Below are 57437 nucleotides of genomic sequence, written 5' to 3'. Positions count from 1 at the left end.
TGACGTTGTTCAGCAACTCCAGAAAAAAGAACGTGGCGAGCAATTAGATGATCGTACTATTTTCGAAGAGTTTGAAGAGCACCGCGAGCAAGGAAAGAAAAATAAAACATTTGCTTCTATTTTAGCGATGTTCCCCGGAGCAGGTCATATGTATTTAGGCTTACAACGCCGTGGTCTTCAGCTTATGGCAGCCTTTTTACTATCTATTTATTTACTCGACTTATTAAGACTTTCTGCGTTTTTATTTTTAGTGCCAATCATTTGGTTCTATAGCTTTTTTGATGCTTTACAGCAAACAGCAAAATACGGAAAAGAACGAGTACAAGACGAACCCATTATCGATTATTTTATAAATCATCAAAGATGGATTGGTATCGGATTAATTACACTCGGTGTTTATTATTTATTAGATCAAACAGTCCTTCCTATTTTGAATGATTATTTTGTAACTATATTTAATATTCATCTTAGTGAACTATATTATCGCTATTTCCAAACATCTATCGTTGCGCTCCTTTTAATTGGCGGCGGCTTTAAATTGTTACTTGGAAATAAAGAAAACAAAGGTGGGACAAGCGAATGAGGACTTGGCGTGTTGGAACATTCTCAATGGGGCTTTCTATTATATCGTTAGGATGCTTTTTACTATTTTCAGTCGTAAAAGGAATTCAAGTATTAGATACACTAACTGCATGGTGGCCAGTTTTACTTATCATACTTGGAGCTGAAGTTTTACTATACCTTGTATTTTCTAAGAAGGAACAATCATTTATTAAATATGATATTTTCAGCATTTTCTTTATCGGCGTTTTAGGAAGCGTCGGAATTGCTTTTTACTGTTTATTATCAACTGGATTACTAGAAGAATTTCGTCATTCTATTAACACAACGAGACAAACGAGTAATATTCCAGACGGACAATTTGATATACCTGAATCTATCAAAAAAATTGTAGTAGATGCAGGGCATCAGCCTCTAACGATAGAGGGAAATAATACAAATCAAATTCACCTTTTGGGAACTTATGAAATGACGACGAAAGCAAATGAAAAACTCAATTTAAAACAAGATGATTTCCTTTCAGTTCAAACGGCTGGAGAAACGATGTATATCAATTTAAAATCATTACCTGTTCAACATACGTTATTTAGTTCAGCACCACAAGTGAAACCAACGCTTGTTCTTCCACAAAATAAAAATGTGGAAATCCGTGCTTCAAATAACGAACTATCTCTTTATCCAGGTCAATTACAAAATAATTGGTTTGTACAAGAAAGCTCAAGAGTGTCTGCCCATCTTGCAAAAGAGAGTGATGTTTCTTTAACAGCAGTAACGAATCAAAAAGAAACACACGGAAGCACACCTTGGGAACAAGTAGAAGATTTAACAAAAAAAGAAAATACTTCTTCAGAAGAACATCCAGAATTAAACAACCAAGAACATTGGTATAAAAATTCAATTAAAACTGGAAATGGCACGCACAAGTTAAATATTGAGAAAACTTATAATTTAAATATGAGCGTTATTGAAAAATAAGAAAAACCTTCCGCAATTGCGGAAGGTTTTTCTTATATAATCGCTTTAATTCCTTCTAACACTAATCCAATCATAAATCCGCAAACCGCCCCGTTCACTCGGATCCACTGCAAATCTTTACCGACATTATTTTCAATCATTTCGATTAACGTTTTATCGTCTAACTTATCAAGGTTTTCTTGTACAAGCTTACCAATTTTCGAATGGTTCTTCTCAATAAGATTCACAACTTGTTTTTGTAACCAATCTTCTATTTTTTGAACTGTCTGTTCATCTTCTTTTATTTTATTCATTTGTTTTTGTAAAAATGGAATAACATATTGATTAGCAAATTCTTCATTATTTACAAAAGCAACTGCTCTTTGTTGTACTTGCTCTAGCATCTCTTTTATTTTATCAGTAGCATTCCAATTCGCAATCCACTTTTCTTTCCAATTTTCTAATTCCTGTAATAAAGCTTCATTTTCTTTTACATTGATAATCTCTTGACGAATCTTCGCTAATATAAGTTGTCTTGTGCTATTATCAGCCTCTTGTAAGCTGTTAATATTACTAATGATAAACTTCTGCAAAATACCGCCAATTTTATCTTCATCTACAATATTCATAAATGATTTCAAAGTAAACTGCAAGAATCCATCTACTTTTATATTTTCCATCGCCTTCATACCTAAGCTACCGAGCTGGTAACGAGCTTCATCTTGCGCTGTCCAATCTTTTACCTTCACTAATATGTAATCAAGTGTCTTTTCATCATATTCTTGCACAACTAATTGATCAACAAGCACTTGTAAAATATTACTTGTATTAATTGTATGTAAATATGTTTTTAATTCTTTTTCAATAATAACAGCTAACTTTTCTGTATCTATTGTTACAATTGCTTTCTCTGCAATCGTTACAATCCCCTTTTTCACAGCATCAGACTGCATTTCTCTCTCAGCAATTTGCAGTACCATTTGTGCTAACTGCATCTCTTTTACTTTATTCGTAATACTTTCTTTCGTTAGCCATTCATTTTCTAACGTATGAATGAGCCCTTTTGTTACCCGTTTACGGTTTTTAGGTAACAAAGCTGTATGCGGAATTGGTATTCCCATCGGATGACGGAATAAAGCAGTAACCGCAAACCAATCCGCAAGTCCCCCAACCAATCCAGCTTCAAATCCACCTTGTATAATCTCTCCAGCTACCGTTCCTTGAAAAGGGATAGAAGCCGCAAAGCCGACACCCATAACCCCAAGCGAAATACCCGCTATATATTTAGTCTGTAATGACATCGTATACACATCCTCTTATTATGTAAAATAAAGCTTTTTTGTTATATTTATTCAATATTAGTTATCCTTTATATATACTATAAAGAACTATTGTGAAAATAACAAAGATTTTTATGTACATGAAAAAATGAGGCTACAACTAGCCTCATTTTTCTTATATCGTTAATTCCAAACCTTTCCTATAATATTCATTCATTACATCTTTAGGAACCATGCTTCCACCCGTTCCCCACACAATATGAGTACCTTTTTTCACTTTCTCTGTTAACTGTTGCTTTTGTAAATACTCATCTTCTTTACACACTTTCACTGGCCCTATCATACCTGCTAGTGCAGAAGGCTCTAAATAAATATTCTCCGTATCAGCTAGTTCTTTTAACAATCTATATAACTCTTCATCGTTTACTGTATAATTTCCACTTAAAAATGGTTCCATCGTTTTCCCGACAAATCCAGACGGTCTTCCTACCGCAAGTCCATCCGCATCTGTTACATTATCAATTCCGATATCTTGAACGGCAATTTTGTCATGAAGGCCTGTCATTAAGCCGAGTAACATACATGGTGAGTGTGTTGGCTCTGCAAAGAAACAATGAACGTTGTCTTTATACAATAACTTTAAACCGAATGCTACTCCGCCAGGTCCTCCTCCTACTCCGCACGGAAGGTAAACAAATAAAGGGTGATCTTCATCTACTACAACCTCTAGCTCTTCTAATTGCTTTTGTAATCGTGATGCTGCTACTGAGTATCCTAAAAATAGATCATGTGAGTTTTCATCGTCTACAAAATAACAGCTAGGATCCGCATCTGCCTGTCGTCTTCCTTCTTCTACTGCTTTGCTATAATCATCTTCATATTCAATAACGTTTACACCTTTACTTCTTAATAAACTTTTCTTCCATTCTTTTGCGTCTGCTGACATATGAACAGTTACATTAAAACCTAGATTCGCACTCATAATTCCTATGCTAAGTCCTAAATTCCCTGTAGAACCTACCGCAATTGAATACTTCGAGAAAAACTCTCTACATGTATCACTATCTAAAATGGAATAATCATCTTCTTCTGTTAACATTCCGTGCTGCAATGCTAGTTGCTCAGCATGTTTCAACACTTCATAAATGCCACCTCTAGCTTTAATTGATCCTGATATCGGGAGATGACTATCACATTTTAATAATAATTCTCCTAAAATAGGTTGCTTGTAATTTGTCTCTAAAGCTTCTTTCATAGAAGGTATTTTTACTAAAGGTGATTCGATTATGCCGTTAGTCCCTTTCGTTTCAGGAAAAACTTTCGCAATATATGGCGCAAAACGCTTTAATCTCTCTTCCGCATCTTTTACATTCTCTTCATTAAGTGGTGAATCTTTTATTGCCCTTTCATACTTTTCTATGTGTGGGTTTATCCAAAATACTTCTTTTGTTGCAATAAGTTTATTCACTAATGGGTATTCTGCTTGTAATGCCCCTATTTCTTTCATTTTGTTTCCTCCTTATATCCTTGTAGCTCACCATATAATAAATTATAATTAAATTAATTTTAATATAGTTTAACACAAATCGTTCACTTTAGTTAATTTTAATTTAATTTATTTAAATATAATTTAATAACCCTTGAGGAGATTTTCATTATGGAAAATATAGATATTGGTAAAAAAATTGAAAAACAAAGAAAAGAAAAAGGTTTAACTAGTAAAGAACTAGCAAAGATGGCCGATATTACACCATCTATGTTAAGTCAAATTGAGCGTGGGTCGGCTAACCCTTCTATTCAAACATTAAAAGTGCTTGCTAAAGCTCTTGATGTGCCAACATTTAGCTTTTTACTTGAAGATACAAATACAGACGATTTAATTGTACGTTCCCATAAACGAAAGAAAATGATTATCGATAATTTATCATATGAAATGCTTTCACCTGATTTCACTGGAAATTTAGCAACAGCAATTATGACCGTCCCGCCTAATACAGCTTCATCAGAAAATGTGCTAGAACATAAAGGAGAAGAATTAGCATTTGTCTTAGATGGGAAAATCACATTATATTTAAACGAGGAAGAATACGTATTAGAAACTGGTGACAGTGTAAAGATACCTGCTTATTTAAAGCATAAATGGGTGAATCATTTTGAAAAAAACGCGATAGTTTTATTTTCTGTTACTCCGCCGATTTTTTAATGTATAAATAAAAACAGGATGGTTCTTATAAAATGCGGATTATCCTGTTTTTATTAAATAAGAAAGTGAAATTTTTGTTAAAAACTTAACAGTTGGACCCAATCCGAACAATCCTCCTAAAAACATATTTACAACTGAAACTATCCCTCCCATTGATGCTAACGTATCATGAGTCAGATTCATCCCACCACTACCAGAGGCACTTGTAATATTCACATAAAAATAAGAAATACGTAAAAATTAATTGATTTTTCAGAATTTTATTGAAAAATATGGTAAAATCACTCTTATACTTCTTCTATTTTGTTATTATAGAAATAATTAAATTAGGATACTTTTATCGGATGGGGGAATATATAATGAGTGTGTTATTAAAAGGGCATGAACAGATTGTCAACGAATTAAACATTTTATATCAAGTAATGGTAGCGGAGCAATTAATTGAAGCGAAACAATTAAAAGAAAAAATAGAGAAACAGATTAATAAAATTGAAGCTGATCAAAATCTATCGCTTTACTACTCCCTACTAAACTTTAAATATAAGGTCCTAACCGATTGGACAAACATTAAGTATGATACTTTTAGTCAAATTGTTCGTTTAGACAATCCAATAACTGAAGACTTTATTACTTATTATTATCACTTTTTTAAAGCTGAACATGCTACCATTATTGGAAATTATGATGAAGCAAAAAAAGAATACGAAAAAGCTGAATCCCTTTTAAAACATGTACCAGGCGAACTAGAAGAAGCTGAATATAAATATAAATTTGCTATATTTAATCACCATACAAACAAACCACTTACAGCAATCAATTATGCAAATCAAGCTAAAGAGATTTTCTCAAAATATCCACGTTATGAAATTAAAATAGCTCTATGCGAAAACATTTTAGGCTCATGTTCTGTTTATTTAAAACAATTCGAACAAGCCGAAGAGAACTATAATTCAGCAATCAATATTTTACAAAAGCTGAAAGACGATACACTAATCTTAAAAGTTCGAAATAACTTAGGTTGGCTCTACTCTTCTCAAAATCTATCAACCCTTGCTATTAGACATCTTACAATAGTTACAAACAAATTACCTAAACACCTAAAAGCCAATTTTCTACAAGCCAAAGAACATTTTATTTTAAATGAAAAAGAACTTGCAAACCATTGGGTTCAAAAAGGCTTAGAAATTTGTAATGAATTAAATAATCAAGAATATAAACACCATTTCACTATCTTAAAAACACAACACACTGGTATTCTAGACGACTTAGAAAACGCAATCATTGCAGGCACTACATATTTTAACAGTAAAGAATTATACGATTATGCACAAGAATATTACGAATTATTAGCAGTAGAATTTCATAAAGTGAATAAAATAGAGAAATCTCAAAAATATTTTTTCAAAACTTACGAAGCAAAACAAAAATTATTAACTAAGGAGGCACTAAGATAATGAAAAAGATTAGTTTAGCTATTTTAACCTTTACATGCATACTTGCTTTTGGATTTAATAATTTTACTGAAAGTCAACAAGCAAAACAACTTCCAAAATGGGATACAGATAAACAAGAAACACATGCAGACCTATAGAAACCTAAAAACCCCTAATAAAGGGGTTTTTAGATTTCTACAATATAATGATTTAGCATATGATGAAGAAATATGCTTATAAAAGATAGCCATACACAGATACTCTCTGTACATGGCTATTTTTTATTTTTTCGACACTAACAAAATCCCTAAACTAATAATACAAAAGCTCATTATTTGCTGTGCTGATAGACCAAACAGAACCGAATTTTGTTCACTAACAAGCGAAATAATGATTTGAGCAAACCCCTCAATAATTAGAAAAACACTTATATTCTTTCCATTTCCAAGCCTTTCATTTTTCATCCATAAAAAGCCCATTATACAAAGAGCAAGGATGATCTCATATACGAAAATAGGGTGATATAAAAGTTTAGATTCATATATTTTTATTCCCCATGGTAGTGTCGTTTGTGCGCCTACTTCATGATGTAATAGAAAATAAAAGATAATACTCACACACAGACTAAAAGGCAATACATCAAGTAAAATACGAAGCGAAAATTGCTCCTTTTTACTTTTCCAAACAATGTATACACTCGCAATTACGCATCCTACTACAATATGTTGCATACTCCCAACAGCTAATATTGCTTGCACTGGCGCCCCAAAAGCCCATACAGGATTTAAAATTAATGGCGCAAACTTCCATACAAATACGATGATAAGAAAAGCATTTGTTACGGCATCCATCATTTTTTCATATGATACATTTTGATGCCTCATCTTTCGTTTCATCAACATAAATCCAAATAGACTTCCAATTATAAGAGATATGGGTTGTAACCTCACGATCCACTCCATCGTCACGAAATCTCCTTTTAATTCTCAATCAATTTCTTAAATTTCTTTTCTAATTGATCTGGTGGTAATACACCTCGTACATGATCTACTATGATTCCATCTTTATTAACAAAAAATGTCGTCGGTAAAGAGAATACTTTATAATCTAGTCCAGCTACTCCGTCCATATCTAGTAGAACAGGAAACTCAAACCCATAGCGATTAGCAAATGCGCTTGCTTCTTGTACTGGGTCACTAACAGTTGCATTCACCGCAAAAATTTCAACATCCTTTTTATATTTATCATACATATGAACTAAGTCAGGTGCCTCCATTTCACACGGCCCACACCATGATGCCCAAAAATTAATAATATACGGTTTTCCCTTGGCATCATTTAACGACTGCAACTTTCCGTCTAATCCTTTTAATATGATGCCAGGTGCTTTAAAACCTACTTGTGGTAATACTTCTTTCTCTTGTAACTCTGCTTGCTTTGCTTTTCTTTCCTTTTCTTCTTTCTTTGAATTATAAAAGTTAACCCCCGCCCAAACGAGAGCACCTACTAGTATAATAGCAATTAGTTTCTTCACTTTTCTTCCTCCTCATTTTTAAAAGCCTGTAAATCCACCGAATAGACGAATAAAGAATGCTGTAATTTTCGTCATTTGATTTGTATACAATAAAATACCTGTTACAATCATCATTCCACCGCCAATTTTCATCATGACATTCGCATATGTAACAATCCATTTTACCTTCCCAATAAAGAATGCCATCACGAAAAATGGAACCGCAAACCCAAGAGTATACGCTGTAATATAAAGAAGTGCCCCTTCAGGATTCGTCGCGCCAAGCATGAGTACAGCTGAAAATATCGGTCCAACACATGGCGTCCAACCCGCTGCATATGTCATACCGACTAAAATCGAGCGAATATATCCAGTCGATTTACTTCTATACTGCACCTTTTTCTCTGCCATAAGCCACTTAGGCTGAAACAAGCCCGTCATAAATAGCCCCATTAAAACAATAAAAATCCCACCAATTTGTTGAATCAATTTTTGGTTAGATGAAAATGTTATTCCAATCCAGCTTACTGATAAACCTAACGCGTAAAATATAACCGAAAATCCGATCATAAAAAATATAGTATGTATAATCGCTGATTTTTGCATAATCCCACGATTTTCTTTTAAATCTTGGATAGACACACCTGTAATATAAGATAAATAAGATGGATATAACGGTAAAGAGCACGGTGATATAAATGACAATACTCCCGCCCCAGCCACAAGCCAAATTGTTAAATCTGCTGCATTCATTTTATTCCCCCTAAAACACTACAATAAGTAGTGTTTATTCTTAAAAAAAAGAGGCTATATGCACTCTCCGACAATAAGTACAACCGACATACAGAATAAACCTACTGTTACATATACCGAATTCGTATGTAACGGAATAGTAAGCTTAACAACCTTTTCATTTAACACTTGCTCGATTCGTAAATTTATTGCTGTTTTTGCAAATGAAGCGGTAACACATCGATTTTCCATTGTCTTTATTTTAATTAATTTTAATAACGCGCTACCTAAGTCAAATGAAGATTCCATTTTTTGCATCGCATATTTATCAGCAGCTAGCTCCTGATACGTATGATATCGCTGTAACAACCCTTTTAATATCGGGATGTACATCATTCCTTCTGCTAATAACGTAAAACAAAATAATTTTAGCGGATCCCAATTCTTTTGATGATATTCTTCATGGAAAATAATTGCATCAATTTCTTCATCTGAAAACGTCTGAAGCAAACCTTCCGACATGACAACTTTCGGACGGAATAATCCAATTGTAAATGCCGCAACTTCCGTAGTCGGCAATATATATATTTGTTTTCCTTTTCGGATGAAAGGGATAAGTACTTTTTGTAATTTTTTACTATAGAAAAATTGTCGCCAAATTCTTTTGCACACGATTAATATAGTAAGTAATAATAATCCAGCGATTATAATACGAATCAGCGATAATTCTTTCATATGTTTTTCTAACTGGAACAAGCAAAAATTTGAAAGAAAGAACATCTTATTTTGAAACAGAAATGGATATGTAACGTAATACACTAACATACTGAAAAAGAGGGTACTAACAATTACTGCTAACAATACGATTTTACGCATTTGCCATTTCATTTCATTAATCCTCTTTTTTTAACTGACTCAATTTGTCTTCTAACTTTTTTATTAAAGTCGGATCAGCCTGCTCTAACTCATCTAACATATGATTTACAACTAAATCTCCAAATTCCCCCATCAATTCCTGTGTCATTTTCTTCGTTTGCTTGGATAAGAATTCTTCTTTTGTTTGTACAGCACGATATATGCCACTTCTTTTTACAATCTGTTTTTCTAAGTGTAACTTCTCTACTAACCTGTTCATAACTGTCATAACAGTGTTAAAATTCACAGGCGATTCTTCACTTAATTTCTGCTGCACTTCTTTAATCGTAATACCTTTGTTAGACCAAACAATCTCCATAATTTTCGCTTCAAGCGGTCCAAAGAAATGATTTAACCCGTGCTCATTTAATTTATAGTTTTGAGTAAACATAGTATGACTCCTTTCACACTACGAATTGTAGTACAAATTAAATAAAAGGTCAAACACAAATGAGATACACTAAAATTCACTACTTATAAATACGTACGCCATTCCATTAATTATAAGCCTAACTTATCTCCAAATGTATCAAAAAGATACTGCTCTAATATTTGTACACTAAACTTCTCATTACGCCCAAGTGCAAATAATTCCCGATCTTTCGCTACGATAGTATCTAACGGAATAGCTACATTATCCACTATTTTTGTAATTTCAATTATATTACTTTTTACATTTACTTCTGTTTTAAATTCAACATTTTCTAACACTATATGTGAACGTCTTCCTGATGCAAAAAAAGTAAAATTAGGATTTTTAACAACGCCAATTTCAGTCTCTAACGCATATAAATAGTGAAAAATTACATCTCTGTGCCCATCTTTTATTATTTTTTCATCCTTCTCATCGTCTAAGTATTCTTTCAGCTTCGTTGTAAATTCAAATCGAAAATCCACTTTTTTCACGCTCCTTCTTTGTATTTCATATTAAATAAATATATTGAAATAATTTTACCATATTGTAATACAACTTCCTATTAAAAGTAAAAACTGTTTTGGAAAATCGCTATTATTTCCGATTTCCTTTTAAAATATAAATATAAATTCAATATGAATTAATACTTCATTATATCTATTTAAACATATTTTTTCCATTTTTTGAAACATTAGTATGAAATATTATATATCAATGAACGGTTTCTAATTCACTGATATATATAATCAGTGTTTTCTTTACTATTCCGATATACTTAAGCTACATTTTCTAATTATTGATTACATTACAGAAGGAATGTAACTCTCTTCTATCGAATTTTTATATAACAAAAATGATTAGGTGGTGCTTTACTATGAAATTAGCTGTCATTGGTGGCGGTGATTTACAAGATTCAAATCACTTGCCTATTAATGAACGCCTTATAGAATTAACAAATAAACAGTATCCAAAAGTATTGTTTATTCCAACGGCAAGTCATGATGATGAAAGCTATATAAAATTATTTTTAGACACGTTTGAAAAACAATTACATTGTGAAGTACAAATTTTACGTACTACAACAGATTCACCTTCTAAGTATGAAATAGACGAGATGATTCATTCAGCCGATTTAATTTATCTAGGTGGCGGGAATTATATTCACATGTTTACGCAATGGAAAGAACATAGACTCGATGAAAAATTATTATTGGCTCTGCAACAAGGAACACTTATTGCTGGTTATAGCGCTGGTGCTATGTGTTGGTTCACGTCTAGTATCCGATCAGATTATGAAGGTTCTGGTTATATAGAGAGTAACGGATGGGGGATTGTTAATAAAAGATTTTGTCCACATTATAATCAATTAAATAGAATGAACGCCTTCCATTCCTTTTTACAAAATCATCAAGGGAATATAGAAGGAATTGCACTGGAGGATAATTGCGCTTTATATATTACAGAGGAATCCTTTGAGATTATCGGTGAACCAGAAAAAGCGTGGGAGTTTTATATGAGTGATAAAACACTCATTAGACAACATTTTGATATAACTTTAAAAAGCTATTTGTAAACCTGCACCTACAAAAAAATGTCCCTAAGTCAAATAACTTAGAGACATTTTTTCTATTTAACTAACTAATCGTGTAATTCGTTTCTTTTGCCATGAAAGCTTATAATATGCATACTGTAGTATTAAGCTGACAATAAATGCTGCTGGATACCCGATCCAGATCCCTTCTATTCCAAGACTTGTATGGTAAGAAAGATAATATGCTACGGGTACTTCCACAAGCCAAATTGAAACAACTCCAATAACAGTTGGCCAAAGTACTGTACCACTCGCTCGCATTGTCGCACTAATAATTTGTGCATGACCGAAAATTAAATAACTCCATAACGTAATCATAACTAAGCTATGAGCAATTTCAATTGTAGTTTGACTCGTTAAAAATAGTGATAAAATGTCTCTTGAGAATAAGTAAATAAGAGCTATTAACACACCACCGATGACGTAGTTCATAATAATTCCGACCTTCACAACTTTCTGCAATCGATCAAATTGATTCGCCCCAATTGATTGTGCTGCAAAAATAGAAACTGTAATACCAAGGCTAACTGCTGGCATTTGTACATAACTTGCAACTTGATTCACAACTCCGTAAGCAGCTGTTGCATCCGAACCGTAACGATTTACAAACGCGATTACAGCAATTTCAGATAATGAAACTAATATCATATTAATACTCGCTGGAATACCGAGCCTTAGCAATAGCTTTAATAACTCCCCATCCATTCGAAGGTATTTTCTAACCGTGCTATCTAGTTGTAATGGGTGATTTTTCTTCTTTAAATACAAAAGCATGACAATAAACGTAATAACTGTAGATATAACAGAGGCATAGGCTGCTCCATACACATCTAATTTCGGAGCTCCTAACCATCCAAAAATAAGAATTGGTAATAAGATCATATTTAGCGCTGTACTTACAATTAAAAAGTAAAATGGCGTTTTAGAATCTCCTGTACCTCTCATAAATGTTGTGTATGCGAAATATAAAAATAATACTGGCATCGATATAAATAAAATTCGTGCATAATGTACACTTATTTCAATAATATTTTCTGGCGTTCCCATTAGACGCATAATATCCATCGCAAAAATACTGCCTATTATCGCCAACACAACTCCAATAATAAAGGTAAATGTCAGCGTCGTACCAACGATAGCTTTTAAACGATCTTCGTTTTTAGCACCAAACGCCTGACCAATTAAAATAGAGCTTCCTGAACCGATACCAATTACAAATGAAACGAGCAAGAAAAATAATGGGAAGAATGCTGATATAGCCGCTAAATCATTAACTCCAAGCCATCTTCCTACTACTACCATACCAAATAATTGTCCAACTGATTGTAGTACATTACTTAATAATAATGGTACTAAAAACATCGACATCGATTTCCAAATCGGTTTACTCTCACTTTCCAACTTATGTGACTCCGCACCTTCTTTATTGTTATCTGCAGGTGGTTTCAAATTTCATTTCTCCTTTTATTAAAAATCAATTTTCAATATCTATCTCTTTGTATAGTTGTTATAATACTGTGCTTCTATTCACTTTCTTTTCGTATGATTATAACTTCACCCAATATTGACTTCCATCGGCTGTTCGATCTAAAAATCCATACTCGATTAAATATCTTCTTAAAGTTACGAAATCAGGGTATACATTTTCTATCACTGTATTTACTTCTTTTTCAGTATACTTTTTATTACTATCAAACTTCTTTACTAAATGACGTAATATAATTAATTTACGCTTTTGTTTTTTCGGAAATTTAGAAAGAGGTCCATCTAATCCTTCTGTAAAATGAGCTTTTAATACTTCATCATTTTCTTCTTCCGTAATATTGTATCGATCATCCACCATCGTTGCTGTTCTATGAATTGGTACAAATTTCGTTTGTACTTTTGATTTTTCTTCTGATAATTCCATTAGAGCTAAAAATACTTTTGCTTGCTTCATTTTCTCTCGCAGTGTAAATCGATGATTACGAATTGTTGATGTACTTCCGCCATCCAACTCTTTTACAATTTCTTTATCATTCAGTCCCATATGGAAAAACTGAACCATTTTCTTTTGTAAATCCGTTAAACCAGTAAATTTCTTATCCATATTTAACAAATAATCAAACATAGACGTATGCTCATTTTGAATATGCAATCGGACGAACTTCTCTGCTTCATACAAAACTTGATTATCTTGATAAATAACACCTTTAATAAATGTTTCACCACAAGCTAAGCAAATGTACTCCTCTTTTTCTCCATCAAACACATACCCTTTCTTTAATTCCTCTATTGACGCATCCCAAAACTTCTCTGAAATACCACTCATACTAAACACTCCTTCAAAATGTTTATTCAAAAACCAAACAAATCACTATAACGTTTATTATCACTTCACCATCTTATCATAACACAAACAAACATTTCAACATTTCGTTTACCCATTTTATAAACTTTTATAAAAACATCTACCGAAAGGGTTTAATACAACGAAAAGCGAATGTGTTTATAGAAATTCATTTTATATGATGTGGATTAGAACATGGATATTCTTCAAGACTCTTGGTTTACCGTTAAGCAAATTGCACAGAATACATATGCGATTAGTGAATATGGAACCGGTATTCATCCATTACAAAACTTCAGTATTCAATTTCAACTACAAAAAAGATGTTTCCGTATAAGAAAACACCTTTTACTTTTTATCCCACATTTAAGGGCAGTAAGACTCCCACATCAAAATTCAGCGGAAGCAAAGAAGTTAAATGAGGGCGGGCTGCCCTTAAAAGCCCGATTGGTGAGGGCTAATAATCAGTTGATTAAAGTTTCAATTTATATATTCTATTTACAGTCTCTACTAAAACCTTACTTGCTTGTACAAATGTATGCTTTCGATTTCTATCTTCAACAAATTTATTAGCACAACTACTCATAATCATCATACAACTAATTATGACTAACACTATCTTTCTATTCTTGTAAGTCACTTCATGTCACTCCACTATTACAAAACTTCTTTTGAATTTATCCTATCAAGAAATTTTACATGAATAATAAAACGTGTGAATATGCAATTCTGCATATTCACACGTTTTATCACAATGTTATGATTTAATTTAGTTAAAGAACAAGTATACCGAGGTGACTAACTTGAAATTTAAAGCGAAAAAAATCCATTCCACGTCATTTTCATTACATTATTTCTAATTATTTTTTTCGTTTCGTTATTCTTCCAAAATGAAAATTCTATTTTTTTCACTCTCATGATGCTATTAAATATCGTGAATCTTTCTTCATTCTATTTCTCTCACTACAACGTAACGGAATCATCTCTTGTTGTAAAACACGGTTTCATACTTCGTACTGAAATCCCATTTAAAGACATTCGCCATATTAAGTACTCTGGCAAAAAACTTCGTTCAAAAAAATGGACTAGGCAACAATTAGAAATTAATTATAATTTATTTGACTCAGTGACCACTTTCGTACCACAAGAAGAAGAAAAATTCATTTCACTCTTAAAAGAGAACTGCCCACAGATGAAAGTAATGAATACGCCTGCTAACAAATAATATATTTTGAAGCTTGCAGTATTGCAAGTAGATGAAACATAAAAATGAACATCAAAAAAGCCAAGATTCTATACTAAGAACCTTGGCTTTTTCTATTACTCTTTTGGAGCAATCATTTTCTTTGGATCTACAATTTCATCAAATTGCCCTTCTGTTAGTAGCCCAGATTGCAATGCTGCTTCTTTTAAAGTTAATCCCTCTTTATGAGCATACTTCGCAATTTTCGCTGCATTTTCATATCCGATATGTGGGTTTAGCGCTGTTACAAGCATTAGTGAACGATTCACATTTTCATTAATTACTTCTTCATCTGCTTCAATACCAACTGCACAATTGTCATTAAACGAAACAATTGCATCCGCTAATAAGTGAGCTGATTGTAAGAAGTTATAAGCAATAACAGGTTTAAATACGTTTAACTCAAAGTTACCTTGGCTCGCAGCAAATCCGATTGTTGCATCATTCCCCATCACTTGCGCTACAACCATCGTTAATGCTTCACTTTGCGTTGGATTTACTTTACCTGGCATAATAGAGCTTCCTGGTTCATTGGCTGGAATAATAATTTCTCCAAGACCACTACGTGGACCACTTGCAAGCCAACGTACATCGTTAGCGATTTTCATTAGATCTGCAGCTAATGCTTTTAATGCACCGTGAGTATATACAACTTCATCATGGCTCGTTAATGCATGGAACTTATTTGGTGCAGAAACAAATTGTTTACCTGTAAATTGACTAATTTCCTCTGATACCATCTCACCAAATTTAGGATGAGCATTAATACCTGTTCCAACCGCAGTTCCACCAATTGCTAACTCTTTCATATATGTATTGCTCTCTGCAATCATACGCTCTGTTTTTTCAAGCATACGGTGCCATCCGCTAATTTCTTGCCCTAAAGTTAACGGTGTTGCATCTTGTAAATGTGTACGACCAATTTTTATAATATGTTCAAATGCAGTTACTTTTTCTGCTAAAGTTCCTTTTAATTTCCTGATTGCTGGTAATACGTGATTTTCTACTGCGATTACACAAGCTACATGGAGCGCCGTTGGAAATGTATCATTTGAACTTTGTGACATGTTCACATCATCATTTGGATGAATATGTACGTCAGATCCATTCTCTTTCAAAATTTGATTCCCACGATTTGCAATTACTTCATTCACATTCATGTTTGACTGTGTACCACTACCTGTTTGCCATACGACAAGCGGAAAATGTTCATTCCATTTCCCTGCAATCACTTCATCAGCAGCTTCTACAATTGCTTCTGCTTTTTCTTCTGATAACTTTCCTAATTTTTGATTGCTAAGCGCTGCACTCTTCTTTAAAATTGCAAATGCTTTTACAATTTCAAGCGGCATTTGCTCTGTTCCAATTGGAAAGTTTTCTTTACTACGTTGTGTTTGTGCTGCCCATAATTTATCAGCTGGAACTTTTATTTCTCCTAATGTATCTCTTTCAATTCTGTACTCCATGTTTTCATCCCCTTGAAAATATAATACCTACATCTCTTATAATAACAGACTTTTTCTTAAATGATAAGAATTCTCACTCTTATATATAGATATTTTATATTTATTTTAAAAAATTCCTCTTGACCTAAACTTAAGTTTAGGCTGTATCCTTTCCATTGTAACCTACTATAACACTACTGGAGGAATTCAATATGAAAAAATATGCTTTTATAACAGGTGCGAATAAAGGAATTGGATATGAACTTGTTCGTCAATTAGCAGAAAAAAATTATCACGTATTTTTAGGTGCTCGTAATGAACAACTTGGACAACAAGCCGTAGACTCTTTAAATGTTTCAAACGTTTCCTATATTCAAGTAGATATTTCAAATTCACAATCCATTCAAGAAGCAACAAAGAAAATTCACGAAACGACTGACCATTTACATTTATTAATTAATAACGCAGGCATTGCATTAGACTTCAATACGCTACCTAGTGAATTAAATATTGAAACTTTACGCCAAGGATTTGAAGTTAACTTTTTTGGAACTTTCCAAATGATACAAGCCTTTTTACCATTATTAAAGAATTCAAGCAACAGTAAAATACTAAATGTAACAACTGACATGGCCTCACTAACAATGTTTGCTAATGGTGAAACACATCCAATCAATACACTAGGATATAATTCTTCCAAAACTGCTATTAATGCTTTAACATTAGCTTTTAGTAAAGAATTTGCTACTAACGGTCCAGAAGTATTTGGGATAACTCCTGGTTTTACAACTACTGATCTTAATGGAAATTCCCCTGGTGGCCATACAACTATTGAAAGTGCTAAAATTATTATTAAATATGCATTAAGTGAAACAAACTATAATGGTAAAATACTAAATAAAAATGGCATTATACCTTGGTAACAAAAGGATGAATGATATGTATTATACAATTGGGCAAGTCGCCAAAATGCAACACTTAACTATTTCTCAAATACGTTATTATGATAAACAAGGACTGTTCCCTTTTCTGCAAAGAAATGAAAAAGGAGATCGAGCTTTTGATGAAGAAGCACTCAAATACTTAGAAATGATTTTGTGTTTAAAAAACACTGGTATGCCTATTCAAAAAATAAAACAATTTATCGACTGGTCTATGGAAGGAGAATCTACCATCTTTCAACGGTTGGAATTAATGAAACAACAAGAGACCAATGTCTTACAGCTCATCCAAGACACTGAAAAAAACTTAAAAAAGATACAACAAAAAATTGCTAAATATGAGAATGAAGTAACTTCAGCAGATGCTATTACAAAATAAAAAATCACCTTCTACATATTGTAGAAGGTGATTTTTATTTTATGATGCTTGCTTTCCTTTATCTGCATCATCTACATACCAGATGAATTTGCCTGTATATCCGTAAATAACTGCTAAAATTAACGATACGAAGCTTAACCACATAAACGGAACGTATGAGAACGTTGCTACACCTAAAATACCCGCCATAAAAATACCATTATCAGACCATGGAACCATACCTGAAGTTAACGTTCCACCTACTTCTGAGTTACGCGCTAATACACGACGGTCTATTTTTAATTTATCATAGCTATCTTCCATAATTTTTGGTGTTAAAATTAGTGATACATACATCGCACAACCAAATATATTAGCTAAGAATGCCACGATTAATGTAGACAATGTTACATTACCTGCAGAATTTAATTTCTTCTCAAATTTTGATACGATTACTTTTAAAACACCTAGTTTTTCAAGTAATCCACCAAATCCTAAACCGAAAATAATAACAGCTACTGAGCCAAGCATGCCGTTAATTCCACCACGGTTTAATAACTTGTCAACAAACTCAACACCAGATTGAATTGAGAATCCGTTATAAGCTGTTCCAATCGCCTCTCCAAAGTTCATCCCTTGGAAAAGAGTTGCCCAAATTGCACCAATTAAAGCTCCCATTGCAATTGTTGGCATAGACGGTTTCTTCATCGCTAATAGAACGATAACAATGACCGCTGGAATAAGCATCCATATTTTAATATCAAATTGCTTTAATAAAGCTTCTTTTAAAAATTCTACTCGATTCAAATCTACATTATCGCCGCCATACATCCAACCAGCTACAGTAAACATAATACTAGTAATAATATAAGCTGGAACATCTAATACGAGCATAGCTCGAACGTGAGCAATAACATCTACTTTCGCCATAGAAGCTGCAAGAACTGTGCTATCAGAAAGTGGTGATAATTTGTCGCCGAAATAAGCTCCTGAAAGAACTGCACCAGCAACAAGCGGAAGTGGTAAACCAAGTCCTTCACCAATCGCCATCATAGCAATACCTGCTGTTCCCACTGTTCCCCAAGACGTTCCTGTTGCGATAGAAGTTATAGAACAAATAATTAATGTTGCTAATAGGAATATGCTAGGGTGAATAAATTCTAATCCATAATAGATTAATGTTGGTACTACCCCACCAGCAATCCACGTTCCAATTAAAGCACCTACTGCAACTAAAATCAGTATTGCTTCTAATCCGTTAGAAATCCCTTTCGTAATTGCATCTTGCAATTCTTGATAACGAAATCCTAATCTTAATCCAAGCGCAATTACTAAAAACCATGAAATAAATAGCGCTAATTGAATTGGGAGATCAAAAATCGTTTGGAAGGAAAAGACAACAGCAAGAAATAGTAATAAAAGAACTATGATTTCTAGCATCGATGGTAATCTTACACTTTTCATTTTTTTCTCTCCTTACAAGTCGATAACATGACGTATGTCGTCTTACATGTATGTAATATACAATTAGCGAAGACAAAACAAAATTTTCATATTATTTCGATTTATTTTTCCAGTATAATATATTCACAACCCTTTCTATTGTAAAAGTAGATTACGTTTTTCGCAATGAAAAATATAAAAAATGTTGTATTTTTATTTATCCCGATATTTTCGGCCAATAAGACCTCCGCCTTAAAATTCAGTAAGTGCAAAGCACTTAGATAAGAAATTAACTACTGTAAAATTCCAAATTGATATGAACGTATTAAAGCTTCACTTTATTTACAAAGAACAATCCCATACTAACTTTTTTAATATTTGCTGCAACAAAACTTTTTACAACTATCTTCACTTTTTAATTAACACCATTATTTTCTACACAAAAAATAGGGCACACATCATTAAAATGATGCATGCCCTATCTTTATTTATACATATTTTGTATTCCTTCTTTATTTTTAAGTATTTCCTCAAACTTATCACTACAACCCTTCGGAAATAACACTCCCAGTCCATATGAATGTGCAAATTGAAAATGAGGGTACTTCGCTTTTACCTCATCCCAAAACTTATATACGCCGAAATCACCACTTCTAACTTCAATATCATGAAATAATACAATACCGTTTTTCGCGACTTTCGGTAGCCAAGTGTTATAATCGTGAGAAACAGCTTCATACGTATGATAGCCATCAATATGCAAAAGATTTATCGTTTCATCTTGAAACCGGTCTACAGCATCATCAAAAGTAGATCGAATTAAATTTCCTATATTAAGGTAGTTATCACTCACTACTTTTTCTACTATTTGAAAAACCCCTTCTCCATATGGACCTGTATGCCCATCTCCAGCCCAAGTATCTACTGCAAAGCATTTAGTCGATAACCCTCCATCTTTTACTCCCTGACAAAAACTGAAGAAAGAAGCACCTAGATGTGTACCTAACTCAACTAAAGTTTCTGGTTTTTCAAATCGTACTAAGTCATATGCAAAATCTAAATGTCCACTCCACGCAGATTGTGACCGAATAATAGGACTAAATGTTTCAAATTCAAATGATGGTTTATGAGTAACCCAGTTCATCGCATAACTCCTTCTGCACATATTTTTAACAAACCAAATTACTCTTATCTTTATTTTTTTATCGCCTTGATTATGATTCTATTTCATGAAAATATGAAGAATTTATTCTTTTCTATTGCGGTAAAGCATCATATACATATGGGTCAGTTGGCTTATTAATTTTCTCGATTTTGTTTACTTTTACAAGTGGAAAGACTGTTCCTTTATATGTCGTTTCATCTAATAATCCTGTTATTTTCACCCATGTTTCTTCTGATATTTTTTCAACATTTTTCCCGGTAACAATCATCCCCCAGACTGATGCATCCGCAATACAACAAGTTATGCCATATCGAGCCACTACTGCTTTATTACCCGTCACATCCTTATCATTATATATAAACCCTGAGAATATAATTTCTTTCCCTTTAAACCCTTTTACATCTTGACCAATTATACTCATTGTTTGAACATAATCCTTATCCTCTACTTGTAGTTTATGCTGTCCTAACATACTTTTTACTACTTGCTCTTCCGTTTCATAAGTCGTTGATAAATTTGATGTTTCATCTGGATCATCGAATACCTCTCGCCCATCAAAATCATCCTGTTTCCCCTCTTTTTCGTTCCCTTCCATACTTCTCGCCTGTACACTTTGATTCATACCCCTTTTTCCTGCTAAACTTCCATCAATTGTTACATTTCCAAATAGAAAAGCACTAATAATCGGAACAACAAATAAAACATATACAAAGAAACTTTTCATCCCTGATTTTAATGCTGTATGATGCTTACAACAATTACAATCATCCTCTTTTTCTCTCCCATCTCTCCAAACTTGTAAAGAACCAAGAAGTAAAATCACTACAAAAGCTATATACGTAAATTTAATCATTTTTGGAGCGATAAAATTATAAATATTCCCTGTTACAAGTAGTTTAAATAAGAGCATTGCTAAACCAATTAAAATAATACCACGAATATAGCGATGATATGCCTTCTGCTCCTCTTTCTCCATTCTTTCTCACCTCCTATAACATTATAATTTGCAGGATGGTATACACAGATACAATGACAATTCCCATTAAAAAGAATACAAATTTCTTTTGAAAATATGCAAATAGCATTAACGTATTTTTCATATCAAGCATCGGCCCAAACACAAGAAATGCGAGAAGTGCCTTTACTGAGAAAACATGTCCAAAAGATGCCGCTATAAAAGCATCGGCTGCAGAGCAAATTGATAAAACATAACCAAATCCCATCATAATAAAGGGGGCAATTACTTCGTTATGTGCTACTGCATCCAGTACATTCCGATCAAAAAACGTTTGAAATACACTTGCTAAAAAAGCACCAATCAATAAATACTTACCAGTATCAAAAAACTCATCTACAGTGTGATTCATAACATCTTTCCAACTCTTTTTTTTGCTTGTTTGAACTGAAACCTCTACGTCTTTTAAAACATTTCTTTCGCGATAGCAATAATACACAATTAGACCTATGAATAGAGCAACTAAAATTGTTATCCCAAAGCGTGCATATACAACATAATCATTTTTTTGAAACGCATATACAGTAGATAAAAAAACGACTGGATTCATAATGGGTGCACTCAGTAAAATAACAATGCCTACATGAAGTGGTAACCCCTTTTGAATGAGCCTTCTTACAATTGGTATAATGACACATTCACACATTGGAAAAAGAACTCCCACAAATACTGCTGGAATCATTGCAACAATCGGAGATTTCGGCATTACTTTTTGAATCATATCTTCCGTCACAAACACTTGAATAAATGAAGAAACAATTACCCCTAATAAAATAAAGGGTATTGCTTCAAAAATGATACTTAAAAATACTGTATTCACATTCAACCATTCCTGTGGTATATTTTTGTGCAAATTTGCTAGACTTGTAAAATCTACAAAAAATAATAAAAAGAGAAACATAGCGATAAGAGCTATGCCTACTAATTCTTTTGAAACTCTATTAAAGACCAAGCTTCTCGCCTCCATTTTATTTATATGTAAACATGTGCTTGTCCAAATGCTTCATACTACAGCACAAATTTTATAGTCTATTTCTATTCTCAAATCGTAATCATTATGATTTATTATTGATTTTTCTTTTTCCATCGTTTAATATAAAACGTAATCATTACGATTTAAGGAGAGATCATTTCATGAAAAAAGTACCTATCACTGTATTAAGTGGGTTTTTAGGATCTGGAAAAACTACCTTACTACATCACATTTTGACTAATAAGAACAACTTAAAAGTAGCTGTTATCGTTAATGATATGAGCGAAGTAAACATTGATGCATCTCTTATAAAAAAGGGTGGTTTTTCACGTACGGAAGAGAAATTAGTAGAAATTCAAAATGGTTGCATCTGCTGTACACTACGAGAAGATTTAATGATAGAAGTGGATCGTCTTGTTGAAAATGGTGATATTGACTATATTATTATTGAATCTTCTGGTATAAGTGAGCCTATTCCAGTTGCTCAAACGTTTACTTATACAGACGAAGTTCTTAACATTGATTTAACGAGAAATTGTCGCCTCGATACGATGGTTACAGTTGTAGATGCAAATAGGTTTTGGGATGATTTTGCAGATGGAGAAAGTTTATTAGACCGAAAACAAGCAATCGATGAGAATGATACCCGGGAAGTTATTGATTTATTAATAGATCAAATTGAGTTTGCAAACGTAATTATTCTTAATAAAATAGATTTGCTAGAAAAAGAAGATGTGATAGAGCTTCATCATTTACTAAAAAAATTAAATCCTAATGCAAAAGTTCTTAAATCTTCGTTTAGCAAAGTACCATTACAAGAAATTTTAAACACAAATCTATTTAATTATGAAGAAGCCAGTCAATCGGCCGGCTGGATACAAGAATTAAATAGTGAACATCATACACCGGAAACGGAAGAATACGGTATCAATTCCTTTGTTTACCGTCGCAAATATCCTTTCCATCCCGAGCGCCTTATGAATTGGCTAGAAAAATGGCCTTTAGATGTTGTAAGAGCGAAAGGATTCTTCTGGCTCGCATCTCGTAATAATATGATAGGGCTTCTATCTCAAGCAGGTTCCTCTATTACAATTCAAGGAGCCGGTGAATGGATAGCCGCATTACCTGAAACTGAAAGAAATCAAATGATTGCAGAAGAACCAGAAGTATTAAAAAACTGGGACGAGCGATATGGAGATCGAATAACTGAGCTCGTATTTATCGGTATTGATATGAATCGTTCTGTGATTGAACAATCATTAGATGATTGTCTATTAACAGAAAAGGAAATGGAACAAAAGTGGAATACATTTATTGATCCTATTCCGGCTTTTACTTATACTTCATAATAATTAATAAAAGGCTTCAGTAGAATGAAGCCTTTTTATTTTATAGCACTCTTATTTAATAGGTTTGCTTTAATTATAAATACAACTGTACCTAAAACAATTAATATAGTATATATGTTACCAACTACATCACCTATTTTTTCTAAGCCAAGCGGTAATATTATAGTAGCAACTCCGACTATATAAGAAAATGCTCCTGAAAGCTTCACTAATTTATTTTTATCTCCAACAAACGTTTCTTCTTGATATCCTGCTAACAAAAACAACCTCTAAAGAACAGCACCCTATTATTCAAGCGCTACAAAAACAAGATGAAAAACAAATGGAACAAATGATGTCTCAAAACTGGCTCCGTCCCATGAAAGAAATATAAAAAATGATTTCTATGAAATAATAAAGCTGGCTACACAAAAGTGTAACCAGCTCCTTATTTACTAATCTATGTGCTATGCCTGAATATTTGCGTAATCCTCAATATCTTCATACTCTTTTTCTAATTCCTCTAAAGACAGCTCGTATAATTGTCGGTCACGAATTTTAAACACACCTGCTCCAATTAACTCATCAATTAAATGCCTCTTACGATTTTCAACAGCAAAACGGAGTTGACTACTCATCTTTAAAAAAACTCCTTTCCACGATCATTGAAAATGATAATCTTTATCAATTACCACTTTTGATTATAAAAGATGACTCTTTATAAGTAAAGTAATTTCATGAAATATTTACCTGACAAAGTATTTGTGGCCACATTATATATATGTATGCCGTGCGAAAAATGTTATGACACATTTTCTTATCCTTTTTCTTTCATACTTTGCAGGTTGTCTCACTATGATTAAATTCACCATCTATTTCTACTTGAATGGTGACATGTTCTACATGAAACTTCTCCTTTAATACATCCGTAGCCTCTTTTAATACATTTTGCGTTTCATCACCTTTAATAATCAAATGGCAAGTTAATACTTGAAAATCAGATGTGACAGACCATATGTGCAAATCATGAACTTCTTTTACAACCGTAATATTTAATAATGTACTTTTTACCTCTTCAACATTTATGTGCTGGGGTGCACCTTCCATTAATATATGGACGGTATCACGTGTTACACGCCATCCACTAATAATGACTAAAATAGACACAAGAATACTAGCAATCGCATCAGCAACCGTCCATCCGAAAAATTTAATACATAGCGCTGCAATAATCGCTCCGACTGATCCTAATAGATCGCCTAATACGTGGAGGAAAGCACTTCTTAAATTCAAGTTCCCCTTCACATCTCCGCCTCTCATTAATATCCAAGCTGATAAAATATTAATAAGCAGACCAAGTACAGCAATAATGAGCATCCCATTACTAGCAATCTCAACTGGTTCTTTAAAACGGCGGATTGCTTCAATAAAAATGTATACCGAAATGACAATAAGAACGACACCGTTACATAATGCTGCTAACATTTCGACTCGCTTATATCCATATGTTTTCGCAGTTGTTGCTGTTTTTTCTCCGAGCTTAAACGCAAGTAAACTTAAGGCTAAAGATACCGCATCACTTAACATATGCCCCGCGTCAGATAATAGTGCTAAGCTATTTGTTACAAATCCACCAACAACTTCTGCAATCATAAAACTTGTTGTTAGTAGGAAGGCAATTAGTAACGCCTTTTTATTTTTTGAATGACCATGATCATGCGAATGTCCCATACGAATACTCCTTTAAGTACAATATCTGTATGTTAGTATGAAACAAACTCCCCATCTTTATCCCGAATTGACTGATTGTAAACGCCCGCTTCCTCTGTATACACACTTCGCTTCTTTTTAAACAATCCCTTTTTCTCAAATAAAACAAGACTACTTCTTTTTTATTTTCATATTGTTTACTAATGAAAGAATTTTTAAGGAGGTTACTAAAATGAAACGTTTATTTCTCTGTATGGAACGTGAACTTGTTGTAGTGAAAGAACAATATGATGACTATGAAACGACTTACCACTTACAAAATATGCAACCTACCTGTATCGCTGTTGATCCATTTCAAAAAAATCGTGTATATTGCGGAACATTTGGACGAGGTCTATGGTTAAGTGACGATAGCGGGGATTCATGGAGACCAATTGGAGATTCTTATCGTTACTTTGATTTTCCTAAAGAAGATGGTATTTTGCACTCCTCTATCACTTCCATAACAATAAGCTCAAATGAACAAGTTAACGGATATGGTGTCGTTTATGTTGGCACAGAACCGAGCGCTTTATTCCGCTCTGAAAATGGTGGTGAAACGTGGACTGAACTTAAAAATATGAAATCATTATTATCTTCTTATACGTGGGCATTTCCGCCTAGACCTTTTACCCATCACGTACGCTGGATTACAGTTGATCCAAACAACCCTAATACAATACACGTTTCAATCGAAGCTGGTGCTGTTATTCAAAGTAATGATAAAGGGCATACATGGATCGATAAAAAATTCGGTGCCCCTATCGATGCTCATCAATTACTTATGCACCCTGAAGCACCAAATCGCCTTTATGCATCATGTGGTGACGGATTTATGGGCGGACCTGATCGTGCATATCTTGAAAGTTATAACAATGGAAACAGCTGGATCTCATGCAGTGAAGGACTTGAACATCATTATTTATACAGCATGGCTATCGATCCCGCTGATTGCAATACGATTCTCGTTTCAGCTGCACCGAGTGCTGATCTCGCTCATCACCATATTCCTTATGAATCTTATATTTATCGAAAAACGAAAGATACTCCTTTCCAGCAAGTACAACAAGGACTACCATCCGCAATCGGTACAGTCATTTCGATGTTTGCGACAAACAAGGCAGAACCACATACGTTTTACACGTTAAATAACAACGGCGTGTTTCAATCCAATGATAGCGGCGAATCGTGGGAACAACTAAACATTCCGTGGAAAGATGAGTATAAAACGCAGCATCCACATGCGTTACTCGTAACTAGTTTTTAGCGAAAAGAGAGACTGCCTAATGTTTTTAGGCAGTCTCTCTTCTATTTCTTTAAATCAATTACGATATCATCTAGAACAATATCTTTACTCTTCGCTTCTTTTTTCGGCACTTCAATTTTCTTCTCTTTTCCATTCACATACTCCACTCCACCATGATTTTCAGGTGTATGCACTCGCAAATTCACATGAGGCGTAACGATAAGCTTTGTAGCATTTTTATTCAATTTTTGGAATGTAGTACTCCAACTACTTTTATGTGGTTCTGCTACTGTACCCGTTCCGCCATTTCCTTCACCAGCGTATTGATTTCCTAAATCATCTTTTATTTCTAGCTCAACATCTGCACTATCCCATATGCGCCTTAATGCCTTAGATTCTTCCTGATTATAAAAAACGATAAATGACATAGGTGTTACTTCCATTTTGTCTATATTTACTTTTATACCTTCTTTTTCGGAAATCCCATTAACTTTTATATCCTTACTATCCATCGCCTTTAAAGTAAGAGCAAAATTCCAATTCCCTTTTATTGATTTTTTTTCTTCGTACATATTAATTGATTCCATATTCCATCTAACATTTGCAACGTCCATTCTTTTACTACCAAGATCACTTGTTGTAGTCATACCTACATATTTTTTATCTCCTACTTTCGTAGTTTTAGAACTTCCAGCCGCACCATTAGACATGCTTACTTGCGGGGAACCAAATATGCTCGGATGCTCTCCTAAATCTTTTTCACTTTCGATAGAATACGTTATCGTTACAGTTCTCCCATCAAACACAGCATCATTAATTGTAACCTTAACCCCATTACTCTCTCTCGTCATATTCAATTCAGTCGAAAACTCTTTATAATTTTCATGTAGCCCTGTTCTACCATTATCTAAAAATCGGAATATATCTCCTACTATAGGAAGACCTCCAGCATAGGTTGGAAAACCAATACCAAGTGTTGCAACTGATAATCCTACTAAAATAGATGCAGCAGCGACACCTTTTTTCCAACTTTTCATCTTTTTCTTCGTACGTATCGATTGTTTTACATTACGCTTCACTTTTTCTTTTTCAATTTCAGAAGCCTCAATTTCCTCTAGTTCTTTTTCATCTATATCAATATCATTTAATAGTTCATAAATGTCTTTCATATTGCACTACCTCCAAAACTAATTTTCGTAGCATTTTGTTGTAGTTTCTTTTTCCCCCGGTACACTCGATTATCAATTGCTGCCCGAGTTAATCCTAACTTGTCACCTATTTCCTCTGTCTTCATACCAAGTAAATATTTCATAATGAATACCTTTTGATCTAACGGTTCTAATTGATTAATGAGCTTCAATAATTCTTCCCTATCTTCCATAACGATTAATTCGTCTTCTGCTGATTTTTCTGTACTGATATGAAACTCATCTGAAATAATTTCTACTTTTTTAGTCGCTTTTCGGTAATAATCAATTGCTTTAAACTTTGCAATCGCTGCAATCCACTTTTTAAAATCACTCGGCTCTCCATGGAATTTATTTGCGTTATTCCAAATGGAAAGAAATATATCATTTATACATTCCTCTATGAGTCCATCATTTTGAATTGGAAGTAGAACTTTATGCGTGATCCCCTTTATGAGTGGTAAGTATGTATCGACAACAAATTCTAACGCGTCTTCTTTTTGCCGCTGTAATCTTTTTATAAAATTTTTCTCATTTGATTTCATGTAGCGATTCCCCTTATTGTTTTGTAAAAGCTTTTACACCCTATATAACGTCTGAAGAAATTTTTTCTCTCATCTTTTTTATTTTTTGTATGTAATGGAATACTTCCCCTTAGCCATTGTCTCACATGACTATGCGTTCAAAGAAAATTTTCTCAAGTCTACAATTTAATTCATGTAGTACACTATTTATATAGTCATTCTTTAATTTGATGTACATTTTATTTCATTAATATATTTTTAAAATTAGGAGATGAGATGTGTATGTGTGGAATTACAGGTTGGGTAAATTGGAATAAGGATCTCTCCAATGAACATGTTATTTTAGAAAAGATGGCAAATAGTATCCAGCATCGTGGTCCTGATGCTGAAGGATTTTGGTTTTCACCTCGCGCGGCCTTTGCACACCGACGTTTAATTGTTATTGATCCAGAAGGCGGGACGCAGCCGAAGACATTTCGTGCTGGTGATTATACGTATGCTCTTACTTATAATGGAGAAATTTATAATTTCCGTGAACTGAGAGAGCAACTTCAAAAATGTGGTCATACATTTGAAACTCATTCAGATACAGAAGTATTACTACATGCTTATTTAGAATGGAAAGAAGACTGCGTACGACATTTAAACGGAATTTTCGCTTTTGCATTATGGGATGAACAGAAGCAACAATTGTTTTTAGTACGAGATCATTTAGGTGTAAAACCGCTCTTTTTTACAGAAAGAAATGGCAGTATTATTTTCGGCTCTGAAATTAAAGCATTATTAGCGCATCCATCTGTCCCTGCTGAAATTGATGCGGATGGAATAAATGAAATATTTGGATTAGGCTTATTTCGCACTCCAGGATGTGGTGTGTTTAAGCATATTCAAGAAGTACGTGCTGGACATTCTATAACATTTACACGTCATAAAAAAGTAGTTACGAAGTATTGGAATTTAGAAAGTAAGATCCATACAGACTCTATAGAAGATACATCTTCGCATATTTTATCTATTTTACAAGACACAGTAAAAAGACAATTAATTGCCGATGTTCCTCTCGTTTGTATGTTATCAGGCGGATTAGACTCTAGCGGTATTACTGCACTTGCAGGTAAAGAATTTGCAGAGGAGCATGAAACACTTCACACGTATTCAATCGACTTTTTAAATAGCGCCAAAGATTTCGAGCTGACATTTGCTCGCACTGGCTTAGACGCTCCTTGGGTAAAACGTGTTTCCGAACATGTAGGGACATCGCATCATGACATTATTGTGAATGCTGAAGAATTAGCAAATCACTTATTCGTTCCCCTCCATGCGAAAGATTTGCCAAGTGCAGGCGAAATGGAAACTTCACTATATTTACTATTTTGCGAAATGAAAAAAGATGCAACCGTAGCTTTATCTGGTGAATCGGCTGATGAAGTATTCGGGGGATATCCTTGGTTTCATCAAGAAGAACTACTGTATGTAGATAAGTTTCCATGGTTAACAAACTGGAAAAACACATCTTCTCTATTATTAAACGAAGTAACAAAGCAATGTAATCCTGAACACTATATCAATAAAAGATTCCATGAAGCTGTTCATGAAGTACCTACTCTTGAAGGGGAAAGTAAAAAATCCGCGAAACAACGCCAAATGTTTTATTTATTTTTAACGAGATTCCTTCCTTTCTTACTTGACCGTAAAGATCGTATGAGTATGGCTGTTGGTTTTGAAGTTCGTGTACCGTTTTGCGATTATAGATTAGTTGAATATTTATGGAATGTTCCTTTCAACATAAAAAGCATTGATAATATTGAAAAAGGCATTTTACGTAGAGCACTACAACCAGCTTTACCTGACGATGTACGCAATAGAAGAAAAAGCGCTTATCCAACTTCACAAGATCCACACTACTTACAAACAATCCGTAATTTAACACTTGATATGTGTAGCAATAAAAACAATCCTATTTTCTCACTTATTAACCATTCCATCTTACTTTCAATTGCTGATCAAAGTAATAAAGAGATTAACAATTTTGAGGCAAGAAGTGCCATGGAGTATATGCTACAAGTAAATGAATGGTTGAAAACATATCATATTCATATTGCTTAACAAAAAAGAGTTCAAGGATAAAAACCTTGAACTCCTTTTATATTAATTAGCACATTGTTTATTATCAGTATCAATAGACCATCCAATAATCGTGGCACAATCTCTACCTTTCCACTGCAATACATTTGTTAATACGGGCTCAATCTGCAAGCAACTTCCGTCGTGTAATATTTCTACTAAAGATTGATCATCATCAAACCTTCGTTTGTCACACTCTAAAATACCATCTGTTGCCATTACAATGTGATTCATTCCTTTTTCTAATCCTCTTACACCTGACGTAAAGCAAGGTGTATTTGCTGCAAAAATATTTTTCCTACCAATATATTCGTAATTTTTCCGTTTATTTAATCGTCCTTTTCCATTTTTCGTTTTCTCAGAATGGAATAAATACGCGAAACAATCACCAACTGATAACCAATATAAAAATTCGCCTTTTCGTAAACAAATTAAGCAAGCGAGTTCCTCATCATCTTGATCACATTTTTTAATAAATAACTCATCTGTAAATAACGCTAATAAGTACATATGTGTATGATGAAAAGCTAAATGTATTGGATATGAGAATAACTCTTTTAGTTTTTCTTTTCTTGCCGAAATCGCTTCTATTATATAATCTATATTTTTTGTTTTGTGATGTGTATCAAAAATCATAACAAATTCAAATTGTAATTCAGGATCCCACCAAGCAAGCACCGCATCTCCTCGTTCATATGCATCACTCTCTTGATTCCCCCCATATACGCCGACTGAAAGAGGACCACATTTTTCAACATGTATTTCATCTACATACATCTGTTCATGACTAATCCATTTGAATGTATTCACAGCTATCATCCTCTCTCTTGCTAAATGTATACCTTTACACATAGATTACCTTATATTTCAATAAAAATAAACTTTTTCAACATTTTTTATCCAAATAAAAGGATTTTATTTCTAAAATAACGAATATATCTTACTATACGATATAAAAAGGGGATTTATTATTATGAACAACATTAATCAACATTGGGAGAGCATTTATTATCACTTACGATACGAATACGAGGACAACCTTTCCCACCAAGCAATTCGTATTTTACAAATCGTTTCTCGTGAGAAAGATATAACAATTGGAAAAGTCGCTACTGAGCTTAGTCTTTCTCATAACACAGCGTCTGAACACATAAAGCGCCTTATTCAAAAGGGCTTCATCGTTAAAGAGAGAAATAAACAAGATGAAAGAGTGGTAAACCTTACATTAACAATTGAAGGGATTGAAGTATTAGAAAAACATACTTTACTGGATAAAGAAAAGATAAAAATATTAGAATCACAGTTATCAAAAGAAGAACAACAATTAATTGAAAAAGCATTTTCGTTATTAGCGAAGGAGGCAAAATATGCATTTCCTCGTTAAAGTAATCGTTTCGGCACTTATTATCGGCGTTATCACTGAAGTTGCTAAACATTTCAGTACGATAGGTGGCTTTATTGCTGCCCTTCCACTCGTTAGTTTACTTAGTCTATTTTGGATTTCATTCGAAGGCGGGAATAAACAAGAATTAAGTCAATTTGCTTTAGGGGTATTATATGGATTCCCCGCATCAGCACTACTATTATTTATCGTCTATATTGGTTTAAAAAATTCATTTACACTTAGTACATCTGTCCTACTCGGTATAGGTGTTTGGTGTATCGTTTTTGCTTGTCAAAAATTATTTCAAGCTTAGGAGGAATTAACATTCATAAATTTGTAGAAATAATGGGGCAAAATATAGAAGTACATATAAAAGGAAGTGGTAAACAAACTGTAGTCATTCAAACCGGAATGAGTTGCTCATTTTATGATTGGTTTCCTATTATAGAAAAGCTTTCAGAGTACTTTACAGTCGTTTCATACCATCGCCCAGGTTACGGAAAAAGTGATGTAGGCCATCAGCCGCGTACAATAAGGCAAGTTACAAAAGAGCTACATATGTTACTAAACAAACTAGCTATTCAAGAGCCATTTATTCTAATCGGTCATTCCTACGGAGGATTATGTGCACAACATTTTGCGATGTTACATGAAGATAAGCTGCAAGCACTTATTTTAGTTGATTCTACTTCGATGAACTTACACCGTTTAGATGAACTTCATTTACCAATTTCTGATCAAACTGATTCTGATGATGTTTGGTTTCAAAAATATAATATGTATTCCAAAATGGATGTAGACACACTTTATAATGAACTAAAATCTATGCTCGCCAATCAATCAAAACAGCAAATTGAATTCTCTACCTCCGCCTCATTATATAAAGCGACAGCTTCTGAACTATCTGAGTGGAAAAACTGTGCTCTCTCACTAAAAGAGCTATGTAAAACATTAGAAATACCATTAATCGTTATCGGTAGAGATCCTCAATATTCTATTACTCAATTGACTAATGGTGGCATGCCAAAAGAGGAAGCAACACAACTTGAAGCAATGTGGCAAGAACTAATTCATGAACAATTACACCTCTCAACTAACAGCCACTATATTCTTGCCCAACATGCTAGTCACGGTATAGAAAATGATCGACCAGATATTATTATTGAAGCAATTCATTTCTTACAAATCAAAAAAGGAAGCAACTAAAGCTGCTTCCTTACTTATCTTCTATTCATAATCTTCTTCATCATCGATTTCTTCGTAATATGAACTACCATTACTTACATATATAGGGCCATTCGCAACATCAATACGTAGTACCCACGCCCATGGCACAGCTAAACGTTTATGTATCGCTCGCCAAAAGCTCATTGATTTTCTTTCGTACTCCTGGAACTCCTGAAGTAACTCTTTGTAGGAGGAACCGTCTAACTGAATATTTGCTTCTAACAAACGAGAATGAGCATAGTACTGTAACTCTAGTTCAGCAGCAATTTCCATTTCTTCTTCCGTTGCCATACCAATAATTGTTCCATCTTCTGGTGCAATTTCATATACGTTTTGAACTTCAATAAGCCCTTCTTTCTCTTTCTCAAACATGTAAACAGCCTCCTTTAACATATATTTTTTATGTTACAAAGTCATACTTCTACAATAACTTCTCTGTTTCCTCTTTTTTTGATAAACTTTTACAAAATATTTAACCGATGACCTGTTTTCTCTATTCTTTCAGCAGAAATGAAGCGATTTTTATCAAAATTTAATTTATACACATCAGGCATATGAAGTGTTTTCCAAAACTCAAAATCATATTTCGAATTAAAATAATTCATTAGTAATACCATAATATTCCCATGCGTACCTATTACAATGTTCTTACCTTCATATTGTTTTAATATATTTTGCATACATATTACAGCGCGCCTTTGTGCGACATCACTCGATTCTCCGCCTTCGTATGCAAAACTCCAATCTTTCCACACATTCTGCATAGCAACATTAAAATCTGCTACTGGCTCTGTACTCAATAATCTTTCACGCAAATCTTCTTCTGTTTGTATTAATAATTTATATGTATTCGCAATTCCTTGTACAGTTTGGATCGCTCTTTTGTACGGACTAGAAATAACAACATCAATATGTTTATCTTTTAATAAATGCGTTACATTCTCTGCATCACAGTGCCCTTTTTCAGATAAAGGTCGTTCCCTTTCTTCTTTTGTATATGTAGAGTGGGCATGGCGAACGAAATAGATTGTCGTCATTTATCCATCTCCCTTTTCCGTTTTTATCCAAATTCAATACATTACCATCAAATCCCTTTACCTTTATTATAAGTACTGTCAAATTTAAATGTTGATTTTCATATTAATAAAAGGGAAACACCTCATATGGTATTTCCCTCAATTAAAATAGACTACATCCAATTAAATACTTTATCAATTTTATTTCTATCGTATTCTAATATCCAATCATTATATGTATTATAAATATCCCTAATTGTATCAGGAGAGATAGCTAATACATCACAACCTCTATCATCATAAACGTGAAATATAGTATTCTTGTTAACATTTATAAAATACACCCTATGAAAAATACTCGGTTTTATTCCCATATCTTGATTACAAATTGCTTTTAGCATAGGAATGTATGTAAAGTCAGAGATTTCACATTTCAAAGTATATCTATGTGTTTTATATGCTCCATCTTCATCTGGAAAAACATAAGGGATTGTATTTTTCTGTAACTTAAACAAATCGGACTTCTCTTTGACATACTTAGAAAAGATATTCAATTTCTGTTTGAAAGTTTCACCGTTTGCATGGTCATTTACATCCACTACAATATAAATATCATCTTTTGTTGAATGTAAAGACTGAAATAAAGTAATCGTCCTTTTATAAACGCCTTCTAAATATAGACAATTTTCATAAATGTTATTACAATCATAGTCCACACCTAATCTAAAACGAATACCAATATCCCAATTATAAAATAGAGGTGGTCTAAGTTCTAAATTCGGAAACGTTTCAAGCATATACTCATTCAACCTCATCTCAATACCTACCTTTAATAGCATGTTGTTTACATAATAAAATTATTTCATTATAATTTATTTCCAAACTCTTCATCTGTTATAGCATCTTGAATAAAATAATTTATATTATTTCTCAGCTTTTGATATACAACTTGATTTTCTATATCGTTAAACATAATGACAGCTTCTATCTTATTACCTTTCTTATCTGTACTATACAAACTTTTGGTCAATACGAATGCGGTAGATCCACCTTTTTGCCCCGCAAATTCTAACTTACTATTATCAACTGTGCCTTTGAAAATATTCTCGATTTCTTCTTGCATTAATTTAGGAAAATAATTTCTACTATTTATTTTTTCCATTATACTCATATAATCTTTAGCGTTTGCACTCACTAATCGATCTGACCAAATTCGCTGAAATTCCATATCTACCTTTAATGGAATTTCACGTTTTTTCCATTCTTCTTCATCTTTCATCCATTCATGAATTTGTAACACATGTTTATTATACTCATCTTTTGACATGTTACGTAACGTTTTTAATGACTGATTTTCTGGCACATGAAGTTCTTTTTCTACGTATCCTCTCATATATAGTGCAGCCGTATAAGAAGTGAACTTATCATGACTAGTAAGCTCTAACTCTTTTATACTTTCATTTACTCTTTCTATTCCAAGCTTATCTAACAAATATGTTGTATTTGCATTAGAACTATAATGAATCATTCCTTTAGCGACTTCTTCTAAAGCGATTTGTCTATTTTTCACTAATTCTCTCACTTTGGCATCTTCTAACCAGGTAGGATGCGCTCCACCATCAGTATTTTTAACGTAATATTTTTCTAGCTCCTGCAATGAAATTTGTTCATCTCGACTTATTTTTCCTTCTGACACTTGCTTAGCAAATTCAACTGCTATTACGATTTTTGCCGTACTCGCTAATGGCAATTTTTTATTTTCATTTATAGATGTTAATACCTCACCATTTTTTCTAATCAGTAATGAACATGTCTCATCGTCTTTATGTTCTTTTATATACGTTAATACGTAATCAGAATCTTTTTTTGACAAATAATACTTCATTATGACAAAGAAAACTATAACTGCTACTATAATCACTCCTGCAACAATTCCTATAATCTTTAATATGTTCACAATGTACCTCCTCTAACAAATTTCCTTCTATATCATAATTATACCGAACTAAATTACAAAATTATACAAAATAGAATAACTCTTCCTACACATAAAGAATTATTATTTTATTTCACACTGTATTGCACGAAAAAATCTCATGAATATGTCTAACATTCACATAACAAAAAAACATGCTTTCATGATGAGAGCATGTTTTGTGATATTATTCACATTGTTTCGTTAAAAAATTATCTTTTTATTTACCATGATGTAACATTAAATCACTAAGTTCTTCTTCAATGTGATTTAATTTCGCAACGCTTTCTTTCCATTTATGAATATAACGTGAAACCCCAACAAAAAACAAAACAATAATTGTGGAAAGAATAATACCATATACGATTGCTACAGTACTCATAGTTACACTTCCTTATAATTAGTAATGTGGTTATTAGTTATATTTTTATTATAAACCTTTTTCTTTTAAAATACTTCAATTTCAATTTTTTGTAACAAAATTGATTTTTCTAATATTTCATTCGTAAAAATGGCATATTTTTCACAAATTATACAAAACTTCACCATATGTACTATTACCATATGAGTTATATTATTAAATAGAATAAAGGGGATGATTACTATGACGACTTGGTTTATTGTAATGTTAGTTGTATTTGGGGCATTTAAAATTATCGTTTCTAGCCTTCCTAACACTGTTATTGAATCCATTATTAGCAAGTACGAAACACATCCAAAACTTGAAGAAGAGAATGTGACTATTACAATTCACGGAAATAACGTAGAAGGCGAACAGAAATCAAAAATTATTCATGATTTTAACGAAGGTTTATTTTTAGATCGCTATTATGCACCACCCCATAATGAAGGCACTCCTTTAATTATCAATGCAAAACGTGGTAAAAAAGATTTCACATTTTATATTTACAGTCATGAAGAGCATGTTGATGTTGTAAAACAATATAAAAAGAAGGTAGTTGCTTATAGTTTACGCTCTAAAAATCTTCAAAATAGTGATATGTTCGTGTCAGCTGATTTAGCTTAATACTCATATATAAAAAGGAATCCATGGCATATGGATTCCTTTTTACTATTTACTGAAAAATAAGCTCTGTCTTCAAACTATCTTTCGGTAACAACCAGCCTTTTTTCTCTAAACTCGCTATTAATAATTCCCTTTGTTTTGTCGCAATACTTTCTTCATTTGTTTTAAATGACACTTCTATTACGAAGTCATCTTCTAATTTTCCGGTATTACTTAATGGCCAAATTTCAATATTTGCTTTTATGTTTTCAAACTCTCCTGTATATCGCTTCATTAATACAGGACCGTAAATACGGGAATTCTTTAACATCTCTTCTCCCCAATTTGTATACAACCATTTGTTCATTTTCCCTGGTAATTTTTCTATTAACATGTTTTGAGCAGCTTGTTCATTTGGTAAATCAAGTATCCCATATCCTTTAGCACTGTAGCTTTTCTTATTTGAAATGCTTAATGTTTTCTTCTCAAATCCCCAATCTATTTCCGCCTCATAACTATCCGTATTACTATCGAATCCTTCTTTTTTAGCTACTTCTAGTGCATCTTGAATTACACCATTTTGAATAGGATATCTTTTTTTATATGTTAGTTCAAAATCTTTACTAAATTCTTTCTTTCGAATTCTAGCAAACCAACCTTCATCACTTAAACTTTTATTTGCAGTATCTAAAAATTGTACTTGTATTCTTTCATATTTTGTACCCGCCTGGAAATGTTCTAGCACCTCTTGCTTCATCTCTTTGTTATAACCTAATACTTGTTCTGGCTTCAATAATAACTTTACTTCAAAACTAGGTTTCATTGGACTAGCAGCAAACCCTTCCTTAACGTTATAAAGAAAACAACAAAAGAAAATACTTACGAATACAAATACTTTTTTCATATACCTATCCCCTTTACATTTTAAATGACTTCTATACGTTCCATTGCAAGTGAATATACATTTTCATATCCTGCTGTACTTAGCTTTTGTTGTAATCGATCCGTATCCTCTTTCAAAGCATGCACTAGCACCGTATGTTCTGGTAATAATGTATTTAACATCTCTTTAACTTCTTTTATACTTTGGTGAACTTTATACGGAACTCGCTTCACCCTACATGTACTCCTTACATGTTCTTTCATAACTCTTTCTGCAAAACTCCCTTTCGCAATATGCCCAGTAAAAATAACGGAATTACGTTTTTCATTCCGAAGCTGTTCATAGCATAACTGTGCTCGTTTCGTTTGCATATTCGCATCACTCATTACAACTATTCCATAACTATTTTGCATACTAATGTCATTATCCATAACGATTATGTTTCTTTTTAAACTCTCCATAATCCATTTAAGTTCTTCATTATTTTTTATCCAATCTTTATATATGAACATCTCTTCAAATCCAGCCAAAATTTCTTTATCTACTATAAGCGGAAATTCTTTATATCGTTCATATAAATACAATACTATATCTTGCGCCCTACCAAGTTGTGGCAGCGGTAGCAATGCTATTCCTTTATTCTGCATAACTCGCTCAATTTCTGCACATAGATCATCTAATCTTTCATTTTGCGAAACATCATCTGTGTGGTAAGCGGCATCTACAATTGCAACTTTTATATTGTGGCCCAATTTCTCAGGTAAATTAGCTCGTAGTATATTAGACTCTGCTGAATAATCGCCGGAATAGAACACGTATGTATTACACAAATCAACTAAAAACCAAACAGCTCCTAATACATGCCCACTATATCCCCACTGAAACCGCAATGTAGGAGTAATTTGTATCCATTCATTTGGATTACTAATCTCATCAATACATACATAATTTAAATCTTTTATGTGTTGGTCGCTATAAGGTAAATTCCACCCTTGCATCACATTATAGTTTCTCCATTTTTCATAATATAACGGCAGTTGCTCCTTCGTATAACGAGTCGTCCAAATTTTTTTCTTATATCCATACTTCGCTAATAAAGGTAAACCCATCGTATGATCTTCATGAATATGTGATAAAAATACCGCATCTAAAAATGGAACAGCTTCTCTCTCTATTTCTGGATAACTCTTCTCATATGATCGATTAATACCACAATCAAATAATATTTTCGTCTCTTTATTTTTTACAAAATAGCAGGAGCGACCGTATTCTCCTGCCCCACCCCATACTTCTATCCTCATCATGCTACCCCTTTTCGCTTTTGCTCCATATGTTGTAGCAGTAATAAGCACATTGTTGTAAGTCCAACAGAAACAACGGCCATCGCCATGCCTATAGATACTTCACCCTGTTCAAATTGAGCAAAAATAAACGTTGCTGACGTTTCTACTGATGGAGGTAATACGAGAAGCGATGCTACTAACTCTCTTATCGAAATTGTAAATGTCATCGCCCATCCAGCAAGAATGCCTGGGATAATAAGAGGCAATATTATTTTTCTAAAAATATAAATATAATTTCCCGAAAAAACACTTCCTGCCTGCATGAGAGAATCATCAATTTGTCCGAGTGATGATTTTACATATTGCACCGTGTAAGGTAAAAACAGCACAACATACGTTACGATAACCATGACTGGTGTATTGTAAATTGACAGGGCCATATATGGTGAATTCCAAAATAGAATAAGACCTACAACCATAACGATTCCTGGTACCATATTGGGTAACATACCGCACATATCGAGCCATTTTTCAGAGTTTTTTTTCCCCTTTCGAATCATAAGTGCCAAAAAGACTCCAATCATTACCGCAATAATCGCTGTTACGAGTGAAAAAAGAAAACTATTCCATAAAGCCTCTAATCCCGGAGATCCCATTGTAAACAATGCCTCATAATGGCTTGTTGTAAAGTTATTTACATGTAAACCGCCGCCTCTTAATTTTGACAAAGAAGCAATCAGTATAGAAAAGTATGGAATTCCAATTGATACGATTAATAAACCAATTACATACATCCATGCTACAACGCGCGTAAATATAGACAAAGTATATCTTTTAGATTTCACACCTTTTCCACTAACCATTGCATATGAATACTTTCGATTCAATACATTTTGCATATACCAAATGAGCATACAAGCACTAAGTAATAAAGAAGATAATGCTGTTGCACTACTAAAATCAATTGGCCAACTCGAAATAAATTTATGGATTTCTGATGTTAACACGTGGAATCCTATTCTACGTCCGAATGTAGCCGGTGTTCCAAATTCAGCAATCGTCTTTACGAAAATGAGTAAAGCACCCATTACATAACTTGATACTAATAACGGCAATATTATTTTTCTTAAACGATAGAGAAAACTTCCGCCATGAACTGCTGCAGCTTCTTCTTTACTACTCCCAATCTGAAGTAACGTGTTTTTCAGCATGAAATAAAGGAATGGGAATAAATGCAGACTCATAATTAAGACCATACCTCCTAAACTAAAAAACGATGATGAAACTGTCTTTAGCATCGGAAAAAATTGTTCAAAATAGCCGTTAGGTTGCATGAACAAAATCCAGCCCATTGATCCAATATACGGCGGTGTCATAAATGGAATCATAAAAACAATATCTAACTTACTATACTTTCCTACATCTGTTTTGCTCATAATAAACGCCAATGGAAATGCAAATATTGTAGCTCCTATTACAACGAGTACACCTAGAAGCATCGAGTTTAGAAAAATCCCAGCTAATCCACCACTCTGCATCACTTCAAAAGGCTTTAAAAAGTTCCAGCTGCTATTTTCATATATACTAGAAAATAAAATGAGAAAAAGCGGAATGACGATTAACATCGCCACAAGTAATAACGCTACCGTCATTCCAACTTGTCTTACTGATATGAATCGATTTACCATGGAATCACCATCTTATTGAAATACTTTCTTAAATTGTTTTCCTATTTCATCTTGCTCTTTCTCAACTGTTTTCCAATCAATATTTAATACTGGAATCTCTTCTACATTCGGTCTATTTTCAGCTTTTATATCTGTTCTACCTGGCAATAAATACGCTTTAGCAACTTGTTTTTGCACATCATCTGATAATAAATAATCAATAAACTCTTTTGCACCCTCTACATTTTTACTATCCTTCATAATCCCCGCTGCACGTGGGCTAATAACTGTTCCGCTTTTTGGATAAACAATATCAACCGGTTCACCCTTTACTTTTGCGCTGTACGTCATATAATCAACACCTGCAATTACCATATCTTTCGCACCTGTTACTACTGGATCTAAAGCTTCTTGATTTGCTCCTGCTACTGTAACTTCATTTTTCTTAAGCTGTTCAAATAAATTCCATCCATCTTTTCCATTCTTTTTCACATATCCTGTTACAAAGTCTAAAGCTGAACCTGAAAGTGCTGGATCTGGAAGATTCACTTTTCCTTTCCATTCCCCTTTCGTTATATCGCTCCAATCTTCAGGCGCTGTCTTCACATTTTTTGTATTGTACACAATCCCTAATGCTGAAGCACTATACCCGAAATAATGTCCTTTATCATCTGACCATTCAGAACGCAGCTTATCAGCTTGTTTCGCTTCTTTATAAGCTAACGTTTGACCCTCTTTCTTTAATCCTTCCATCGCTGGTAATGATGCAAGTACGACTACATCAACGACTGGATTTTTCTTTTCAGCTTCCATTCTCGCTAAAATCTTACCTGTTGTTCCTTGAAACATTTCTACTTTTATACCTGTTTTCTTTTCAAAGTCTTTTTGAATTTTTTCTGCTAACCCTTTTGGCCCTGCACTATATACAACAATTTTCTTTTCATTCGTATTTTTACTTTTTGCATCTGCATTGCCTGTCTTTGAACTACACCCTGTTACTACAGCCGAAAATAATAAAGTACATACAAATAAAGACTTAAGCGAACTGAATTTCTTCATACGATTCTCCCCCTATATGATGAATACATTTTTTTGGCACATATAACGATACTGGTTTACCGATGCTTAATTTACTATTGTGATAAGCTGTCCATATTCCGAGTGCCCCCATGTTTACTTTTATTTCATACCGTTCTCCTACATATGTAACGTGCTTAATTTCACCTGTATACATTTCGCACACTTCATTTTTCGTCCAGCTCACATGCTCTGGACGAACCATTTTTTTACCCTCTACAAGCCAATTCGCCTTACCAACAAATTTGGCAACAAATTCATGAGACGGTTTCACATAAATATCTTCCGGTGTTCCTTTTTGTAATACTTCTCCTTGTTTCATGACAATAATTTGGTCTGACATTGACATTGCTTCTGTTTGATCGTGAGTGACATACAGTGCAGTTAAACCAATGGAATGAACGATATCCATAAGCTCTATTCTCATTTCTTCTCGTAAAATTGCATCGAGTGCACTTAGCGGTTCATCAAATAAAATAAAATGAGGTTTTGTTACAATTGCTCTAGCGAATGCGACACGTTGTTGCTGTCCACCAGAAAGTTCGTGTGGATACCTTTTCTCCATACCTTGCAGGCGAACTCGCTTTATCGCATCTTCTACTTTTTCTCGTAAATGATTTGTTTGCTTTGTAGCCCTTAAACCAAATGCAACATTGTCAAAAACAGTCATGTGCGGCCATAAAGCAAAATCTTGAAATACCATACCGATATTCCGTTCATGAGGAGGTGTCTTTATCTTTTTTGCAGCAGAATACATGCACTGGTCTCCAAAATATATTTCTCCCTTATCCGGTTCTTCAAGCCCTGCTATCATTCTAAGTAAAGTCGTTTTCCCACACCCCGAAGGTCCTAAAAGTGTAGTGAATTCCCCTTGTTTCATTACAATCTGCAACGGCTTTAACGCCTGTGTTTTTCCAAATGTCTTTTCTAATCCACTAATTGTAATATCCATTGCTTCACCTCTCTCCCCTCATTCTTAACCTGCTTTCATTCTATATGGAAGATTTATACTGAATGTTAATGTACTGTAAAGATTAAATTAAAAAACTTCTAATAAACTATTTATTTCTATAGATTTTTTCTATAGTTAAAATAAAAAAGGCGGCAATTCATAATGAATCTCTTAAAATTAGAAATTGTAGTACTTATTAAGAAATACAAAAAGCTTACAATTGTTGCAGAAAAACTTGGCGTTAAACAACCAACTATTACATTTCATATAAAAAGCTTAGAAGAAGAACTCGGTGTGTCTTTATTCGAATTACGTTCTGGAAGGTATTTCTTAACAGAGGCTGGTGAGGCTTTGCACCATTATGCTTCTAAAATAGATGCACTTATGAAAGAAGCTAGACGTGTCACGCAAGAGTTTAAAGATTTTAATAAAGGTGCTATAACAATCGGCGCTAGTTATGTACCAACGACTTATCTTTTGCCAGAAGTCGTTCATGAATTTCAATGTGAATTTCCCAATATAAAAATAACGCTACTAGTTAAAACAGCCCCTGAAATTCGAATGATGCTACAAAATCACGAAATCGATCTTGGGATAATTTCCGCTGCTCCATTTGATGAACCACTTTTAAAACAAACGAATATAATACCTGATACACTTGTTCTTGCCTTTTCCAAAGAACATCATTTTTCAAAGAAAGAAAATGTATCGTTACAAAATATCGAAAAGGAACGCATACTATTGCATCGTAATCCATCTACAACGAGAGATTTACTTACAAAATGGATGTCAGTTCATAACATTACATTCCAATCAGAAATTGAATTAGACTCATTAGAAACGATGAAACAAATTTTAAAATATGGTAATGGAATTGCCTTTATTTCTAAACTTGCTATTGAGCAAGAAATACAACGAAATGAGCTATGCTATATACCAATCCCAGAATTTGAATTTCAACGTAATATTTATACGATTCATCATGAGGACAGATGGAATTCTAAAATCATTACTTTTTTACTACAGAGCATCCATTCATTTGCAACAAAAAATTAAAAGGCTGTCGTTATGCACGACAGCCTTTTACACTATAAATCTATTTATTTTTCTTTGCCTCAATTTTTGCTTGCGCCTCTTCAGCCTTATCTAATGCTTCTGATACTTTCTTCTCTTTTTCTTTCACTTCATCTATACTATCGACAGCTTTAATAATTTTATCGATTCCTTCTTCTTCTACCTTTCTACGCTTTGCTACTCTTTCATTCACTTTCTCTTCTACATCTTTTGCTTTTTGAAGCATATTCTCTGCATTTGATGTTACAGCTTTTTCAAGTGCATCATCTTTTTTCTTTTGTAACACTTCATTTGCAATGTCTTTCGCTTCTAAATACTTACCGTCTTTTAATGCTGTTGCCCCGTGATCCATTTTCTCAGCAACTTCTTTATATGATTTCGCTTCATTTCCTGATTTCTCTTTTTCTGCTTTTTCGAACCACATTGTTGCATCACTATACTTTTCATCTTTCAATGATTGCATACCTGTTTCAATATATGTGTCATAATTGCTACATCCAGCCATTACGATTAATAGAAAAAGCATAACAAAATTTAATTTTTTCATGCTGTTGTCTCCTTTTCTTTGCAAGCTCACTTTACTTTAACATACATGAAAAAGAGTTTCAAAAACTAAAATACTAATTCGGTCATTTTTATTTCGTTAAGTCAAATTTCCTTTTAGGCAGACACATCCACTTGCTTTTTCATTACATGCTTCTTTACTCCTACTAATACAACTAACAATAAGCCTCCGCCTAATGTCATCATAACAATGCTAGTTGGCAACATATCTAATAATAATCCATACACAATCATACCGAGTGGTGCGATTGCAGTAGAAATTGTTTCAAGTAAGCCGAAAACGCGTCCTAAATAATTGGGATTTGTCGTCTTTTGCAAATGTACTTGCATCGGAATATTTACAACCATCATTGATATACCAGTTAACATCATAAAAGCGATATAGTAAATAAAACTTGCTACTTTCGGAATGGTGACTACTAATGGAAACACTGTACATAAACTCAAGCTCGCAAATAAAAACAACCCAATATAAACAGAGCGAAACGGATTATTCACTTCTTTACGTACTGATAACGCAATTGCACCAATTAACATCCCAACTGCTAACATTCCCTCTACAACACCGAGTTGCTTCGAAGATAGATGCAAATTTTGAACAATAATATATGGAAGTGAAACGAAAAGTGCACTCGCAAAAAAGTTTACCCCTACTGCAATTTTCATTAAACCATATATTTCATGCTGTCTTTTTACATATGAAAACCCTTCTTTTATACTTGTCAAGAAATGCTCTTTACTTTCAGCCATGTCTTTTTTATATAAATCGAATACGATAAATAATTGTACAATTACCGCTAAAAAGAATGTAATGCTATTTAGCAGGAAAAACGATTTAATTGAAAAGAAACCAAATACAACTCCACCAATAATCGGTGCTAAAATATTTGATAAAGATGCTGCCGTCTGGTTCAAAGCACTCGCTTTTTGAATACGTCCCTCATCTACTAAACTTGGAATAGATGAAGTTAATGCAACAGAATAAAAACTCGCACAAATTGATAATAATGCTGCTGAAACATAAATAAACAGAAGTGATGGCCCAAAAGTAGTTGCAAGGATAAACATAATAAGCATTGTTAAACTACTTAACAAATCAGTACCGATGACAAGCCATTTTCGATTAACACGGTCAGCTACAGCACCAGCAATCGGTCCACAGATCAGCCTTGGAATCGATCCGCAAATAAGCGTAGTTGCAAACCCCATTCCTGAACCCGTTGTCTTTAATACGTATAATCCCATTGCAAACGTATAAATACCCGCTCCTAACAAGGACGTCATTTTTCCAATCATCATTAAAATAATATTTCTCGTTGCAATCTTCATTTTCCAATCATTTTGACCTATATTTATATCCCCCATTATGACACTCTCCCCTTAAAAGTTAAATTGTGTTAAACTTATTATATAATCAACTTTCCAATTTTTACAATAAAAAGTTTAATTGTATTTAACTTTTAAATTATAAAGGAGCATATAATGGCTACTCTCGGTGCAAAAATTAAAACGTTACGAAAAGAAAAAAAGCTTACTCAAACTGATTTAGCAGGTTCAGAGCTGACAAAAAGTATGCTAAGCCAAATTGAAAACGGAAAAGCTACACCTTCCATGAAAACATTACAATATATTGCTGAAAAACTTGGATGCGAAACGAGTTTTTTACTAGAAGATGATGATGTGGAAAAGATAGAACTCATTCAACAAATGGAACAACTAATAAAAGCAAATAAGTACGATGAAGTATATGAGATCTTACTACCTATCGTTCAAAAAGAGCTACCTCCTACTTTGAATACCGCTCGTTTATATAAACAATTTGTAACAGCTGCGGCTAAAATGAAAGATTACAATATTGAACATTACGTGGAAAAGGCTACTTCTATTTTTGAAAAATATACGTTATACCGGGAAAGTACGGAAACAAAATTAAAATTATCCTTTACGATATTCACACGTAAAAAGTATGCTGAATGTTTACAACTCATTGCTAGCATCCGAAATGACTATGAAGAGAAACATTTAGAAATGGATCTCATTATACATATCGAGTTATATTTATATGAGGCGATTATTTTTCTTGCATATGGTAATTACGAACAATGTGAAAGTGTCATTTTAGATGCGCTTGCATTTTCAAAAAAACATCAAGTGTATTATAAAACAGATGAATTTTACCGTATTTTATCTTACCAAAAAGTCCTAACGGCTGATAAAGAACAATATTTACATTACATAAAAAAATCAGAGCAATTTGCCATTTTTACAGAAGATACTTTATCTGCAGCGGTTATTAATCTTTTAAAAGCTTACTACTACAACACAATTACTCATGAATATACTATTGCATTAGAACATGTAGAACAATTTCGAGAACAACTAAAAGATGAGCGAATTTTTCAAGATGATGGATCGTATTATCTTGAAAAAGGAAAAGCTTTGTATGGTTTAAAACAATACGAAGAAGCTTTAAAAACATTACAACGTGCTATCATACCAGATTATATAAACCATCCACTTGATCACGCACGGCTTACAACAGCTGGGGCATATCGTGCTCTTTGTTATGTCAAACTTAATGATAAAAAAAGAGCTCTTGAAGAAGTAACAGAAGCATATGAAATCGTACAGTCCTATCCTGATTCCATCTTCACTTCATTTATTAAAGAAACATTACAAATAATACAAAAACTTTAAGAATGTCTCAAAATGGTATATTATTCCTCTTTTTTAGCAAAGATAATAATGATGGGAGGAATATAAATGAATATACAACGTGCAATAGAGCTTTCTGTGTCAGCGGAACAAGCCAATGTCAGTTTTCAAGGCATGCCTGTTATGATTCAACACGTCGATGAAAGCAATGAAACCGCCCGCATATATGAAGTAAAAAACCCAGGACGCGAATTAACTGTTCCAGTTAATAGCTTAGAGGAAATATAAGAAATGCCACTTCTCTTTTGAAGTGGCATTTTTCTTATGAATGAAAAATACAACTATTATTTCTTCTAATTTTTTAAGCTTATAATAAGAAAATGTAAATTTTATACTCTAACCCTATATTTTGTGATATTTTATACTCTGGAAATAATTAAATCTTTATAGATGAATAATATATTTTTTCTATTTCCCACTCTATACATAAAGGAGGAATTGTATGAGCCTCTCTATATACGAAGGTTTAGGTATTATTTTTTTCGTAATCATTATTACTTACGCCCTTGCACACAAATATTTATGGTCAAAAAAATTACTTATTATTCTATTTCTCATTTGTAATGCTATTTATCTTATTTGGCGAACTTTTTATTCGTTACCAACTATTAATCTCATAAGTATTATCGCTGGTATTATATTGTTAATTACAGAATGGGCTGGTTACTTACAATCTATCGTTTTTAGCATTGTTTCATGGAAACCATATAAACGGAAAGAAGTACCATTATCCACTTTTGAAAAACTACCTACTGTCGACATATTTATTGCCACTTACAATGAACCGATCGATTTGTTAAAACGTACTGTAGCTGGTTGTACGTTGATTACTTATCCGAAAGAGTTACTAAACATTTATATTTGTGACGACGGGCGCCGTGAAAGTGTAAAGCAACTTGCGGCAGATTTTTCTGTTCATCACATAACTCGCACCGAAAACAAGCATGCAAAAGCTGGAAATATAAATCATGCGATGCTTCATTCAAAAGGTGATATTATCGTAACAATGGATGCCGATATGATACCACGAGCTAACTTTTTAGAGCGAACGATTGGATATTTTTCTAAAAATAATGTTGTATTCGTTCAAGCACCACAAGTTTTTTATAATGCTGATCCTTTCCAATATAATTTGTTTTTTGAAGATAACATCGCCAATGAACAAGATTTCTTTATGCGCCAGTTAGAAGAAGGGAAAGATCGCTTTAATGCTACGATGTATGTTGGTAGTAACGCCCTATTTCGCCGCACCGCGCTTGAAGAAATTGGAGGATTTGCGACTGGAGTTATTACTGAAGATATGGCAACTGGTATGCTACTACAAGCTAACAAATGGGAGACTATATTTGTCAATGAAACACTAGCTGTTGGATTATCCCCAGAAACATTTAGTGATTTATTAAAACAACGGGACCGCTGGTGTAGAGGGAACATTCAAGTCGTAAAAAAATGGAATCCTTTCACTATAAAAGGATTATCTTTTATGCAGCGTCTTTTATATGCAGATGGAATTCATTATTGGTTTTTCGGTGTTTATAAAATGATATTTTTATTAGCACCGCTATTATTTTTAGTATTTGATATTTATAGTTTAGAAATTAATTTCATGCACTTATTTATGTTCTGGGCACCTGCCTTTTTAACATCACAGCTTATTTTCAAAGCTGTTTCTAATAAAAAACGAACAACTACGTGGAGTCATGTGTACGAAGTTGCTATGGCTCCTTATATGGGATTTGCTATTTTATCAGAAATTTTCTTACGTAAAAAGTTTCAATTTCATGTGACAAGAAAGGGAGTTCAAAATAATACAAGGCATTTTTTATGGATTGCAAGCATCCCTCATCTCATATTACTCATTTTAACAATTATTGCACTTATTCGAGCAACACTTATGCTCTTATACCCTGAGCAATATTATATTGAAAGAGAGAGCTTATATATTAACATTTTCTGGTTACTATACAACGGGATAGCTATTGTCACTTCACTATTTGTAGCATTTGAAAGACCGCGTTTTCGAAATTCAGAACGTTTCGTAGTAAATTTACCAGGTACTTTATATGCCGAAGATATGATCATTTCTTGCAATATCCTTGATATTAGTGAAACGGGGGCACGTTTTGAATTAGATTCCTCCATTCCATTTGAAACTTTATCAAGTCTATCTTCCTATATGCTATCTTTTGGCGAGGTAGAAAAGATTTATAGTACAAAAAAATGGATTCGGAGACAAGAAAGTTCTGTACAAGTTGGTGTATCATTTGATGATGTATCCCATGAGCAATATTGTAAACTCATTCTTCATCTATTTAGTAAACCGGTTAATGACCGGGTGGAAAAGGTGTACGATAAAGCATTTCTTACACTAGCAATTGCATCTTTCATAAAAAACACAAAAAAAGCACCAAGACAATTTCGCAGGCAACATATACGTGAGCAACTGATGTCTCCTGGAACATTGCATATGAATGGGATGCCGATTGAAGCGACCATTATCGACTATAGTACAGGTGGGTGCCAAGTACAAACGAACATCCCTCTTGTGATTGACCAAATTATACAAGTAACAATGGAAGAACGTAATATTCAAAAGAAAAATGCACAAGTGTGTTGGATTCAAAAAAAGGGTCGTAAAATATATGCTGGATTAAAATTCACAGCGTAAAAAAGAAAAGAAGCGTCGTGCTTCTTTTCTTTTTTACATGCTAAAATACTTATTAAAGGGGGGAATGTATATGAAAAATACTTCACAAAAAATGAGTCATTATTATGCCGTGATATTCACTTCTAATTTATCAAATGATACAACAGACTATAATACCGTTGCCGAAACAATGGAGGAACTTGCAAAGCAACAACCTGGATTTTTAGGTGTAGAAAGTGCACGAGGTAATTCTGGACTCGGAATAACAATTTCTTATTGGGAATCACTTGATGCAATTGAAAATTGGAAGAAGAACGCCTTACATAAAGAAGCGAAAAAAAGAGGTCGTGAGCAATGGTATGAAAACTTCCATCTGCGTATTTGCCTTGTTGAGAAAGAATTTAAGTTTCAAAGAGGCACAATATAACTATGAAGGAAAAATTAGCTCTCGTTATTGTTCATGAAATATATGGTGTGAACGACCATATGCATCACGTTACCGAGCAATTTACTTCATCTCATATTGACGTATTCTGTCCTAATCTTCTGCACTTACAACACGCATTTCATTATCGTGATGAAGAAAAAGCATATGAACATTTTGTAAATCATATTGGATTTAATGATGGAAAAGACCAAATTGAAGCATTCATCAATACCCTTTCAAGCAATTATACACATATTGGACTTATCGGCTTTAGTGTTGGAGCTACCATCTCATGGCTATGTAGTAACAATCCGAAAATAGATTTTATCATCGGATGTTACGGTTCTCGTATACGCGACTATGTTCACATAAAGCCTACATGCGCTACACTACTTATATTTCCTGAAAAAGAAGCTAGTTTTTCAGTATCCTCTTTAATTCAAACATTGCAGCAACAAAAAAATCCTTTACTAGAAATACAACAACTACACGGTGAACATGGATTTCTAAATCCGTACACTGAAAAATATAACGGGCACTCTACAAAACAAGCATACAATGTAATAGATTCATTTCTTGTAAAGTGAAACTTTATTAGTTCTTTATTTGGGTTATTGTTGTTAGTTATTTCGGGGATGTAATAGAAGAAGGAAGAAAAGCCAACATTCAACTTTTCTTCCTTCTATCTTTACCTTTAGCTTTCACTGTCACTGATTCACAAGGTGTATAATATATTTGAGGTGTCGCCTTATCAACAAACATCATAAACGTAATAAAGCCGATAATAAAGAAAATAAACAACGTTAACAAAATTGCTCCTATCGTTAAAAGTATCATAACACCACCCCTATATTTTTCATGTTATTACACCTTTCGCTATTATATGAGCGTAATCCTTTTTAGAAAAAGAAACGTAACAAAATAATCACAACCACTCCCGTTAATACTGTACCTAATAAACTACGAGTATATATCGCTACAAGAAATGTGGGAATTGCTGCGATAAGGTAATCCCACTGCATCGTCTCATGCATAAATAAAACTTGTGCTAAAAGCGCTGCTAATATCGCAATTGGTATGTAATTTAACCATTTTAAACCCCAGTCAGGAATTTGTAGTTTGCTAAATACGAGTAGAGGTAAAATACGTGGCACGAGTGTAACAGCTCCTGCTGCTAGTAAAAGTAATAATACATCTAATCTCATTTCCATTTTTCAATCACCACTCCAATCGTCGCAGCTAGTAATGTTGCGATAATAACCGCTATACTATCTGGCATAAATAGGTGTGAAACGTATGCGATGATAATCGCTACAATTGCAACACTTAAATGAATTGCTAGTTTTGGTTTACTACTTATGAGCTGAAGAACAAATAATCCAATAAACATCGCTGGTAATGCATAATCCATCCCGTATGTATGTGGATCTGGTATCCACTCACCAAACAGTCCACCAATAATAGTAGCAAGAATCCAATTTAAATACGCTGTTACGTTAAGCCCGATCATCCATCTTTCACCTAAATATCCTTTTTGCGCCGCGTGTTGCACTGCAACGCCGAAAGTTTCATCTGTAATTTGCGAACCGATGATTAAGTTTTTAAATAGAGGAATTTTCGTAAAGTACGGCGCGAGTGCAGCACTCATAAGAAGGTGGCGCAAGTTAACAAAAAATACAGTAAAAATAATTGCGGAAGCAGGAGCACCGGCTGCATACATACCAGCTAATATAAATTGGGCAGAACCTGCATAAATTAAAGTGGACATAAATGCAATTTCAATGATAGAAAAACCTGCTGTTTTTGCAATTACACCAGCTGCTATACCGATGCTCAAGTAACCAAATACAGTTGGTAAACAATCTTTTACTCCTTGCTGAAATGTATCATCGCTCTGCAAAGCTACATGTGCCTGAGCTTTACTCATCTCTATCATCCTCCATTCCTTCTAAAGTTCGTTTTCCTGTTACGACATGAACTAAATCTATATTTTCACGCCATAACGTATCTAACTTATCAGCTCCAAATTCCTTCGTGATTTCTTCAACCATAATATCGTGCCGCACATACTCTGTAGCAACGAGAACTAGCGCTGGGTCATACGTTGTAACGGCCCATGAAGTGCTATCATTTGAGAAGTTCGCAATTAATACTTCCTCTCCATCACGCGCAATAACAGTTAAATGACCACCCATTCTCTTTTCAACAACGTGAGGCGTCATATAATTATGGTGAAACGTCGCTCCTATTTTTGTTTCTGGAGCTCCAAATAAGATTGAAAATATATGTACGCCTTCCTCTTCCTTTTGATAAACGTATGGCTCAATTTCATGCACTTGATCTTCCCATACAGAAATCCATAATTCTTCCTTTGCCCTATTAATTATATTGCATATTTCTTTTAAAACACGATCATTTGAGCGAATATGCGAAATTACATCTATTTGTCGCTCTTGTTCTAAACAATTTAATTTCTCATCTAAAAATTCAAAGGACTTTTCAAAGTCTTTTCGCATTCGATTCATTAATTCGGTAGCTGGTACTGGTACATATTTAACTGGTTCAGAAGGTACAATATGCACTGCTCCTTTATCCATTAACTTACCGAGTACCTCGTAAATCATAGAACGAGGTACTCCTGTTTGTTTACTCACTTCATAGCCAGTTACTGGGGAATGTTTTAACAATCCAATATACGCTTTACATTCATATTGGGAAAATCCTAACTTTTGTAATTCCTTTATAATTTCATCCATCGGTAACCCCTCACAATCTAAATCGCTCTTACTTCAAAACGGCGATTTTGCTTCCCTTTACTTTTTACTTTATCAATAACAAGTGTTCCTATTTCACTCGTATTTTTCACATGTGTGCCTCCACAAGCTTGTTCGTCTAAGTTTTCAATTGTAACAATGCGGATTTCTTGGATAGTAGTTGGCAGGAGATTGATTGCTGTTTTAATCATTCCTACAGCATTTTCTGCTTCTTCGCGGCTCATATAACGAGTGGAAATTTCTTTATTTTGCTTAATAAGTTTATTCACTTCCTCAACAATTTCTTCTACTTCCACGCTCGATAACTCTTGTAACTCATTAAAATCGATACGTGCTTTATCAGGATAAATTTGATTTCCGGTGCATAGAGCTCCATACTTTTCATAAACTACAGCTCCGATAAGATGCAGTAAAGAGTGATGACGCATTAAATTATGACGTCTTTCCCAATTAATCTCTAATTTAACTGGACCTAATTTTACTTGAGCTTCATCTTTTATATAGTGAACTATTTCTCCCTGCTCCTTCTTTACTTTTTCAACTTCAAATACAGACCCATCTTGTACAATGACACCCGTATCACATTCCTGTCCTCCACCAGTTGGATAAAAAACTGTTTCTTTTACAAATACTTTATTCCCTTCCACTCTTATCACTTCTGTCTCGCAACTCGTTTTGTATGCATCTTCTAAATATAATGCCGTTTTCATACTCTCACCTCTTTAGTAGTTATAGTTATACCTACTAATATAAAAAATAATATTCATACAGTCAACTTATATTTCAGAATTTTTAATTTTAAATAAAAAAAGCCTTTTATAATAAGGCTTTTTTCTACATGCTATTATTTATTTTAACTGTAAAGTATTTAACATGTTTCCCGCCAAATGCTCCCGTAAAGTAGAACCTGTATACTCTTCTCTAAATACTCCCGCCTTCACAAATAAAGGAATGACTTCACTAAAGAATAGATTTAGTGACTTGGGAGGTCCTCCTGGAATAGCAATAAATCCATCTAACGCTCCGGCCTCAAACCTATCCATAATTTGCTTCGCAACGTCTTTTGGTGTACCAACCGCAACCCAATGAGCCGATCCAACAACTTCTGGTCGCTCTAGTATTTGTTCAACTGTTGGTTCATTTTTAATAATGAAATGCCGTAATAATTCTGCATGTGTTTTACTACGTACAGTTTGATCCCGACTTGGCAGCATCTCTTCGGTAATTTTACTTTCTAGCGGAATCCCTCTCGCATCTAATCCGAGAACCATTTCAAGTAACGCATATCTCTTCTCTTTTGTGAGATGTTGATGAGCTTGTCTATGCATTTCTAGCGCCTCTTCATATGTATCACCTATAAAGAAATATAATCCAGGTAATACGCGTATAGCATCTTGCTTCCGGCCATGCTGTTCTGCTCTTCTTCTTAAATCTTGACGAAGTTCAATACCTGACTCTACATCTGGCGTTGCAGCAAAAATTGCATCTGCAACAGAAGCAGCAAAATTCCGACCAGACTCTGAAGCACCGGCTTGAAATAATGGCATTTCTCCTGATATATGCTGTGGGATATTCAGCGGACCTTTTACCTCAAAATATTCACCACTATGTTCAATTGGCTTGGCCATCTCTCTAATAACTTCAGTGTTATCTATTTTCAACACTTCATAAGGATGACTCCTCCAAAGTTTTCTTACTAACTCTGTACATTCTGCTGCTTTCGCATATCTCTCCTCAGATGATGGCATCCCTTCCTCACCAAAGTTTTCAGCACCGTCAATTGATGTAACAATATTCCACCCTACTCGGCCGTTACTAATCCAGTGTAACGATTGTAATTGCCTTGCTAATATATATGGTGGATAAAATGAAGTTGAAGCGGTTGTAACGACTCCAATTTTTTCAGTTGCGTACGCAATAGCAGTAAACAATAATGTTGGGTCTAAAATTACATTCCCTTTATTTCTAGCAATTAAATCTGGGTGGGCCACTAAATAATCGGCTTTAAAAACAAAATCTAACTTAGCCTTTTCTGCCTGTAGTGCCAACTCTACTTGCTCATCAATTCCGGAATTAAACTCATTCTCTTGTTCTTTCTTTCTAGAAATTAAACATAATCCAATGCAAAGTTGATTCTTTTTAGACATCTTCACACCATCCCCTTATTTTTAATTCACTTAGTTAAACAAATGTTGCTGTCATTATGAAATTCTATTCTTATGAAAATAGATAAAATGATATTGATAATCATTATCATTTTATGATGTAACTGTAATAAAAGCAATAACAAAAAAGACTCCCACTTTTGGAAGTCTTTTATCTCAATATTTCATTCGCTTCTTTTTCATAAATTTTATCAAATGACGTCATAACACGCTGTGATGCTTGAATCATTTTTTGATCCGTCATAAGATCTGCCATCTCTTTCGTCATATCAACATTTGAATTTTCTAGCATATGATTTTTTACTATTCCTGTTCCGTTCGGTAAATTAGCAATGTTTCCTTCTGCTAGTGTAAAGCTTTTGTTCTCACGTTGCACGAGACGAGCATTCGTTTCGGCATCTACTGTTTTTGTTTGTAAACGAGCAATATTATTTTGTGTTACTTCATCATATAATGTACCGTCTGCTTGTACAGCAACCTTTGCTCCTTCTGGAATACGAATACGCTCATTATTCTCTCCCATTACGAAAGCACCTGAAGATGTTTGTAAATAACGATCACTATTTAATGTGAAACTACCATCTCTCGTTAAAAACGTTTCATCATTTTTAGAAGTAACGAAAAATGATGTTGTGCCGGCCGCGCCGTCATCTAAAAAGAAATCTGTAGCGCTATTTGTCATTTGTATATTTCCTTGTACTAAATTCACATGTGTTGCAGCTGGTACTACAGCGTAATCGACCGAACCGATATTTGTTACCGCCCCATCTCCTCGGCGATATGTGTCTTGTACATCAAATACTTTAGACGTCATATTTTCTGCTTTAAATCCTGTCGTTTGAGCATTTGCAACGTTATTCGAATGAACATTAATACGCTGCATGTAATTCATCATACCCATAGAACCTATATAAAGACCGTTCATATTCGTTTGAATAAGGCAAGCGCCTTATTCTTCACCTCTTTTCTACGATGTTTGTAACATTTGTTTCGCTAAATGTTCAGCTGTAGCGATATGTATATTTTTCCTTATGTCTTGGCCATCTGTCATTAATACAATAGGAGCTGATGATACTGCTGGAATTTTCAACAATTCGCCACTACTTGCTGTTTCATCAAATTTTGTAAACACAATACCATCTATATGAATATCTTTAAAGTTTGTAATGATTTCAATCATATCTTTACTTTTCATCGAAGCTGATAACGTTAAACAAATATAATCTGGTTCTACTTGTCCCATCGTTTCAATCATTTCTTCCACTGTTTCTGACGTACGATAATTTTTTCCGGCTGTATCAATTAAAATATAATCGACGCGTGCTTCTTCTTTAAAATACGTAAGCGCTCTTGTCATTGCAGCTTCATCACGCACAGCAATTACTTCCGATCCAATTGTCTTTACGTTATCTTGCAATTGCTGCACTGTCCCTATGCGAGAATGATCTGTCGTTATAAAACCAACTGTTTTGTTCTTACCGTGAAATTGCCATGCCATTTTGGCGAGTGTCGTCGTTTTACCAACGCCAGTTGGACCGATTAATGCGATTGTTTGTACTTCTTTTTCAAAGACGTTTTCCGTATTAAAATGAGATTTCATATCTTCCAATATGTACCTGATAACTTCTTCTTCTGTAATCATCGTTGCATTTTCAAACTTTATTTTTAACTTTTCAGCATATGCATAAATGAAATATTGTTCTACATCGTTTTGTTCTAGCATCCGAATTACTTTTTGAATAATAAACGGTACAGATTCTTGATTTTCTTTCTTTGGAGCTACTTCTTCTTTCTTTACCTGAACGACTTGTTTCACAACTTTTTTCTTTTTCGTTACTTCCGCTTCTTTCGTCGGTTTCACAACGACAATTCCTTTTTCGAACAGCTTTAATAGTTTCTCTTTTTTTCTTGCCCATTCTTCACTATTTCCTGTT

The 57437-nt window shown here is 33.6% G+C and carries 65 protein-coding genes and 2 pseudogenes (2 of these 67 cut by a window edge); 24 read left to right on the top strand and 43 right to left on the bottom strand.

The features are described from left to right. Together NZ044_RS08950 and exsE are read left to right on the top strand one after the other, a co-directional pair. Positions 1–583 carry the 3' portion of a hypothetical protein gene (locus NZ044_RS08950; protein ID WP_001039098.1) on the top strand. It extends 488 nt beyond the left edge of the window, so the window shows 583 of its 1071 coding nt (coding positions 489–1071); its start codon lies beyond the left edge, outside the window; its stop codon occupies positions 581–583. Further along, a complete protein-coding gene (exsE, locus tag NZ044_RS08945; RefSeq protein WP_098506769.1) occupies positions 580–1536 on the top strand; it encodes an exosporium protein ExsE in 957 nt (318 codons plus the stop codon). The genes NZ044_RS08950 and exsE overlap by 4 nt, the downstream gene beginning before the upstream one ends. A gap of 32 nt (positions 1537–1568) precedes the next feature. On the opposite strand, the gene NZ044_RS08940 is transcribed toward exsE, so the two are convergent. Beyond that, positions 1569–2816: a DUF445 domain-containing protein gene (locus tag NZ044_RS08940; protein ID WP_000058309.1), complete on the bottom strand. Its 1248-nt coding sequence runs from the start codon at positions 2814–2816 to the stop codon at positions 1569–1571. A 154-nt stretch (positions 2817–2970) separates the two neighbouring features. Further along, entirely contained in the window at positions 2971–4302 is a 1332-nt protein-coding gene (locus NZ044_RS08935) for a D-serine ammonia-lyase (RefSeq protein WP_000658546.1), read from the bottom strand. Positions 4303–4452: 150 nt separating this feature from the next. Between NZ044_RS08935 and NZ044_RS08930 the strand changes: the two genes are divergently transcribed. Further along, positions 4453–4998 (top strand): helix-turn-helix domain-containing protein, encoded by a 546-nt coding sequence (locus NZ044_RS08930; protein WP_000427637.1) that lies wholly within the window; start codon positions 4453–4455, stop codon positions 4996–4998. Between the two features lie 39 nt (positions 4999–5037). Here NZ044_RS08930 and NZ044_RS08925 read toward each other — a convergent pair whose 3' ends face one another. Continuing rightward, positions 5038–5214: a hypothetical protein gene (locus NZ044_RS08925; protein WP_003309331.1), complete on the bottom strand. Its 177-nt coding sequence runs from the start codon at positions 5212–5214 to the stop codon at positions 5038–5040. A gap of 143 nt (positions 5215–5357) precedes the next feature. On the opposite strand from NZ044_RS08925, the gene NZ044_RS08920 reads away from it, so the two are divergent. After that, on the top strand, positions 5358–6452 hold the full coding sequence (locus tag NZ044_RS08920; RefSeq protein WP_000114844.1) for a response regulator aspartate phosphatase: 1095 nt from the start codon (positions 5358–5360) through the stop codon (positions 6450–6452). Continuing rightward, complete coding sequence (locus NZ044_RS08915) at positions 6452–6589, top strand: hypothetical protein (RefSeq protein WP_000724012.1); 138 nt, start codon at positions 6452–6454, stop codon at positions 6587–6589. The genes NZ044_RS08920 and NZ044_RS08915 overlap by 1 nt, the downstream gene beginning before the upstream one ends. A 123-nt stretch (positions 6590–6712) precedes the next feature. Here NZ044_RS08915 and NZ044_RS08910 read toward each other — a convergent pair whose 3' ends face one another. The 6 genes from NZ044_RS08910 to NZ044_RS08885 form a co-directional block, all read right to left on the bottom strand. Then, the gene (locus NZ044_RS08910) at positions 6713–7393 is read right to left on the bottom strand and encodes a prolipoprotein diacylglyceryl transferase family protein (protein WP_086389909.1); all 681 of its coding nucleotides are present in this window, start codon (positions 7391–7393) and stop codon (positions 6713–6715) included. Between the two features lie 17 nt (positions 7394–7410). Next, positions 7411–7965, bottom strand: coding sequence for a TlpA family protein disulfide reductase (locus NZ044_RS08905; RefSeq protein ID WP_086402953.1), 555 nt, complete (start codon positions 7963–7965; stop codon positions 7411–7413). A gap of 18 nt (positions 7966–7983) precedes the next feature. Further along, the gene (ccdA, locus tag NZ044_RS08900; RefSeq protein ID WP_000990435.1) at positions 7984–8697 is read right to left on the bottom strand and encodes a cytochrome c-type biogenesis protein CcdA; all 714 of its coding nucleotides are present in this window, start codon (positions 8695–8697) and stop codon (positions 7984–7986) included. 54 nt (positions 8698–8751) lie between these two features. Then, a complete protein-coding gene (locus NZ044_RS08895) occupies positions 8752–9564 on the bottom strand; it encodes a M56 family metallopeptidase (RefSeq protein ID WP_340949678.1) in 813 nt (270 codons plus the stop codon). Between the two features lie 4 nt (positions 9565–9568). After that, a complete protein-coding gene (locus NZ044_RS08890; RefSeq protein WP_000495050.1) occupies positions 9569–9982 on the bottom strand; it encodes a BlaI/MecI/CopY family transcriptional regulator in 414 nt (137 codons plus the stop codon). A gap of 110 nt (positions 9983–10092) precedes the next feature. Further along, complete coding sequence (locus NZ044_RS08885) at positions 10093–10488, bottom strand: DUF3942 family protein (protein WP_000347524.1); 396 nt, start codon at positions 10486–10488, stop codon at positions 10093–10095. Between the two features lie 392 nt (positions 10489–10880). Between NZ044_RS08885 and NZ044_RS08880 the strand changes: the two genes are divergently transcribed. Continuing rightward, positions 10881–11579, top strand: coding sequence for a peptidase E (locus NZ044_RS08880; RefSeq protein WP_000762125.1), 699 nt, complete (start codon positions 10881–10883; stop codon positions 11577–11579). A gap of 57 nt (positions 11580–11636) precedes the next feature. On the opposite strand, the gene NZ044_RS08875 is transcribed toward NZ044_RS08880, so the two are convergent. Both NZ044_RS08875 and NZ044_RS08870 read right to left on the bottom strand, forming a co-directional pair. Further along, positions 11637–13046, bottom strand: coding sequence for an MATE family efflux transporter (locus NZ044_RS08875; protein ID WP_000804121.1), 1410 nt, complete (start codon positions 13044–13046; stop codon positions 11637–11639). 97 nt (positions 13047–13143) lie between these two features. Then, positions 13144–13908 carry a DUF2087 domain-containing protein gene (locus tag NZ044_RS08870; RefSeq protein ID WP_000014491.1) on the bottom strand — a complete coding sequence of 255 codons (765 nt, stop codon included), beginning with the start codon at positions 13906–13908 and terminating at the stop codon, positions 13144–13146. A gap of 213 nt (positions 13909–14121) precedes the next feature. On the opposite strand from NZ044_RS08870, the gene NZ044_RS08865 reads away from it, so the two are divergent. Together NZ044_RS08865 and NZ044_RS08860 are read left to right on the top strand one after the other, a co-directional pair. Beyond that, positions 14122–14499: a hypothetical protein gene (locus tag NZ044_RS08865; protein ID WP_002162860.1), complete on the top strand. Its 378-nt coding sequence runs from the start codon at positions 14122–14124 to the stop codon at positions 14497–14499. A 230-nt stretch (positions 14500–14729) separates the two neighbouring features. After that, positions 14730–15151 (top strand): annotated as a pseudogene (locus NZ044_RS08860) (PH domain-containing protein). A gap of 95 nt (positions 15152–15246) precedes the next feature. Here the strand turns inward: NZ044_RS08860 and fumC are convergent. Continuing rightward, the gene (gene fumC / locus NZ044_RS08855; RefSeq protein WP_000456612.1) at positions 15247–16635 is read right to left on the bottom strand and encodes a class II fumarate hydratase; all 1389 of its coding nucleotides are present in this window, start codon (positions 16633–16635) and stop codon (positions 15247–15249) included. Between the two features lie 191 nt (positions 16636–16826). Between fumC and NZ044_RS08850 the strand changes: the two genes are divergently transcribed. Both NZ044_RS08850 and NZ044_RS08845 read left to right on the top strand, forming a co-directional pair. Beyond that, the gene (locus tag NZ044_RS08850; protein ID WP_000759560.1) at positions 16827–17537 is read left to right on the top strand and encodes an SDR family NAD(P)-dependent oxidoreductase; all 711 of its coding nucleotides are present in this window, start codon (positions 16827–16829) and stop codon (positions 17535–17537) included. A 16-nt stretch (positions 17538–17553) separates the two neighbouring features. Next, positions 17554–17934, top strand: a complete 381-nt coding sequence (locus NZ044_RS08845) for a MerR family transcriptional regulator (RefSeq protein WP_000291857.1) — start codon at positions 17554–17556, stop codon at positions 17932–17934. Positions 17935–17973: 39 nt separating this feature from the next. On the opposite strand, the gene nhaC is transcribed toward NZ044_RS08845, so the two are convergent. From nhaC to NZ044_RS08825, 4 genes are all read right to left on the bottom strand, one after another. Further along, on the bottom strand, positions 17974–19377 hold the full coding sequence (nhaC, locus tag NZ044_RS08840; protein WP_000843986.1) for a Na+/H+ antiporter NhaC: 1404 nt from the start codon (positions 19375–19377) through the stop codon (positions 17974–17976). Between the two features lie 463 nt (positions 19378–19840). Further along, positions 19841–20500, bottom strand: a complete 660-nt coding sequence (locus NZ044_RS08835; protein ID WP_001104671.1) for a class I SAM-dependent methyltransferase — start codon at positions 20498–20500, stop codon at positions 19841–19843. Positions 20501–20612: 112 nt separating this feature from the next. Continuing rightward, on the bottom strand, positions 20613–21497 hold the full coding sequence (locus NZ044_RS08830) for a TIGR03943 family putative permease subunit (RefSeq protein ID WP_000409944.1): 885 nt from the start codon (positions 21495–21497) through the stop codon (positions 20613–20615). A 13-nt stretch (positions 21498–21510) separates the two neighbouring features. Then, positions 21511–22503: a permease gene (locus tag NZ044_RS08825; RefSeq protein WP_003309320.1), complete on the bottom strand. Its 993-nt coding sequence runs from the start codon at positions 22501–22503 to the stop codon at positions 21511–21513. 167 nt (positions 22504–22670) lie between these two features. Between NZ044_RS08825 and NZ044_RS08820 the strand changes: the two genes are divergently transcribed. Further along, positions 22671–23858, top strand: a complete 1188-nt coding sequence (locus NZ044_RS08820; RefSeq protein WP_000757662.1) for a GTP-binding protein — start codon at positions 22671–22673, stop codon at positions 23856–23858. Positions 23859–23893: 35 nt separating this feature from the next. On the opposite strand, the gene NZ044_RS08815 is transcribed toward NZ044_RS08820, so the two are convergent. Continuing rightward, on the bottom strand, positions 23894–24124 hold the full coding sequence (locus NZ044_RS08815) for a hypothetical protein (RefSeq protein ID WP_102981840.1): 231 nt from the start codon (positions 24122–24124) through the stop codon (positions 23894–23896). Positions 24125–24132: 8 nt separating this feature from the next. On the opposite strand from NZ044_RS08815, the pseudogene NZ044_RS08810 reads away from it, so the two are divergent. Then, positions 24133–24231 (top strand): annotated as a pseudogene (locus NZ044_RS08810) (GntR family transcriptional regulator); the annotation flags it as partial. A gap of 73 nt (positions 24232–24304) precedes the next feature. Here NZ044_RS08810 and fbpA read toward each other — a convergent pair. Together fbpA and NZ044_RS08800 are read right to left on the bottom strand one after the other, a co-directional pair. After that, entirely contained in the window at positions 24305–24475 is a 171-nt protein-coding gene (gene fbpA, locus NZ044_RS08805) for a Fur-regulated basic protein FbpA (RefSeq protein WP_000098300.1), read from the bottom strand. 193 nt (positions 24476–24668) lie between these two features. Next, positions 24669–25568: a cation diffusion facilitator family transporter gene (locus tag NZ044_RS08800; RefSeq protein ID WP_000510030.1), complete on the bottom strand. Its 900-nt coding sequence runs from the start codon at positions 25566–25568 to the stop codon at positions 24669–24671. Between the two features lie 211 nt (positions 25569–25779). Here NZ044_RS08800 and NZ044_RS08795 point away from each other — a divergent pair, with 211 nt between their 5' ends. Beyond that, positions 25780–26853, top strand: a complete 1074-nt coding sequence (locus NZ044_RS08795; RefSeq protein ID WP_000825316.1) for a WD40/YVTN/BNR-like repeat-containing protein — start codon at positions 25780–25782, stop codon at positions 26851–26853. A 41-nt stretch (positions 26854–26894) separates the two neighbouring features. Here the strand turns inward: NZ044_RS08795 and NZ044_RS08790 are convergent, their stop codons facing one another. Then, positions 26895–28001: a DUF4179 domain-containing protein gene (locus NZ044_RS08790; RefSeq protein WP_000653118.1), complete on the bottom strand. Its 1107-nt coding sequence runs from the start codon at positions 27999–28001 to the stop codon at positions 26895–26897. Next, on the bottom strand, positions 27998–28564 hold the full coding sequence (locus NZ044_RS08785; RefSeq protein ID WP_098506771.1) for a sigma-70 family RNA polymerase sigma factor: 567 nt from the start codon (positions 28562–28564) through the stop codon (positions 27998–28000). The genes NZ044_RS08790 and NZ044_RS08785 overlap by 4 nt, the downstream gene beginning before the upstream one ends. Positions 28565–28825: 261 nt before the next feature. Between NZ044_RS08785 and asnB the strand changes: the two genes are divergently transcribed. Next, positions 28826–30649 (top strand): asparagine synthase (glutamine-hydrolyzing), encoded by a 1824-nt coding sequence (gene asnB, locus NZ044_RS08780; protein ID WP_086397298.1) that lies wholly within the window; start codon positions 28826–28828, stop codon positions 30647–30649. Positions 30650–30691: 42 nt separating this feature from the next. Here asnB and NZ044_RS08775 read toward each other — a convergent pair whose 3' ends face one another. After that, positions 30692–31519: a protein phosphatase 2C domain-containing protein gene (locus NZ044_RS08775; protein WP_002083203.1), complete on the bottom strand. Its 828-nt coding sequence runs from the start codon at positions 31517–31519 to the stop codon at positions 30692–30694. 121 nt (positions 31520–31640) lie between these two features. Between NZ044_RS08775 and NZ044_RS08770 the strand changes: the two genes are divergently transcribed. From NZ044_RS08770 to NZ044_RS08760, 3 genes are read left to right on the top strand one after another with little or no spacing between them, the layout of a single operon-like run. Beyond that, on the top strand, positions 31641–32051 hold the full coding sequence (locus NZ044_RS08770; RefSeq protein ID WP_001059787.1) for a MarR family winged helix-turn-helix transcriptional regulator: 411 nt from the start codon (positions 31641–31643) through the stop codon (positions 32049–32051). Next, positions 32035–32364 carry a DUF3147 family protein gene (locus tag NZ044_RS08765; protein ID WP_000545623.1) on the top strand — a complete coding sequence of 110 codons (330 nt, stop codon included), beginning with the start codon at positions 32035–32037 and terminating at the stop codon, positions 32362–32364. Before NZ044_RS08770 ends, NZ044_RS08765 begins: the two co-directional genes overlap by 17 nt. Then, the gene (locus tag NZ044_RS08760; protein WP_002083200.1) at positions 32325–33257 is read left to right on the top strand and encodes an alpha/beta fold hydrolase; all 933 of its coding nucleotides are present in this window, start codon (positions 32325–32327) and stop codon (positions 33255–33257) included. Before NZ044_RS08765 ends, NZ044_RS08760 begins: the two co-directional genes overlap by 40 nt. Before the next feature lie 21 nt (positions 33258–33278). Here the strand turns inward: NZ044_RS08760 and NZ044_RS08755 are convergent, their stop codons facing one another. From NZ044_RS08755 to NZ044_RS08730, 6 genes are all read right to left on the bottom strand, one after another. Next, the gene (locus tag NZ044_RS08755; protein WP_000461779.1) at positions 33279–33650 is read right to left on the bottom strand and encodes a hypothetical protein; all 372 of its coding nucleotides are present in this window, start codon (positions 33648–33650) and stop codon (positions 33279–33281) included. 89 nt (positions 33651–33739) lie between these two features. Continuing rightward, positions 33740–34315 carry a histidine phosphatase family protein gene (locus NZ044_RS08750; RefSeq protein WP_000208260.1) on the bottom strand — a complete coding sequence of 192 codons (576 nt, stop codon included), beginning with the start codon at positions 34313–34315 and terminating at the stop codon, positions 33740–33742. A 152-nt stretch (positions 34316–34467) separates the two neighbouring features. Beyond that, positions 34468–35091, bottom strand: coding sequence for a DUF3885 domain-containing protein (locus NZ044_RS08745; protein WP_118961789.1), 624 nt, complete (start codon positions 35089–35091; stop codon positions 34468–34470). 68 nt (positions 35092–35159) lie between these two features. Beyond that, positions 35160–36251: a serine hydrolase gene (locus tag NZ044_RS08740; RefSeq protein ID WP_098506772.1), complete on the bottom strand. Its 1092-nt coding sequence runs from the start codon at positions 36249–36251 to the stop codon at positions 35160–35162. A gap of 238 nt (positions 36252–36489) precedes the next feature. Then, positions 36490–36651 (bottom strand): hypothetical protein, encoded by a 162-nt coding sequence (locus tag NZ044_RS08735; protein WP_000108702.1) that lies wholly within the window; start codon positions 36649–36651, stop codon positions 36490–36492. Positions 36652–36716: 65 nt separating this feature from the next. Next, a complete protein-coding gene (locus tag NZ044_RS08730; protein ID WP_098506773.1) occupies positions 36717–36833 on the bottom strand; it encodes a multidrug transporter MatE in 117 nt (38 codons plus the stop codon). Positions 36834–36873: 40 nt separating this feature from the next. Here NZ044_RS08730 and NZ044_RS08725 point away from each other — a divergent pair, with 40 nt between their 5' ends. Next, positions 36874–37296: a YfmQ family protein gene (locus NZ044_RS08725; RefSeq protein ID WP_000214589.1), complete on the top strand. Its 423-nt coding sequence runs from the start codon at positions 36874–36876 to the stop codon at positions 37294–37296. A 49-nt stretch (positions 37297–37345) separates the two neighbouring features. Here NZ044_RS08725 and NZ044_RS08720 read toward each other — a convergent pair whose 3' ends face one another. The 5 genes from NZ044_RS08720 to NZ044_RS08700 are packed head-to-tail and all read right to left on the bottom strand — an operon-like array spanning position 37346 to position 43137. Next, on the bottom strand, positions 37346–38179 hold the full coding sequence (locus tag NZ044_RS08720; RefSeq protein WP_000755318.1) for a hypothetical protein: 834 nt from the start codon (positions 38177–38179) through the stop codon (positions 37346–37348). Between the two features lie 20 nt (positions 38180–38199). Then, positions 38200–39462 (bottom strand): MBL fold metallo-hydrolase, encoded by a 1263-nt coding sequence (locus NZ044_RS08715; protein WP_033795229.1) that lies wholly within the window; start codon positions 39460–39462, stop codon positions 38200–38202. Beyond that, on the bottom strand, positions 39459–41129 hold the full coding sequence (locus tag NZ044_RS08710) for an ABC transporter permease (RefSeq protein WP_118961784.1): 1671 nt from the start codon (positions 41127–41129) through the stop codon (positions 39459–39461). Before NZ044_RS08710 ends, NZ044_RS08715 begins: the two co-directional genes overlap by 4 nt. A 12-nt stretch (positions 41130–41141) precedes the next feature. Then, positions 41142–42167, bottom strand: coding sequence for an ABC transporter substrate-binding protein (locus NZ044_RS08705; protein WP_000714683.1), 1026 nt, complete (start codon positions 42165–42167; stop codon positions 41142–41144). After that, positions 42145–43137, bottom strand: a complete 993-nt coding sequence (locus NZ044_RS08700) for an ABC transporter ATP-binding protein (RefSeq protein ID WP_000355542.1) — start codon at positions 43135–43137, stop codon at positions 42145–42147. Before NZ044_RS08700 ends, NZ044_RS08705 begins: the two co-directional genes overlap by 23 nt. Before the next feature lie 162 nt (positions 43138–43299). On the opposite strand from NZ044_RS08700, the gene NZ044_RS08695 reads away from it, so the two are divergent. Continuing rightward, on the top strand, positions 43300–44193 hold the full coding sequence (locus NZ044_RS08695) for a LysR family transcriptional regulator (RefSeq protein ID WP_098506775.1): 894 nt from the start codon (positions 43300–43302) through the stop codon (positions 44191–44193). A gap of 40 nt (positions 44194–44233) precedes the next feature. On the opposite strand, the gene NZ044_RS08690 is transcribed toward NZ044_RS08695, so the two are convergent. Both NZ044_RS08690 and NZ044_RS08685 read right to left on the bottom strand, forming a co-directional pair. Beyond that, positions 44234–44758 carry a DUF4398 domain-containing protein gene (locus NZ044_RS08690; RefSeq protein WP_000735854.1) on the bottom strand — a complete coding sequence of 175 codons (525 nt, stop codon included), beginning with the start codon at positions 44756–44758 and terminating at the stop codon, positions 44234–44236. A gap of 113 nt (positions 44759–44871) precedes the next feature. Then, complete coding sequence (locus NZ044_RS08685; RefSeq protein WP_000502461.1) at positions 44872–46140, bottom strand: MFS transporter; 1269 nt, start codon at positions 46138–46140, stop codon at positions 44872–44874. 117 nt (positions 46141–46257) lie between these two features. On the opposite strand from NZ044_RS08685, the gene NZ044_RS08680 reads away from it, so the two are divergent. The 5 genes from NZ044_RS08680 (at position 46258) to NZ044_RS08660 (ending at position 51151) form a co-directional block, all read left to right on the top strand. After that, positions 46258–47472: a helix-turn-helix domain-containing protein gene (locus tag NZ044_RS08680; protein WP_000212330.1), complete on the top strand. Its 1215-nt coding sequence runs from the start codon at positions 46258–46260 to the stop codon at positions 47470–47472. Between the two features lie 66 nt (positions 47473–47538). After that, the gene (locus tag NZ044_RS08675) at positions 47539–47718 is read left to right on the top strand and encodes an H-type small acid-soluble spore protein (protein WP_001025734.1); all 180 of its coding nucleotides are present in this window, start codon (positions 47539–47541) and stop codon (positions 47716–47718) included. A gap of 214 nt (positions 47719–47932) precedes the next feature. Continuing rightward, positions 47933–50158 (top strand): glycosyltransferase, encoded by a 2226-nt coding sequence (locus tag NZ044_RS08670; protein WP_340949672.1) that lies wholly within the window; start codon positions 47933–47935, stop codon positions 50156–50158. A gap of 70 nt (positions 50159–50228) precedes the next feature. Continuing rightward, a complete protein-coding gene (locus NZ044_RS08665) occupies positions 50229–50564 on the top strand; it encodes an antibiotic biosynthesis monooxygenase family protein (RefSeq protein ID WP_000799455.1) in 336 nt (111 codons plus the stop codon). Positions 50565–50566: 2 nt separating this feature from the next. Next, positions 50567–51151: a dienelactone hydrolase family protein gene (locus NZ044_RS08660; protein ID WP_000660112.1), complete on the top strand. Its 585-nt coding sequence runs from the start codon at positions 50567–50569 to the stop codon at positions 51149–51151. Positions 51152–51230: 79 nt separating this feature from the next. Here NZ044_RS08660 and NZ044_RS08655 read toward each other — a convergent pair whose 3' ends face one another. The 8 genes from NZ044_RS08655 to flhF all read right to left on the bottom strand — a co-directional run. Then, positions 51231–51401 carry a DUF3951 domain-containing protein gene (locus NZ044_RS08655; RefSeq protein ID WP_000602229.1) on the bottom strand — a complete coding sequence of 57 codons (171 nt, stop codon included), beginning with the start codon at positions 51399–51401 and terminating at the stop codon, positions 51231–51233. 62 nt (positions 51402–51463) lie between these two features. Next, positions 51464–51775 (bottom strand): AzlD domain-containing protein, encoded by a 312-nt coding sequence (locus NZ044_RS08650; protein WP_000425944.1) that lies wholly within the window; start codon positions 51773–51775, stop codon positions 51464–51466. Next, the gene (locus tag NZ044_RS08645) at positions 51766–52491 is read right to left on the bottom strand and encodes an AzlC family ABC transporter permease (protein ID WP_000030479.1); all 726 of its coding nucleotides are present in this window, start codon (positions 52489–52491) and stop codon (positions 51766–51768) included. Before NZ044_RS08645 ends, NZ044_RS08650 begins: the two co-directional genes overlap by 10 nt. Further along, complete coding sequence (locus NZ044_RS08640; RefSeq protein WP_016077897.1) at positions 52484–53320, bottom strand: TrmB family transcriptional regulator; 837 nt, start codon at positions 53318–53320, stop codon at positions 52484–52486. Before NZ044_RS08640 ends, NZ044_RS08645 begins: the two co-directional genes overlap by 8 nt. Positions 53321–53337: 17 nt before the next feature. Continuing rightward, on the bottom strand, positions 53338–54048 hold the full coding sequence (locus tag NZ044_RS08635; protein WP_000844967.1) for an alanyl-tRNA editing protein: 711 nt from the start codon (positions 54046–54048) through the stop codon (positions 53338–53340). 138 nt (positions 54049–54186) lie between these two features. After that, positions 54187–55485, bottom strand: a complete 1299-nt coding sequence (locus NZ044_RS08630) for an NtaA/DmoA family FMN-dependent monooxygenase (protein WP_000038859.1) — start codon at positions 55483–55485, stop codon at positions 54187–54189. Positions 55486–55654: 169 nt separating this feature from the next. Further along, the gene (locus NZ044_RS08625) at positions 55655–56428 is read right to left on the bottom strand and encodes a flagellar basal-body rod protein FlgG (protein WP_001013934.1); all 774 of its coding nucleotides are present in this window, start codon (positions 56426–56428) and stop codon (positions 55655–55657) included. 42 nt (positions 56429–56470) lie between these two features. Further along, a protein-coding gene (flhF, locus tag NZ044_RS08620) for a flagellar biosynthesis protein FlhF (protein WP_000446179.1) crosses the window boundary here: on the bottom strand, positions 56471–57437 show its 3' portion. The gene runs 344 nt beyond the window's last position; 967 of the gene's 1311 nt are visible here — the last part of the coding sequence; the start codon falls outside the window, past its right edge — the gene reads right to left on this strand; the stop codon is at positions 56471–56473.

The organism is Bacillus sp. FSL K6-1338 (genome assembly GCF_038006965.1).
Classification (GTDB): domain Bacteria; phylum Bacillota; class Bacilli; order Bacillales; family Bacillaceae_G; genus Bacillus_A; species Bacillus_A thuringiensis_S.
Note: the sequence above shows the minus strand (reverse complement) of the source record. Positions and strands in the feature narration are given on the sequence as shown.

Coding starts and splice junctions, on each gene's coding strand:
- NZ044_RS08725 (WP_000214589.1), top strand. CDS start 36,874: ATGACGACTTGGTTTATTGTAATGTTAGTTGTATTTGGGGCATTTAAA.
- nhaC (WP_000843986.1), bottom strand. CDS start 19,377: ATGAAAAGTGTAAGATTACCATCGATGCTAGAAATCATAGTTCTTTTA.
- asnB (WP_086397298.1), top strand. CDS start 28,826: ATGTGTGGAATTACAGGTTGGGTAAATTGGAATAAGGATCTCTCCAAT.
- NZ044_RS08660 (WP_000660112.1), top strand. CDS start 50,567: ATGAAGGAAAAATTAGCTCTCGTTATTGTTCATGAAATATATGGTGTG.
- NZ044_RS08830 (WP_000409944.1), bottom strand. CDS start 21,497: ATGGAGAAAGAGGAGCAGAAGGCATATCATCGCTATATTCGTGGTATT.
- NZ044_RS08695 (WP_098506775.1), top strand. CDS start 43,300: ATGAATCTCTTAAAATTAGAAATTGTAGTACTTATTAAGAAATACAAA.
- NZ044_RS08705 (WP_000714683.1), bottom strand. CDS start 42,167: ATGAAGAAATTCAGTTCGCTTAAGTCTTTATTTGTATGTACTTTATTA.
- NZ044_RS08700 (WP_000355542.1), bottom strand. CDS start 43,137: ATGGATATTACAATTAGTGGATTAGAAAAGACATTTGGAAAAACACAG.
- NZ044_RS08895 (WP_340949678.1), bottom strand. CDS start 9,564: ATGAAATGGCAAATGCGTAAAATCGTATTGTTAGCAGTAATTGTTAGT.
- NZ044_RS08690 (WP_000735854.1), bottom strand. CDS start 44,758: ATGAAAAAATTAAATTTTGTTATGCTTTTTCTATTAATCGTAATGGCT.
- NZ044_RS08770 (WP_001059787.1), top strand. CDS start 31,641: ATGAACAACATTAATCAACATTGGGAGAGCATTTATTATCACTTACGA.
- NZ044_RS08835 (WP_001104671.1), bottom strand. CDS start 20,500: ATGAACTGGGTTACTCATAAACCATCATTTGAATTTGAAACATTTAGT.
- fbpA (WP_000098300.1), bottom strand. CDS start 24,475: ATGAGTAGTCAACTCCGTTTTGCTGTTGAAAATCGTAAGAGGCATTTA.
- NZ044_RS08625 (WP_001013934.1), bottom strand. CDS start 56,428: ATGAACGGTCTTTATATAGGTTCTATGGGTATGATGAATTACATGCAG.
- NZ044_RS08850 (WP_000759560.1), top strand. CDS start 16,827: ATGAAAAAATATGCTTTTATAACAGGTGCGAATAAAGGAATTGGATAT.
- NZ044_RS08680 (WP_000212330.1), top strand. CDS start 46,258: ATGGCTACTCTCGGTGCAAAAATTAAAACGTTACGAAAAGAAAAAAAG.
- NZ044_RS08775 (WP_002083203.1), bottom strand. CDS start 31,519: ATGTGTAAAGGTATACATTTAGCAAGAGAGAGGATGATAGCTGTGAAT.
- NZ044_RS08750 (WP_000208260.1), bottom strand. CDS start 34,315: ATGACGACAATCTATTTCGTTCGCCATGCCCACTCTACATATACAAAA.
- NZ044_RS08920 (WP_000114844.1), top strand. CDS start 5,358: ATGAGTGTGTTATTAAAAGGGCATGAACAGATTGTCAACGAATTAAAC.
- NZ044_RS08795 (WP_000825316.1), top strand. CDS start 25,780: ATGAAACGTTTATTTCTCTGTATGGAACGTGAACTTGTTGTAGTGAAA.
- NZ044_RS08650 (WP_000425944.1), bottom strand. CDS start 51,775: ATGGAAATGAGATTAGATGTATTATTACTTTTACTAGCAGCAGGAGCT.
- NZ044_RS08685 (WP_000502461.1), bottom strand. CDS start 46,140: ATGGGGGATATAAATATAGGTCAAAATGATTGGAAAATGAAGATTGCA.
- NZ044_RS08655 (WP_000602229.1), bottom strand. CDS start 51,401: ATGATACTTTTAACGATAGGAGCAATTTTGTTAACGTTGTTTATTTTC.
- NZ044_RS08880 (WP_000762125.1), top strand. CDS start 10,881: ATGAAATTAGCTGTCATTGGTGGCGGTGATTTACAAGATTCAAATCAC.
- NZ044_RS08730 (WP_098506773.1), bottom strand. CDS start 36,833: ATGGTAATAGTACATATGGTGAAGTTTTGTATAATTTGTGAAAAATAT.
- NZ044_RS08665 (WP_000799455.1), top strand. CDS start 50,229: ATGAAAAATACTTCACAAAAAATGAGTCATTATTATGCCGTGATATTC.
- NZ044_RS08710 (WP_118961784.1), bottom strand. CDS start 41,129: ATGGTAAATCGATTCATATCAGTAAGACAAGTTGGAATGACGGTAGCG.
- NZ044_RS08915 (WP_000724012.1), top strand. CDS start 6,452: ATGAAAAAGATTAGTTTAGCTATTTTAACCTTTACATGCATACTTGCT.
- NZ044_RS08670 (WP_340949672.1), top strand. CDS start 47,933: ATGAGCCTCTCTATATACGAAGGTTTAGGTATTATTTTTTTCGTAATC.
- NZ044_RS08890 (WP_000495050.1), bottom strand. CDS start 9,982: ATGTTTACTCAAAACTATAAATTAAATGAGCACGGGTTAAATCATTTC.
- NZ044_RS08825 (WP_003309320.1), bottom strand. CDS start 22,503: ATGGAGGCGAGAAGCTTGGTCTTTAATAGAGTTTCAAAAGAATTAGTA.
- exsE (WP_098506769.1), top strand. CDS start 580: ATGAGGACTTGGCGTGTTGGAACATTCTCAATGGGGCTTTCTATTATA.
- ccdA (WP_000990435.1), bottom strand. CDS start 8,697: ATGAATGCAGCAGATTTAACAATTTGGCTTGTGGCTGGGGCGGGAGTA.
- NZ044_RS08870 (WP_000014491.1), bottom strand. CDS start 13,908: ATGAGTGGTATTTCAGAGAAGTTTTGGGATGCGTCAATAGAGGAATTA.
- NZ044_RS08910 (WP_086389909.1), bottom strand. CDS start 7,393: ATGGAGTGGATCGTGAGGTTACAACCCATATCTCTTATAATTGGAAGT.
- NZ044_RS08635 (WP_000844967.1), bottom strand. CDS start 54,048: ATGAAAACGGCATTATATTTAGAAGATGCATACAAAACGAGTTGCGAG.
- NZ044_RS08715 (WP_033795229.1), bottom strand. CDS start 39,462: ATGATGAGGATAGAAGTATGGGGTGGGGCAGGAGAATACGGTCGCTCC.
- NZ044_RS08720 (WP_000755318.1), bottom strand. CDS start 38,179: ATGAAAAAAGTATTTGTATTCGTAAGTATTTTCTTTTGTTGTTTTCTT.
- NZ044_RS08800 (WP_000510030.1), bottom strand. CDS start 25,568: ATGGGACATTCGCATGATCATGGTCATTCAAAAAATAAAAAGGCGTTA.
- NZ044_RS08935 (WP_000658546.1), bottom strand. CDS start 4,302: ATGAAAGAAATAGGGGCATTACAAGCAGAATACCCATTAGTGAATAAA.
- NZ044_RS08630 (WP_000038859.1), bottom strand. CDS start 55,485: ATGTCTAAAAAGAATCAACTTTGCATTGGATTATGTTTAATTTCTAGA.
- NZ044_RS08765 (WP_000545623.1), top strand. CDS start 32,035: ATGCATTTCCTCGTTAAAGTAATCGTTTCGGCACTTATTATCGGCGTT.
- NZ044_RS08865 (WP_002162860.1), top strand. CDS start 14,122: ATGGATATTCTTCAAGACTCTTGGTTTACCGTTAAGCAAATTGCACAG.
- NZ044_RS08820 (WP_000757662.1), top strand. CDS start 22,671: ATGAAAAAAGTACCTATCACTGTATTAAGTGGGTTTTTAGGATCTGGA.
- NZ044_RS08645 (WP_000030479.1), bottom strand. CDS start 52,491: ATGAGTAAAGCTCAGGCACATGTAGCTTTGCAGAGCGATGATACATTT.
- fumC (WP_000456612.1), bottom strand. CDS start 16,635: ATGGAGTACAGAATTGAAAGAGATACATTAGGAGAAATAAAAGTTCCA.
- NZ044_RS08745 (WP_118961789.1), bottom strand. CDS start 35,091: ATGCTTGAAACGTTTCCGAATTTAGAACTTAGACCACCTCTATTTTAT.
- NZ044_RS08640 (WP_016077897.1), bottom strand. CDS start 53,320: ATGGATGAAATTATAAAGGAATTACAAAAGTTAGGATTTTCCCAATAT.
- NZ044_RS08930 (WP_000427637.1), top strand. CDS start 4,453: ATGGAAAATATAGATATTGGTAAAAAAATTGAAAAACAAAGAAAAGAA.
- NZ044_RS08845 (WP_000291857.1), top strand. CDS start 17,554: ATGTATTATACAATTGGGCAAGTCGCCAAAATGCAACACTTAACTATT.
- NZ044_RS08755 (WP_000461779.1), bottom strand. CDS start 33,650: ATGTTTGAGAAAGAGAAAGAAGGGCTTATTGAAGTTCAAAACGTATAT.
- NZ044_RS08785 (WP_098506771.1), bottom strand. CDS start 28,564: ATGAAATCAAATGAGAAAAATTTTATAAAAAGATTACAGCGGCAAAAA.
- NZ044_RS08790 (WP_000653118.1), bottom strand. CDS start 28,001: ATGAAAGACATTTATGAACTATTAAATGATATTGATATAGATGAAAAA.
- NZ044_RS08940 (WP_000058309.1), bottom strand. CDS start 2,816: ATGTCATTACAGACTAAATATATAGCGGGTATTTCGCTTGGGGTTATG.
- NZ044_RS08675 (WP_001025734.1), top strand. CDS start 47,539: ATGAATATACAACGTGCAATAGAGCTTTCTGTGTCAGCGGAACAAGCC.
- NZ044_RS08735 (WP_000108702.1), bottom strand. CDS start 36,651: ATGAGTACTGTAGCAATCGTATATGGTATTATTCTTTCCACAATTATT.